Source organism: Nonomuraea basaltis (genome assembly GCF_005893125.1).
GTDB classification, from domain to species: Bacteria; Actinomycetota; Actinomycetes; order Streptosporangiales; family Streptosporangiaceae; genus Nonomuraea; species Nonomuraea basaltis.
The window spans coordinates 1-55,323 of record NZ_VCJS01000051.1 but is presented as its reverse complement, the minus strand read 5'-3'; the positions used below and the strand labels follow the sequence as shown (position 1 = coordinate 55,323).

The 55,323-nt window shown below is 69.6% G+C and carries 56 protein-coding genes and 2 pseudogenes (1 of these 58 only partly in view); 31 read left to right on the top strand and 27 right to left on the bottom strand.

Going from position 1 to position 55,323, the window contains the following annotated elements; genetic code table 11:
* The 3 genes in view from EJK15_RS24345 to EJK15_RS24335 are tightly spaced (each overlapping or abutting the next) and all read right to left on the bottom strand, a layout consistent with a single transcriptional unit that may run on beyond the window.
* Positions 1 to 838, bottom strand: the 5' portion of a protein-coding gene (locus EJK15_RS24345) for a M56 family metallopeptidase (RefSeq protein WP_138712770.1). 74 nt of this gene lie to the left of the window's left edge; 838 of the gene's 912 nt are visible here — the first part of the coding sequence; its start codon is at positions 836 to 838; the stop codon falls past the left edge of the window.
* Positions 835 to 1,206: a BlaI/MecI/CopY family transcriptional regulator gene (locus tag EJK15_RS24340; protein WP_138712769.1), complete on the bottom strand. Its 372-nt coding sequence runs from the start codon at positions 1,204 to 1,206 to the stop codon at positions 835 to 837. The genes EJK15_RS24345 and EJK15_RS24340 overlap by 4 nt, the downstream gene beginning before the upstream one ends.
* On the bottom strand, positions 1,203 to 2,369 hold the full coding sequence (locus EJK15_RS24335; protein ID WP_138712768.1) for an MFS transporter: 1,167 nt from the start codon (positions 2,367 to 2,369) through the stop codon (positions 1,203 to 1,205). The genes EJK15_RS24340 and EJK15_RS24335 overlap by 4 nt, the downstream gene beginning before the upstream one ends.
* A gap of 105 nt (positions 2,370 to 2,474) precedes the next feature.
* Here EJK15_RS24335 and EJK15_RS24330 point away from each other — a divergent pair, with 105 nt between their 5' ends.
* The gene (locus EJK15_RS24330; RefSeq protein WP_138712767.1) at positions 2,475 to 2,684 is read left to right on the top strand and encodes a hypothetical protein; all 210 of its coding nucleotides are present in this window, start codon (positions 2,475 to 2,477) and stop codon (positions 2,682 to 2,684) included.
* Between the two features lie 143 nt (positions 2,685 to 2,827).
* On the opposite strand, the gene EJK15_RS24325 is transcribed toward EJK15_RS24330, so the two are convergent.
* Positions 2,828 to 4,117, bottom strand: a complete 1,290-nt coding sequence (locus EJK15_RS24325; protein WP_138712766.1) for an alpha/beta fold hydrolase — start codon at positions 4,115 to 4,117, stop codon at positions 2,828 to 2,830.
* A gap of 203 nt (positions 4,118 to 4,320) precedes the next feature.
* Here EJK15_RS24325 and EJK15_RS24320 point away from each other — a divergent pair, with 203 nt between their 5' ends.
* Positions 4,321 to 4,977, top strand: a complete 657-nt coding sequence (locus EJK15_RS24320) for a maleylpyruvate isomerase N-terminal domain-containing protein (RefSeq protein ID WP_138712765.1) — start codon at positions 4,321 to 4,323, stop codon at positions 4,975 to 4,977.
* 46 nt (positions 4,978 to 5,023) lie between these two features.
* Here EJK15_RS24320 and EJK15_RS24315 read toward each other — a convergent pair whose 3' ends face one another.
* Together EJK15_RS24315 and EJK15_RS77680 are read right to left on the bottom strand one after the other, a co-directional pair.
* Positions 5,024 to 6,346, bottom strand: a complete 1,323-nt coding sequence (locus EJK15_RS24315; RefSeq protein WP_240777178.1) for an APC family permease — start codon at positions 6,344 to 6,346, stop codon at positions 5,024 to 5,026.
* A 346-nt stretch (positions 6,347 to 6,692) separates the two neighbouring features.
* Positions 6,693 to 6,929, bottom strand: coding sequence for a MerR family DNA-binding transcriptional regulator (locus EJK15_RS77680; protein WP_420847084.1), 237 nt, complete (start codon positions 6,927 to 6,929; stop codon positions 6,693 to 6,695).
* A gap of 90 nt (positions 6,930 to 7,019) precedes the next feature.
* Here EJK15_RS77680 and EJK15_RS24305 point away from each other — a divergent pair, with 90 nt between their 5' ends.
* Complete coding sequence (locus EJK15_RS24305) at positions 7,020 to 8,186, top strand: erythromycin esterase family protein (RefSeq protein WP_138712763.1); 1,167 nt, start codon at positions 7,020 to 7,022, stop codon at positions 8,184 to 8,186.
* A gap of 40 nt (positions 8,187 to 8,226) precedes the next feature.
* Here the strand turns inward: EJK15_RS24305 and EJK15_RS72945 are convergent, their stop codons facing one another.
* The 3 genes from EJK15_RS72945 to vanY-N form a co-directional block, all read right to left on the bottom strand.
* The gene (locus EJK15_RS72945) at positions 8,227 to 8,427 is read right to left on the bottom strand and encodes an LLM class oxidoreductase (RefSeq protein WP_206061080.1); all 201 of its coding nucleotides are present in this window, start codon (positions 8,425 to 8,427) and stop codon (positions 8,227 to 8,229) included.
* A gap of 148 nt (positions 8,428 to 8,575) precedes the next feature.
* Entirely contained in the window at positions 8,576 to 9,235 is a 660-nt protein-coding gene (locus EJK15_RS24295) for a DsbA family oxidoreductase (RefSeq protein ID WP_138712761.1), read from the bottom strand.
* A 619-nt stretch (positions 9,236 to 9,854) separates the two neighbouring features.
* A complete protein-coding gene (vanY-N, locus tag EJK15_RS24290) occupies positions 9,855 to 10,427 on the bottom strand; it encodes a D,D-peptidase/D,D-carboxypeptidase VanY-N (RefSeq protein WP_138712760.1) in 573 nt (190 codons plus the stop codon).
* Between the two features lie 196 nt (positions 10,428 to 10,623).
* Here vanY-N and EJK15_RS24285 point away from each other — a divergent pair, with 196 nt between their 5' ends.
* The 3 genes from EJK15_RS24285 to EJK15_RS24275 are packed head-to-tail and all read left to right on the top strand — an operon-like array spanning position 10,624 to position 13,269.
* The gene (locus EJK15_RS24285) at positions 10,624 to 11,298 is read left to right on the top strand and encodes a response regulator transcription factor (protein ID WP_171074508.1); all 675 of its coding nucleotides are present in this window, start codon (positions 10,624 to 10,626) and stop codon (positions 11,296 to 11,298) included.
* A gap of 7 nt (positions 11,299 to 11,305) precedes the next feature.
* Positions 11,306 to 12,781, top strand: a complete 1,476-nt coding sequence (locus tag EJK15_RS24280) for a sensor histidine kinase (RefSeq protein ID WP_138712759.1) — start codon at positions 11,306 to 11,308, stop codon at positions 12,779 to 12,781.
* Positions 12,778 to 13,269, top strand: a complete 492-nt coding sequence (locus tag EJK15_RS24275; RefSeq protein ID WP_138712758.1) for a hypothetical protein — start codon at positions 12,778 to 12,780, stop codon at positions 13,267 to 13,269. Before EJK15_RS24280 ends, EJK15_RS24275 begins: the two co-directional genes overlap by 4 nt.
* A 65-nt stretch (positions 13,270 to 13,334) precedes the next feature.
* Here the strand turns inward: EJK15_RS24275 and EJK15_RS24270 are convergent, their stop codons facing one another.
* Complete coding sequence (locus EJK15_RS24270) at positions 13,335 to 14,891, bottom strand: hypothetical protein (RefSeq protein WP_138712757.1); 1,557 nt, start codon at positions 14,889 to 14,891, stop codon at positions 13,335 to 13,337.
* 237 nt (positions 14,892 to 15,128) lie between these two features.
* On the opposite strand from EJK15_RS24270, the gene EJK15_RS24265 reads away from it, so the two are divergent.
* The 3 genes and pseudogenes from EJK15_RS24265 to EJK15_RS74770 form a co-directional block, all read left to right on the top strand.
* Positions 15,129 to 15,965 (top strand): leishmanolysin-related zinc metalloendopeptidase, encoded by an 837-nt coding sequence (locus tag EJK15_RS24265; RefSeq protein WP_138712756.1) that lies wholly within the window; start codon positions 15,129 to 15,131, stop codon positions 15,963 to 15,965.
* A gap of 171 nt (positions 15,966 to 16,136) precedes the next feature.
* A complete protein-coding gene (locus EJK15_RS24260; protein WP_138712755.1) occupies positions 16,137 to 17,408 on the top strand; it encodes a cytochrome P450 in 1,272 nt (423 codons plus the stop codon).
* Positions 17,409 to 17,435: 27 nt separating this feature from the next.
* Positions 17,436 to 17,492 (top strand): annotated as a pseudogene (locus EJK15_RS74770) (ferredoxin); the annotation flags it as partial.
* A gap of 1 nt (position 17,493) precedes the next feature.
* Here EJK15_RS74770 and EJK15_RS24250 read toward each other — a convergent pair.
* The 4 genes from EJK15_RS24250 to EJK15_RS24240 form a co-directional block, all read right to left on the bottom strand.
* Positions 17,494 to 18,318: a sigma-70 family RNA polymerase sigma factor gene (locus EJK15_RS24250; protein ID WP_138712753.1), complete on the bottom strand. Its 825-nt coding sequence runs from the start codon at positions 18,316 to 18,318 to the stop codon at positions 17,494 to 17,496.
* A gap of 692 nt (positions 18,319 to 19,010) precedes the next feature.
* A complete protein-coding gene (locus tag EJK15_RS24245) occupies positions 19,011 to 21,728 on the bottom strand; it encodes a helix-turn-helix transcriptional regulator (RefSeq protein WP_206061079.1) in 2,718 nt (905 codons plus the stop codon).
* A gap of 317 nt (positions 21,729 to 22,045) precedes the next feature.
* The gene (locus tag EJK15_RS70830; protein ID WP_171074507.1) at positions 22,046 to 22,192 is read right to left on the bottom strand and encodes a hypothetical protein; all 147 of its coding nucleotides are present in this window, start codon (positions 22,190 to 22,192) and stop codon (positions 22,046 to 22,048) included.
* A 350-nt stretch (positions 22,193 to 22,542) separates the two neighbouring features.
* Positions 22,543 to 22,800 carry a helix-turn-helix domain-containing protein gene (locus EJK15_RS24240; RefSeq protein ID WP_138712751.1) on the bottom strand — a complete coding sequence of 86 codons (258 nt, stop codon included), beginning with the start codon at positions 22,798 to 22,800 and terminating at the stop codon, positions 22,543 to 22,545.
* Positions 22,801 to 23,296: 496 nt separating this feature from the next.
* Between EJK15_RS24240 and EJK15_RS24235 the strand changes: the two genes are divergently transcribed.
* The 4 genes from EJK15_RS24235 to EJK15_RS24220 all read left to right on the top strand — a co-directional run bounded on the left by EJK15_RS24235 (position 23,297) and on the right by EJK15_RS24220 (position 25,680).
* Positions 23,297 to 24,259, top strand: a complete 963-nt coding sequence (locus EJK15_RS24235; protein ID WP_138712750.1) for an alpha/beta hydrolase — start codon at positions 23,297 to 23,299, stop codon at positions 24,257 to 24,259.
* A complete protein-coding gene (locus tag EJK15_RS24230; protein WP_138712749.1) occupies positions 24,256 to 24,975 on the top strand; it encodes an alpha/beta fold hydrolase in 720 nt (239 codons plus the stop codon). The genes EJK15_RS24235 and EJK15_RS24230 overlap by 4 nt, the downstream gene beginning before the upstream one ends.
* 7 nt (positions 24,976 to 24,982) lie before the next feature.
* Positions 24,983 to 25,207 carry an alpha/beta fold hydrolase gene (locus tag EJK15_RS24225; protein WP_206061078.1) on the top strand — a complete coding sequence of 75 codons (225 nt, stop codon included), beginning with the start codon at positions 24,983 to 24,985 and terminating at the stop codon, positions 25,205 to 25,207.
* A gap of 185 nt (positions 25,208 to 25,392) precedes the next feature.
* Complete coding sequence (locus tag EJK15_RS24220; RefSeq protein ID WP_138712748.1) at positions 25,393 to 25,680, top strand: WhiB family transcriptional regulator; 288 nt, start codon at positions 25,393 to 25,395, stop codon at positions 25,678 to 25,680.
* Between the two features lie 466 nt (positions 25,681 to 26,146).
* On the opposite strand, the gene EJK15_RS24215 is transcribed toward EJK15_RS24220, so the two are convergent.
* On the bottom strand, positions 26,147 to 26,587 hold the full coding sequence (locus tag EJK15_RS24215; RefSeq protein ID WP_138712747.1) for a cupin domain-containing protein: 441 nt from the start codon (positions 26,585 to 26,587) through the stop codon (positions 26,147 to 26,149).
* A 122-nt stretch (positions 26,588 to 26,709) separates the two neighbouring features.
* Here EJK15_RS24215 and EJK15_RS24210 point away from each other — a divergent pair, with 122 nt between their 5' ends.
* From EJK15_RS24210 to EJK15_RS24185, 5 genes are all read left to right on the top strand, one after another.
* Positions 26,710 to 26,925 (top strand): hypothetical protein, encoded by a 216-nt coding sequence (locus tag EJK15_RS24210; protein WP_138712746.1) that lies wholly within the window; start codon positions 26,710 to 26,712, stop codon positions 26,923 to 26,925.
* A 671-nt stretch (positions 26,926 to 27,596) separates the two neighbouring features.
* Positions 27,597 to 29,162: an FAD-dependent monooxygenase gene (locus EJK15_RS24205; protein ID WP_138712745.1), complete on the top strand. Its 1,566-nt coding sequence runs from the start codon at positions 27,597 to 27,599 to the stop codon at positions 29,160 to 29,162.
* A gap of 450 nt (positions 29,163 to 29,612) precedes the next feature.
* Complete coding sequence (locus EJK15_RS24195; protein ID WP_138712744.1) at positions 29,613 to 30,551, top strand: sulfite exporter TauE/SafE family protein; 939 nt, start codon at positions 29,613 to 29,615, stop codon at positions 30,549 to 30,551.
* A gap of 61 nt (positions 30,552 to 30,612) precedes the next feature.
* A complete protein-coding gene (locus tag EJK15_RS24190) occupies positions 30,613 to 31,002 on the top strand; it encodes an RrF2 family transcriptional regulator (RefSeq protein WP_138712743.1) in 390 nt (129 codons plus the stop codon).
* A 107-nt stretch (positions 31,003 to 31,109) separates the two neighbouring features.
* A complete protein-coding gene (locus tag EJK15_RS24185; protein WP_138712742.1) occupies positions 31,110 to 31,640 on the top strand; it encodes a hypothetical protein in 531 nt (176 codons plus the stop codon).
* On the opposite strand, the gene EJK15_RS76400 is transcribed toward EJK15_RS24185, so the two are convergent.
* The 6 genes and pseudogenes from EJK15_RS76400 to EJK15_RS24165 all read right to left on the bottom strand — a co-directional run bounded on the left by EJK15_RS76400 (position 31,545) and on the right by EJK15_RS24165 (position 34,805).
* Complete coding sequence (locus EJK15_RS76400; RefSeq protein ID WP_206061084.1) at positions 31,545 to 31,808, bottom strand: NAD(P)-binding protein; 264 nt, start codon at positions 31,806 to 31,808, stop codon at positions 31,545 to 31,547. The genes EJK15_RS24185 and EJK15_RS76400 overlap by 96 nt on opposite strands.
* Positions 31,809 to 32,193: 385 nt before the next feature.
* Complete coding sequence (locus tag EJK15_RS24175) at positions 32,194 to 33,084, bottom strand: cytochrome P450 (RefSeq protein WP_240777176.1); 891 nt, start codon at positions 33,082 to 33,084, stop codon at positions 32,194 to 32,196.
* Between the two features lie 19 nt (positions 33,085 to 33,103).
* Positions 33,104 to 33,376, bottom strand: a pseudogene (locus EJK15_RS77675) (GNAT family N-acetyltransferase); the annotation flags it as partial.
* Positions 33,377 to 33,526: 150 nt separating this feature from the next.
* Positions 33,527 to 33,673, bottom strand: a complete 147-nt coding sequence (locus tag EJK15_RS70825; protein WP_171074504.1) for a hypothetical protein — start codon at positions 33,671 to 33,673, stop codon at positions 33,527 to 33,529.
* Positions 33,674 to 34,056: 383 nt separating this feature from the next.
* Positions 34,057 to 34,215 carry a hypothetical protein gene (locus tag EJK15_RS70820; protein WP_171074503.1) on the bottom strand — a complete coding sequence of 53 codons (159 nt, stop codon included), beginning with the start codon at positions 34,213 to 34,215 and terminating at the stop codon, positions 34,057 to 34,059.
* A gap of 17 nt (positions 34,216 to 34,232) precedes the next feature.
* Positions 34,233 to 34,805, bottom strand: a complete 573-nt coding sequence (locus EJK15_RS24165) for a dihydrofolate reductase family protein (RefSeq protein WP_138712739.1) — start codon at positions 34,803 to 34,805, stop codon at positions 34,233 to 34,235.
* Between the two features lie 72 nt (positions 34,806 to 34,877).
* On the opposite strand from EJK15_RS24165, the gene EJK15_RS24160 reads away from it, so the two are divergent.
* The gene (locus EJK15_RS24160) at positions 34,878 to 35,450 is read left to right on the top strand and encodes a TetR/AcrR family transcriptional regulator (protein WP_138712738.1); all 573 of its coding nucleotides are present in this window, start codon (positions 34,878 to 34,880) and stop codon (positions 35,448 to 35,450) included.
* A gap of 176 nt (positions 35,451 to 35,626) precedes the next feature.
* On the opposite strand, the gene EJK15_RS24155 is transcribed toward EJK15_RS24160, so the two are convergent.
* Positions 35,627 to 36,955, bottom strand: coding sequence for an MFS transporter (locus EJK15_RS24155; protein WP_138712737.1), 1,329 nt, complete (start codon positions 36,953 to 36,955; stop codon positions 35,627 to 35,629).
* 597 nt (positions 36,956 to 37,552) lie between these two features.
* On the opposite strand from EJK15_RS24155, the gene EJK15_RS24150 reads away from it, so the two are divergent.
* On the top strand, positions 37,553 to 39,106 hold the full coding sequence (locus tag EJK15_RS24150; RefSeq protein WP_206061077.1) for a sensor histidine kinase: 1,554 nt from the start codon (positions 37,553 to 37,555) through the stop codon (positions 39,104 to 39,106).
* A 44-nt stretch (positions 39,107 to 39,150) separates the two neighbouring features.
* Positions 39,151 to 39,813 (top strand): LuxR C-terminal-related transcriptional regulator, encoded by a 663-nt coding sequence (locus tag EJK15_RS24145; protein WP_206061076.1) that lies wholly within the window; start codon positions 39,151 to 39,153, stop codon positions 39,811 to 39,813.
* 51 nt (positions 39,814 to 39,864) lie between these two features.
* On the opposite strand, the gene ligM is transcribed toward EJK15_RS24145, so the two are convergent.
* Genes ligM through EJK15_RS24130 form a run of 3 tightly spaced genes read right to left on the bottom strand, consistent with a single transcriptional unit; the run spans position 39,865 to position 42,760 of the window.
* Positions 39,865 to 41,268, bottom strand: a complete 1,404-nt coding sequence (gene ligM, locus EJK15_RS24140; protein WP_138712735.1) for a vanillate/3-O-methylgallate O-demethylase — start codon at positions 41,266 to 41,268, stop codon at positions 39,865 to 39,867.
* Positions 41,265 to 42,041 carry a 4-carboxy-4-hydroxy-2-oxoadipate aldolase/oxaloacetate decarboxylase gene (locus EJK15_RS24135; protein WP_138712734.1) on the bottom strand — a complete coding sequence of 259 codons (777 nt, stop codon included), beginning with the start codon at positions 42,039 to 42,041 and terminating at the stop codon, positions 41,265 to 41,267. The genes ligM and EJK15_RS24135 overlap by 4 nt, the downstream gene beginning before the upstream one ends.
* The gene (locus tag EJK15_RS24130; RefSeq protein WP_138712733.1) at positions 42,038 to 42,760 is read right to left on the bottom strand and encodes a PIG-L deacetylase family protein; all 723 of its coding nucleotides are present in this window, start codon (positions 42,758 to 42,760) and stop codon (positions 42,038 to 42,040) included. The genes EJK15_RS24135 and EJK15_RS24130 overlap by 4 nt, the downstream gene beginning before the upstream one ends.
* Positions 42,761 to 43,179: 419 nt before the next feature.
* Between EJK15_RS24130 and EJK15_RS24125 the strand changes: the two genes are divergently transcribed.
* The 7 genes from EJK15_RS24125 (at position 43,180) to EJK15_RS24095 (ending at position 48,238) form a co-directional block, all read left to right on the top strand.
* Positions 43,180 to 44,064 carry a methylenetetrahydrofolate reductase gene (locus EJK15_RS24125; protein WP_138712732.1) on the top strand — a complete coding sequence of 295 codons (885 nt, stop codon included), beginning with the start codon at positions 43,180 to 43,182 and terminating at the stop codon, positions 44,062 to 44,064.
* The gene (purU, locus tag EJK15_RS24120; protein ID WP_138712731.1) at positions 44,061 to 44,933 is read left to right on the top strand and encodes a formyltetrahydrofolate deformylase; all 873 of its coding nucleotides are present in this window, start codon (positions 44,061 to 44,063) and stop codon (positions 44,931 to 44,933) included. Before EJK15_RS24125 ends, purU begins: the two co-directional genes overlap by 4 nt.
* A gap of 115 nt (positions 44,934 to 45,048) precedes the next feature.
* Complete coding sequence (locus EJK15_RS24115) at positions 45,049 to 45,393, top strand: protocatechuate 3,4-dioxygenase (protein WP_138712730.1); 345 nt, start codon at positions 45,049 to 45,051, stop codon at positions 45,391 to 45,393.
* Positions 45,386 to 46,237, top strand: a complete 852-nt coding sequence (locus EJK15_RS24110; protein ID WP_138712729.1) for a class III extradiol dioxygenase subunit beta — start codon at positions 45,386 to 45,388, stop codon at positions 46,235 to 46,237. Before EJK15_RS24115 ends, EJK15_RS24110 begins: the two co-directional genes overlap by 8 nt.
* Complete coding sequence (locus EJK15_RS24105) at positions 46,234 to 46,941, top strand: alpha/beta fold hydrolase (protein ID WP_138712728.1); 708 nt, start codon at positions 46,234 to 46,236, stop codon at positions 46,939 to 46,941. The genes EJK15_RS24110 and EJK15_RS24105 overlap by 4 nt, the downstream gene beginning before the upstream one ends.
* 13 nt (positions 46,942 to 46,954) lie before the next feature.
* On the top strand, positions 46,955 to 47,230 hold the full coding sequence (locus tag EJK15_RS24100; RefSeq protein ID WP_138712727.1) for a muconolactone Delta-isomerase family protein: 276 nt from the start codon (positions 46,955 to 46,957) through the stop codon (positions 47,228 to 47,230).
* Between the two features lie 48 nt (positions 47,231 to 47,278).
* Complete coding sequence (locus EJK15_RS24095; protein ID WP_138712726.1) at positions 47,279 to 48,238, top strand: PaaX family transcriptional regulator; 960 nt, start codon at positions 47,279 to 47,281, stop codon at positions 48,236 to 48,238.
* Here the strand turns inward: EJK15_RS24095 and EJK15_RS24090 are convergent.
* Together EJK15_RS24090 and EJK15_RS24085 are read right to left on the bottom strand one after the other, a co-directional pair.
* The gene (locus EJK15_RS24090) at positions 48,229 to 48,714 is read right to left on the bottom strand and encodes a MaoC family dehydratase (RefSeq protein ID WP_138712785.1); all 486 of its coding nucleotides are present in this window, start codon (positions 48,712 to 48,714) and stop codon (positions 48,229 to 48,231) included. The genes EJK15_RS24095 and EJK15_RS24090 overlap by 10 nt on opposite strands.
* A complete protein-coding gene (locus tag EJK15_RS24085) occupies positions 48,714 to 49,691 on the bottom strand; it encodes an SDR family NAD(P)-dependent oxidoreductase (protein WP_240777175.1) in 978 nt (325 codons plus the stop codon). The genes EJK15_RS24090 and EJK15_RS24085 overlap by 1 nt, the downstream gene beginning before the upstream one ends.
* 401 nt (positions 49,692 to 50,092) lie before the next feature.
* Here EJK15_RS24085 and EJK15_RS24075 point away from each other — a divergent pair, with 401 nt between their 5' ends.
* The 3 genes from EJK15_RS24075 to EJK15_RS24065 all read left to right on the top strand — a co-directional run bounded on the left by EJK15_RS24075 (position 50,093) and on the right by EJK15_RS24065 (position 55,114).
* A complete protein-coding gene (locus EJK15_RS24075; RefSeq protein ID WP_138712725.1) occupies positions 50,093 to 51,730 on the top strand; it encodes an AMP-binding protein in 1,638 nt (545 codons plus the stop codon).
* Between the two features lie 139 nt (positions 51,731 to 51,869).
* Positions 51,870 to 53,345, top strand: coding sequence for an aldehyde dehydrogenase family protein (locus tag EJK15_RS24070; protein ID WP_138712724.1), 1,476 nt, complete (start codon positions 51,870 to 51,872; stop codon positions 53,343 to 53,345).
* A 293-nt stretch (positions 53,346 to 53,638) separates the two neighbouring features.
* Positions 53,639 to 55,114 (top strand): aldehyde dehydrogenase family protein, encoded by a 1,476-nt coding sequence (locus EJK15_RS24065; RefSeq protein WP_138712723.1) that lies wholly within the window; start codon positions 53,639 to 53,641, stop codon positions 55,112 to 55,114.
* The last annotated feature ends 209 nt before the right edge of the window (positions 55,115 to 55,323 follow it).

The following is a 55,323-nucleotide window of genomic DNA, read 5'->3' as shown; positions in this document are numbered from 1 at the left end:
TCGGCAGCGGGGTATGCGGCAGCGCGGAGAGCCGGTCGATGCGGGCGTCGAGGTCCTCACCGGCTCCTCCCAGTGTGCCGGGCGGGGAGGCGATGCGGTCGCATGTGCGGAAGCGGTGGAGTGCGGCGGCCAGGGTCATGTGGTCGATTTCGCGGGCTGCGCGGTCGTCGGCGCGCATCTCGACCAGCAGCGCGACCGCGTCCAGCATGGCGCGGACGTGGCGGCTGGCGGGGAAGGCGCGGTGCAGGGCGGCGAATGGAAGGATCACCAGGTCGTGGCGCTCGCGGGCGTGCGCGAGCTCATGGGTCAGCACCGCGCGCAGCTCCTGATCAGTGAGGAGGTCGAGGCTTCCGGTGCTGACGACGATCGCGGCCTTGCGCCCCGGTACGCAGTACGCGGCCACCGCCGGATGCTCCACCACCAGGGCTTCCGGGAGCTCGGGATGGGGACGTGCGATCAAGCCGAGCAGTGAGCGTTGCCGACGCCGCAGTGCGGCTACTGAGCCGGCGCTGCCGGCGAAGGCGACCGCGAGCCAGACGGTCGTGGCAATGCCGCAGGCCGTGAGGAGGAGATGGAACGGGGTGATCTCCGCCGGCAGATCGCCGCGGGCCAGGTCGCGCGCGAACCCGGCGAGCGCGGGGACGATGCCGAGCCGGTAGGGGGCAAGGCCGATCGCGAGCGCTGCACCGATCACCGACAGGACGAGGGTCAGGCCGATCGCCTGCCAGATCAGCAGCGACGTGCGCGGCGCCCGCCAGGTGAGGCGTGAGCGTGACATGGACGCCATGGCCAGCAGCGCCGCCAGGAGGGTGATGACGTGGTGGGCGGCATAGGTCACGAGGGCTCCTGGCCGTGGGGGAGGGCCTGGCGCAGCGCCTCGGCTTCTTCCAAGCTGACCGAGCGGGCGAAGTGGCTCAACGCCGCCAGCCGGTCGCCGTCGCCCGTTTCGCTGAGCGCCGAGAGCATGAGTTCGGCGACGTACGCCTCGCGCCCCGCCGCGGACCGGTAGCGCCAGGTGCGGCCGTCGTCGTCGCGTTCGCGGCGGATGAAGTCCTTGCGGACGAGCCGGTTCATCACGGTCATCACGGTGGTGTAGGCGAGTTTGCGGTCGCTGAGCCGGTTGACGACCTCGCGTACGGTCAGCCACGCGTCGGTGCTCCACAGCACTTCCATGATCGAGCGTTCCAGCTCGCCGAGGCTGTTCACGGCCCCTCCTCACGTCCTGCGGGCTCCAGAGCGGGCACGGCGAGCACGGCCGCGGCCGCCAGCGCCGCCGATGCCGCCCCGGCCAGGTAGGGTAGCGCCGCCCCGAGGTCGAACAGTAACCCAGCGGTGGCCGGGCCGACGATCCGCGCGGCGGCGCCCGCGGACTGCCCGGTGCCCAGCCGCGCCCCGCGCTGTTCCGGCGGTCCTGCGGCTGCCAGGAGGCTGGAGACGGTCGGGGTGAGCAGGCCGTGCCCGGCGGCCAGCAGGCAGACCGCGGCCAGGCACTGCCACCAGGTCGCGGCCACCGGGATCGCCACCATGCAAACGGTCATGGTCACCGCGCCGATCGCGGCGACTCGGGCATCGCCCCAGCGGCGAGCCAGCCAGGCCACCAGCCCGGCTTGCACCGCGGCCATCGCGAGCCCGGCCGCCGCCAGGGCCAAGCCGATCGAGGTGGCGTCCCAGCCGTACCGATCACGGCCGAGGAACGCCAGCGTGGTCTCCATCCCGACGAAGGCGGTCATCGCCAGGAAGCCGGTCCCGGCCAGCAGCGCCACCGGTGTGCGCCGGGGCCCGGACGGCCCCTGATCGCGGTCCGGCTCGCACGGTCTGTCGCGGCCGGGTGGCTCGGGTAGCCAGGCGAGGGCGGCGGCGAGGTTCACCGCGGCCAGCCCTGCCGCGGCGTACGCGCAGGCGGCGAACCCCAACGGCGCCAGCGCGCCGCCGAGCGCCGGCCCGATCACGAACGCCATCCCGATGGCGGCCCCCATCTGCGCCATCGCCCCGGTACGCCGCTCGGCGGGCACCGCATCGGCCAGATACGCCTGCGCGACCGAGATGCTCCCGCCGCACGCCCCGGCCAGTGCCCGGCAGGCCAGCAGCCCGGCCAGCGAAGTGGTCAGGCCGGTGAGCGTCATGGACAGCACCGACCCTGCGAGGGCCAGCAGTACCAGGGGCCGCCGGCCGTACCGGTCGGACAACCGGCCGAGCACGGGCGCGGCCACGAGTTGCGCCACCGAGTAGGCGCTCATCAACGCCCCGAACCACAGCCCGGTGGCCCCGAACTCGGCGGCGTAGAACGGCAGCGCGGGCAGGATCAGCGTGAAACCGAGCAGGTCCACGAACACCGTGGCTGAGATGACCAGCTGCGCCGAGCGCCGCATCACGTCCCCTTCTCATGGGGCGGGGCAGGATGAGCCACCGCTACTACAGCGTGTAATGCTACAGCGTGTAGTAGAAGGGTTCTCCAGAAGGGCGAAATAAGCACGATGAACGAGCTCATGACCTCGAGCGACATCGCCATCCACGTGACCGCGGCGGTGGCGGCCGGCGGCGCCTTCACCCTGGGCGTCATCGCCTCGGCTCTGTTCCTGCGCGCCGAGGCGCGGGGCACGGTGCACGGCCTGCGTCCCGGCCGGCTCGACCCGCTGGCGCGGCGGCTGCACACGTTCGCGTTCCCGGTCTGGACGTCGCCGTGATCGCGGGCGCGATCTGGGCCGATAGGCACAGCACCGTCATCTCCCTCACCTCGCGCCGATTGGTCGCGATGTCGCCCTTCGGCCGCTGAGTCTCAGCCGCGGGGGTTGTGGCGGCGGGACGGGGTGGCATGGGCCGAGGCCGGTCAGGCGGGGCCTCGGTAGCCGGAGGGCTCGCCCTGGCCCTCGTAGGCGGGCACGGGACGGCCGGACAGAAATGCCCGCAGGAGCCCGAGATACGCCTCGCTCCGGTACGTGCCGCGGTCGAGGTAGGCGAGCGTGGCGGAGGGCAGCGACCGCCGGAAGTCCATGGCCGATGCCCAGCTCTGCTCGTCGCACTGACTCTTGACGATCAGCACGGGCGCCGTCACCTTGGCCAGGCTCAGCCGGAGCGAGCCCGGCGCGGGCCGCCCGGTCAGGCCGACGTAACCCCCGGAACCGGTTGCGGCGGCGGGGCAGGGACGCGGGGCTGCCTGGCGGACGAGGTCGAGGTAGGCGTCCAGCTCCCGGTCACCCGCGAACGCGTGCGCCGCCCGCGGGTCCACCCGCAGCAGCGTGGAGACGGCGAGCAGGCGAGGGTCCGGCGTTCCGTCGCGTCCGAACATCGCCACCACGTCGACCTTCCCGTCCGCCTCTCGCTCTTGGGGCTCCCAGGCGGGTGCTCCCTGGGATGGTCCGGCCGGAGAAGCTTGAGACGACCACGGGCCGGCCGGGGAGAGTCCGGCAGGAGAGGAGAGCACCGCCCGCGCGACGCGGTCCGGGTGCGCGGCCAGGTAGGCAGCCGCGAGCTGGGCGCCGTAGTCCTGGGCGATCAGGTTCAGCCGCCTGGCGCCCACGGCATGGCGGATGGCCTCCAGGTCCGCCACGTCGCGCGTCAGCCCGTACCCCCGAGGGTCCCGCAGCCGCGCGGAGCGCCCGGCCCCGAGCTGGTCATAGACGTACACCTGGTAGCCGTTCGCCGCCAGCTTCCCGAAGAACGCGGAGGACGCCGCCAGGTCCGCCACGCCGGGCCCGCCGTGCAGGAACACCACGGGGTCGGGCCGGGTGACCCGCTTCGGCGCGAGCCGTACGTACGCCAGCTCCGAGCCCGTCGGCAGCCGCCATTCGCGCTGCCCGGCCACCGGCGCCGGGGGAGCGGGGGACGGCGCCGGGCGCAAGGTGGCCACGCTGGCGTGCCAGACCACCGTCGCCTCCACCCCGAGGATCACCATCGCCCGTAACCATCGCCCCCACGCCACCCTCGGCCTCGGCACGCACAGCAGCAGGCCCAGAAAGAACATCGACGCGAAGACCGCCAGGCCCGTCACTGCGAACGCCGTCGGCTCCACGCCCACCATCGCCATCCCGGCCAGCGTGGCCAGCCCCAGGACCGGCGACAGCGCCAGCACAACGGCGCCTGCCACCGCCCGCCCGGCCAACCTGGCGAAAATAGCCACAAGGGGACGCTAGCTCAGATGCTCCGGGCAAACGTCAACGCGGCCGGGTACACCATCAACCGCGCCTCCGAACGGCCCGCCCGGGAGTCGGCGACGTCCTCACCTACCCGCTCCGCCTCTGACACGAGCCGACCGTCTGGCTACGCGAGCCGACCGTCCCGATGCGCTTGTCCGCCATTGCGGCACCGCACTACCTTGCCGATGTGGATCTCTTCTCACGCACTTGGACGGCGTTGCGCACGGCGGTCGCCGAGCTCCCGGACGAGGACTTCGCACAGCCGTCCGGCTGTACCGGCTGGCTCGTGCGGGACCTGGTGTGCCATCTGATCATCGACGCTCAGGACGTCCTGATCACCCTCGTGACCCCCGCCGAAACGGAGCCCACCCGCGACGCGGTGACCTACTGGGACGTCGCCGAAACGCCGCCGACCGGCGACGACCCGCTCGACGCGCTGATCGTCCGGCTGGCCGCCGCGTACGAGGAGCCCCGGCTGCTCAAGTTCCACTTCGACGACGTCGGCTCCGCCGCCGGCCGCGCCGCCGAACTCGCCGACCCGGGCCTCCGGGTCGGCACCCGCGACGAGGTCCTCACCACGGGCGACTACCTCTCCGCGTACGTCCTGGAGTGGACGCTGCACCACCTCGACCTGGTCGCGCACCTCCCGGACGCGGCGCAACCGCCCGCGGAGGGGCTCGCACGGTCCCGCGAGATGCTGGAGAAGATCGCCGGGACCGCGTTCCCCGCGTCGTTCTCCGACAAGGACGCGCTGCTGGTCGGCACCGGACGGCGTGCCCCGACCGACGCGGAGAAGGCCGAACTGGGTGAGCTGGCCGCGAAACTCCCGCTCGTCCTCGGATGATCGTCTGGTCGAACGGGACCACGCTGCGGGGCAGTTCCTTGCCCGGTCACGCTTTCCTCTTGCCGGACAACCAGGACATCACCCAGAGGATCATGCCGATCGCCAGCAGAACCCCCGCGATTTGGTATTGGCCGGCTGGACGCCCGGAGGACCACGGCAGAACAAGGTAGAGGCACGTGATCGTCCCCACCACCGGGAGGACGCGGCCCGCGTTGAAGTGTTCCACCGTCGTCTCGTCCCTGCGCAGGACGAGAACGGATACATTGACGGCCGCGAAAACCGCGAGCAGGAGCAGCGACGTCGTTCCGCCCAGCAACGCCACGACCGGGCTGTCGGGAACCAGCGAGACGAACGTGATGAGGCCGACAGCGAGGGCGGTGGTGAACAGGATCGCCGCCTGTGGCGTGCGTCGAGAGGGGTGCACCTTCGACAGGAAGGGCGGCAGCACGCCCTGCTTGCTCATCCCATAGAGGAGCCGGCTGGCCATCAGCATGTTGATCAGCGCGGAGTTCGCGACGGCGAACATCGAGATGAACGGCAACAGGTCGGCGATCGGAACGCCGGGGGCCGCGGTCTGCACCACCGTCACGAGGGGCGTCTCGCTGTCGGCGAGTCGGCCGACGGGTACCACGGCAACGGCGCAGATGGACACGAGCACGTAGATCAGCCCTGTGATCCCGAGGCCGGTGAACATCATGCGAGGGAAGATTCGTGCCGGATTCTTGGTCTCTTCTGCCATGTTGACCGAATCCTCGAACCCGACCATGGCGAAGAAGGCCAGCGACGTCGCAGCGCTGATCGCCAGGAACACGCTCTTGTCAGCGGGGGTCTCGAAGGCGACGACGCGGGAGAAGTCCGCCTGTCCGCCGAGGATGAAGTACAGGCTGAGCACGATGACAAGGAGCAGCCCCGACAGCTCGACCACAGTGAGCACGACGTTGACCTTGACACTCTCGCCGACGCCTCGGAGGTTGACGGCCAGGACCAGGAGCATGAAGCCCACAGCGATCATGAGGATGACGCTGTTTCCGACGTCCAGGCCGAATCCGGTGGTCAGGTTCGCGGCGAAGGCCCGCGACGCCGCCGAAGCCGACGTGATGCCGGAGCACATCACGGCGAAGCACACCAGGAAGGTCAGGGCCTGCTTGCCGAAGGCCTTATGCACGTAGAGGGCGGCTCCTGCGGCCTCCGGATATTTCGTGACCAGTTCCAGGTACGAGCACGCCGTGATCAGCGCGACTATGAAGGCGATGGCGAAGGGGAGCCAGGCGGCGCCGCCCACCTCGCCGGCGACCTCGCCTGTCAGCGCGTAGATACCGGTTCCGAGAATGTCGCCGACGATGAACAGCAGCAACAGACCCGGGCCCATCACACGCTTCAGACTGGGCTGGCCGCCGCTTTCGGCCTCGGCAGGACTGGGGGGACTGATCTGAGGCATGGAGGGTCCTTGTCATGCACCAGCCGTGGGGCTGGAGGGGATGGGGTTACGTCCCACGTTCGGGAACCGGGGGGGTGCCGATCAATCGCGGCGCAGACGCATGGCATTGCGGGCCGGTCTAGGAGTGCCGCTCAACGGAGGCCCCCGTCGGCGCGGATCGGGCTTGTTTCGCTGCGCCATCCTCAGCCGACCGATCCCTGGGCGCCAGGCTGGCCACGTGATCTCGACCGTCATCCTGACACTTTAAGGTCCTGCGCAGTCATCCGTGAAGACAACGTCACGCTGAGTTGACGCGTGACTGCTTGGAGTGGATGGGCGGAGGGCCTGCCGAACCTCGATGGCCTGGCCAAGCGGATCTCAGCGTCCGCGGCTGCGGGCTTGCGCGGGGCAGCGGCGTATAGGTGCGATAGCCGTGGACGGTGCGTTCGGCGGCGGGCAGGATCCCGGCGTCCTCGTAGTTCCTGATCAATTGAGTGGACAGGCCGTGCTCGCGCGCCAGGTCCACTGGCCTCATGGATGCATCACCGATTGAGGGTCCATCGCGATGAGAGCGGGAATTTCCAGGAAAAGTTTACACCGAAAGTTCAACGATACCGTTGAATGTATGGATATCAAGGACACAGCCCGTCCACTCAACGGCGCGGGCGTCTCGGCGTTCCTCCGGTCGCTGCCCGCCAAGCCCCTGCTGCTCGGCCTGGGCGAGGCCAGGCACTTCGTGGGGGAGCTGGGCGAGTTGCGCAACGAGATCTTCCGGCATCTGGTCGAGCACGAGGGCTACCGGTCGTTCGCCATCGAGAGCGACTGTCTCATGGGTCTCGTGGTCGACGACTACATCACGACGGGCGCGCACACGCTCGATGACGTCATGGAACGCGGCTTCAGCCACGGCTTCGGCGCCTCCCCGGGCAACCGCGAGCTCGTGCGCTGGATGCGGGCGTACAACGAGGAGCATGATGAAAAGCTCCGGTTCTTCGGGTTCGACGGCCCCCTGGAGTATTGGGCGGCGAGCCCGCGCCAGGCGCTCACCGCCCTCTACGCCCTCCTCGACGGCCCGCTGCCCTGTACCAAGGAAACCCTCGACACGCTGCTGGGTCCGGACGAGCGGTGGGCGAACGAGGCCGCGGCCATGGATCCGTCCCAGTCGATCGGCCAGTCCGCCGACGCCCAGCGGCTGCGACTGATCGCCGACGACCTGGTGGCGCTGCTCGACACGCAGGCGCCGCGGCTGAGCGCGGAGGACAGGGAGCGGGCGGCACTGTACGGGCGCACCGCCACCGGCCTGCTCCGCTACCACTACTGGATGGCCGACGACTCCCCGGCGCGGTGGACACGGCTGTCGGCCCTGCGGGACGCGATGATGGCCGCCAACCTGCGTGCCGTCGCCGAGCAAGGCCCGGCCCTGGTTTTCGCCAGCAACCTTCACCTGCAGCGGAACAAGAGCCTCATGCCGTTCGGCGACCAGACGCTGGAGTGGTGGAGCGCGGGGGCGATCGCCGAAACGCACCTGGGCGACCGGTACGCCTTCCTGGCCTCAGCCCTCGGCACGGTCGGCGACGACACACCGTCCCCGGACACCGTCGAGGGCATCCTGTCCACGCTCCCGTGGGACCACTCTCTCATCGCCGCCCGCCGCCTGGCCGAGGCCGTCACGAAGCCCGCCCCGCGCATCTCCCACGATTTCGCCTATTTCCCGCTGGACCCGGCCCAGCTCGACATGATCGACGGCATCGTCTTCCTCAAACAGGCTGTCAGGCTGAAGAAGCTGGGTTGACAGGCGCGTGCGTGTCAGGCTGTGCTGACACGCACGCGCATCAATCACGCCATCCATGGATGCGCGCCTGGGGTCCCTCGCGGGTGAGCGCCTGGATGTCGTCGGCGCCGAGGTGGGCCCACGCCTGCCGGATGCGGGGAGCGAAGTCCTGCACGTCCTGGACGGTCGCGTCTCCGGCGATCCATCCCGTCCCGTGGGAGGCGATGCGGCGCAGGGTCGCCTTGGAGTTGCCGCCGAACAACAGAGGTGGGCCGCCGGGTGTGGCCGGCCGCGGGCCGACGAGGTCGCCGGGTCGCCGGATGCCGAGGCCGGCGCGAGCCGATCCAGGAGTTGGTCGAAGCGCTTTTCCTCTGGTGCTGTAGTCGACCTCGCTGAGGACCGGATTGGCGTCAGCCGACCCGGTCAGGCGTGGCCGGGACGTCCCGCGAGCCGGTCGGGCCGCGCTCCAGCAGCCGGTGCAGATCGGCGACGGGCTGGACCCCGGAGACCGGCGGCCGGCCGTCGATCACCAGGCTGGGGACGCCGGTGACGCCGAGCTCGGCCGCGCGACGCCGGTCCGCCCGCACCTGGTCGGCGTAGTCGTCACCGGCCAGGACGGCGCGTACCTCATCGGTGTTCAGGCCGGCCTCGCCGCCCAGGCGCTGCAGGAGCTGCGGGTCGGCCACGTTGATCCCTTCCGTGTGGTAGGCGTGCAGCAGCAGTTCCATCATCTGGTCGGCCCGGCCGTGGTCGGCGGCCAGTTTGCACAGCCGGTGCGCGTCGAAGGTGTTCACCGGCCGGGTCAGATGCAGGTTCAGCTCCAAGCCTTCCGCAGCGCCCAGCGATCGGATCCGGGCGATCCGGGCAGGCGCCTGCTCGCCCCACCATCCGGCCATGGCCTCGGCGGCGGTCGGGCCGGGGATCCGGCCTTCCTCCGGGGCGAGCTCGTAACTGCGCCAGGCGATCTCCACGCTGTCGTGGTCGGCGAGGTTCGCCAACGCTGCCGTCAGGCGTCTTTTACCGATGTAGCACCACGGGCACAGCACATCGGCGTATATCTCCAGCTTCATGTACGTCCTTCGAAATTGATCGTCGCTGTTGGGCCACAGGTGTTCGCCTCACGCTGCATCGCGCCGTGCAAGGGCTGGGCGAAGGCGCCCACGGAACGGGGTTTCGGCGATCAGGAGTCGAGGCGCTGTGGCCCGGGACCGACCTCGCGTAGTCAATGATCGAAGAGAAACCGGTATCCGTGCTCACGCACATGCTCCTCAAGGTCGGATGCAGGGCAGGTCCCGATCGCCCATCCTGCAATCTCAACTGCGGTTGAGGTCAAACACCGGGCAGGCGGGGCATTACCGATGCCTGCATAGCTTCCGGAATTACTCAATTCCGGAAATAGAATGCGGCAACGACTTCCGGAAACGCGCAAAGCGAGCGGTGCAGACGACGAACAGCTTCCGGCAAGACGCAGCTGGTTCCGCGCGGTCGCCAACCGGTCCCGCTGCCGGGCCCCGAACGAAGAGGTGCTCGCCTCCTACGCGGCCGCGCTGGAGGGCCCGCCGCTGGCCGATCCCAGCAAGGCCAAGTACCGCTCACGGGTGCGCGACTTCCTCGCCTTCATCGTCCAGGCCAGCGCCGACGGCGCTCTGGACGGTGACCCGCTCACCGACCCGCCGCCGCCGGCCTGGGCTACATCTGGTCCCCGTTCTCGCTTACGTAGCCCACGCCGGGGTGGGGTCGTCGTCGTGGTGGCGTGCCGCCGCTGTCTGGGCGGTACTCGAAGTGCCACCACTCGTTGTCGTAGATGCGGTAGAGGTCGTAGCGGGCGCCGTGTTCCTCGAGCCAGCGCGCGCCTTCGTGGGGGCGCACGTCCAGCGCGATGCCCTTGACGTGCGGGGATTCCGCCGGTGGTAACACGAGCATGCGTGCCGAGGCCGGGGAGCCGGAGCGGCGCACCTCCTCGTCGAACATCCGTTGCTGGACAAGGGGATCGCGGTATCCCGAGGTGAGGCCGATGAGCTGGCCGTGACGCCAGAGCGCCTCGGTGCGCGCCGCGGTGAACGCCGCCATGGCGCCGTCGGTGAGCCCGGTGAGGTCCTCGGCGGGGAATCGCATCCGCAACGCCCAGCGGCAGGCCAGTTCGCGGGCGCGGCCGGGATGGCGGGCGAACGCCCCGGGCAGCAGAAGAACGGCGAGCACCAGCGTGACCACGGCGAACAGCCGGTCACGGGGCCGAGGTGGGAGGGTGCGTGGTTCGTCCATGACGATTACGATTGGCACCGAATATGCGTGCGTTGTCCGCCGCATGTCACCGTTTCTCGACGGCGGCCACCGTCGGCGCGACCGTGACACAACCATGACACGGCGCGGACGAGGCGGGGACACGGTCGGCCGACAGTGGAGTGGATGGGGTTGACCGGCGGGCGAGTTACGGAGCGTGCTGTTGATACTCGGCGGCGTGTCGCGAGTGTTGTTGATCGAGGATGACCCGGCCGTGCGGGAGGGCCTTGAGCTGGCCCTGAGCCGGCATGGGCACCGGGTGCGCGCCGTGGAGTCCGGCGAGCAGGGGCTGGACCGGCTGCGTACGGACCTTCCCGACGTCGTCGTGCTCGATCTGATGTTGCCTGGCATCGACGGGTTCGAGGTCTGCCGCCGCATCCGGGCCGCCGGAGAGGTACCGATCATCATGGTGACCGCGCGCGGCGACGACATGGACGTGGTGGCCGGGTTGGAGGCGGGCGCCGACGACTACGTGGTCAAGCCGGTGCAGCCCAGGGTGCTCGAGGCACGCATTCGCGCGGTGCTCCGGCGAATCGGCCGGGACCAGGCGGAGCTGGAGCGGCACGGGGACCTGACCATCGATCGGGCCGGGCTGGTGGTCGCCAACCGCGGCGTGCCGGTCAGCCTCGCCCCGACCGAGCTGCGTCTGCTGCTCGAGCTCTCCGGCACGCCTGGCCGGGTGCACAGCCGCCAGCAGCTGCTGGAGTCGGTGTGGGAGCACGGGTATTTCGGCGACTCGCGTCTCGTGGACGCGTGCGTGCAGCGGTTGCGCGCGAAGATCGAGGACGACTCGGCGGCGCCCGTCTACGTGCAGACGGTGCGGGGGTTCGGGTACCGGTTCGGGCCGGTGTGAGCCGCCGGTGACACCTCGGCCGAGCCTGGGGCTGCGTGCCCGGCTGTTGCTCGCGTTCGCACTGCTGTGTGTGGTCACCGCGGCGGCGGTGGCCGGCGCGATCTACGTCCAGGCCCGCAACGACATTCTGCAGCGGACCCAGGATGCCTCGGTGCAGGCGATGAGAAGCCGCCTGGAGACGCTCTTCCCGTTGCGGAGTGCGACGCCGGGCCCGACCGAGCTCGACGACATCGCCGCCGCCGTGCCCGACCAAAACAGTGTGGAGTTTGCGGTCGCCGTCTACCGCGAGATGCACTCGCCGGTCGCCCCGCCGGGGCGCTGGAGGCCGGGCGGGAGGGTGCTGGCCTTGGATCTCGGGGTGATTTCACCACAGTTGCGGCGGGTGGTGGCCGGCGGCGAGATCGCGTGGCAACGTGTGGTGCGGCAGGGCACGCCCTGGCTGATCATCGGCGCGCCGTTGCTGATCGTCGAGGCGGATCGGACGGCGCGGGTGTCGGGTATCGAGGTCTACGCCGCGCGCAGCCTGCTCGCCGAACAGCGCAGCATCGACGAGCTCGCCGCATCCGCCTGGCTCACCGGCGGGGCGGCCCTGGCGTTCGCGGTCGTCCTGGCGTTGCTGGCCACCCGTGGCGTGCTGCGCCCGGTGCGCGAGCTCGGTCGGGCGGCACGCCTGCTGGGCGAGGGCGAAATGCGGACCAGGATCGCGGTGCGCGGCTCCGATGAGCTGGCCGACGTGGCACGCACGTTCAACAACACCGCCGCGGAGCTGGAACGGCACGTCAAGCAGCTGCGCGAGATGGAGGCCGACGCCCGCCGGTTCGTGGCCGACGTGTCCCACGAGCTGCGCACCCCGCTGGCCGCGCTCGCCGCGGTCGCCGACGTCCTCGACGAGGAGGCGGCCCGGCTGCCCGAGCCCGCCGGCAGGGCCGCCAGGATGGTCAGCCAGGAGACGCTCAACCTCACCGGGCTGGTGAACGACCTCATCGAGATCAGCAGGTTCGACTCCGGCGTCGCGGCCCTCGCGCTGAACGAGGTCGACGTGGCCGAGCTGGTGCGCGCGACCCTGCGTACCCGGGGCTGGTCGGAGCCGGTGCACACCGAGCTTCTACCCGCGGTGACGGCACGGCTGGACCCGCGCCGAGTGGACGTCATCCTCGCGAACCTGGTCGGCAACGCCCTGCGGCACGGCGAGCCACCGGTGTCGGTACGGCTGTCCGCCGACCCGCACTGGATCGCTCTCGAGGTCCGCGACCACGGACCGGGGCTGAACGAAGCGGTGCTGCCGCACGTGTTCGACCGGTTCTACAAGGCCAACGCGGCCAGGGCCAGGTCCGAGGGCAGCGGCCTCGGCCTCGCCATCGCGCGGGAGAACGCGCGCCTGCACCGAGGCGACCTCACCGTCACCAACGCCCCGGACGGCGGCGCCATCTTCACGCTGCGCCTGCCACGCCGGGCACACGATCCGGAAGAAGGCCCCGAGTGAGAACCGGGCCGCCCCGCCGCGTGCTCGCCGCGGGCCTCGTATCGCTCGTCGCCGTGGCCGCCTGCGGCGTGCAACCCAGCGACGTCATCCCCGCCGGCGACCCGCCGAGCGGAGCCGTCGCACCAACCACGACGATCACCCTCTACCTGGTGAAGAACGGCCGGCTCAACGCGGTAACGCGGCCCGGGCCCGGTGGTCGTCCACTGTTCAATGCGGACACGCTCGCGCTGCTGGCAGCCGGACCCACCGCGAGGGAACAGGCGCGCGGGCTCACCACCGACGTCCCGCCCGAAGCCGGCCCGTTCTCGGTGACCGTCAATCCGGCCGGCCACTTGTTGGTGACCCTGTCCACTCCGGCCGGCAAACTGTCCACACTGGCCGTCGAGCAGATCGTGTGCACGGCCGCCGCCACGGTGCCGGAAAGCACTGCCCAGGTCACCGTCATCGGTGCTGGGCAGAGCGTCGGCCCCCGAAGCTGCCCGGGGTGACGGTAGCGACCTATCCTCTGCTTTGGACAGATCGCCGTGGTCTGGACGATCGTGCTGGTCGAGCGCTAGTTCACGGTGAAGGCGTAGGTACGTGTCCAGCTCAGGTAGCCGCGCGCATCGATGCTCCACACCGACAGCGTGTGAGGACCGGCAGTGCCGGGCGTGATGGTCACGGCGGGCGTGTCGGTGGGGGTCCGGAGCGTCTCACCGGAGTCCAGGCGGTAGTCGTACGCGACGACGTCCTGCGCGCCGTTGGGCGAGAAGGTGAACGCGCCGGGCACGCCGGCACCGCCGCCGGGCGCGTTCTCCGGGTAGACGGTCGAGGTGACCAACGGCGCCTGGTTCCGGCTCGGGGTGAAGAGGTAGCGACGCTCCGGCCCGAGGTTACCGGCCCGGTCGACCGCTATGACATACAGGGTGTTGCGGAAGGAGACCGTCGGGGTGAGGGTCACGCTGGCCCTGCCCTCGGCGTCAGCTGTCACCTGCTGGGGTGGAGGGCCGGCCGGTGCGAGCCGGTACCTGTAGGACGCGACGTCGGTGGACTCGCCGGGGGAGAAGGTGAACACGCCGGGCGTGCCGACCAGCCCGCCCGTCGCGTTCTCCGGGTAGGTCTCGGAGGCGATCACCGGCAGCGTGGGCCGGGTGACGTCGACGGTGAACTCCTGCCAGGCCGTCCAGTCACTGGCGTCGCTGAGCATCTCCAGGGTCTCCGGCTCCTGGTAGTGATCCTCGGCGCGCACCCGCCACCGGTAGGTCTGGCCATCGACGAGCAGCCCTTCGGGGATCTCGGTGCAGTGCCTGCCCTCCCCGCCGGGATAGGAGGTTGCCGAGCCCAGGACGGTGCCGGAGGAGTCAGCCCACTCGAAGCGCGCCGACACTTGGTCGCCGTGCTGCCGGTCGGGGTTGACGACGTCGGCGCCCAGGGTGGGCGTCGTGGTGGGGACGAACCTCGTCGCCGGGCGTGGTTCTGGCCAGCAGGAGTCGTTGAGGTTGATGGCCGGATCGGTGGGCACCTCAGGCACGGTGTTGTACCAGAAGCGCAGCACCGGCGTGGTCAAGCGGCCGAAGTACGGGTGGTTGACCTGATCGGTCTCGAAGACTCGCAGGTTGCGCGGCCCGAGCTCGCTGGCCGCACGCAGCCCGAAGGTCAGGTGCCGCTCGCCGCGTGCGACGGCTTCCCGCACGAGGTCACTGATCCGCCAGTTGAAGAAGCAGGCGTCGAAGCCGTCGGCGACCTTCCCGGTGCCGAGGTTCCGCTTCCAGGCGGGCTGGTTGAGCCAGGTGGTCTTCGGGCCGATCTCCCCGGTCAGCCAGAGCTCGATGCCGGGGTCGCAGACGCCGCTGTTGAGATAGCCCTGGAAGGTGGCGTCGAGCAGCTTCTTGCCGTGCATCTGGCTGATGTCCATGCGGAAGAAGGAGCGGAACACGCCGGGAGGCCGGATGCCCGTCCCCACGAGCGCGTCGTCCGCGCTGTTCCAGTGGGAGGCCTTCGGGTGGGCCAGGGCGACGTAGGTCCAGGCGAGCTTGAGGGTGCTGGTGGACGCCGACGCGTGTGCCTGCGTCGGCGGCATCATGACGAGCGTGACGATGAAGGCGCATAACAGCGCCAGGACGCGTTTCACTGTGGTTCTCCCCGTTGACGGTGCGGGCCCCTAAGCGATCATGGTCGCCCGGGGAGGCAACGCGGTGGGAGCCATTTCGGGGACGAATGAGTAACTTTGAGTGCTATATGCGGACCATCGACTCGACGGGACCCCGCAGGATCAATGCGCTGAGGCACTAGGTAGGGGCTACTCAGGCGTTTCCCGGCCAACCGGCAGACCATCTCAAAAGAGACCTCTTTCAGGAGATGGTGTGAGATGTCAGATTTCGAGGTGTTCCGTGCGACCGCAAGCCTTGACAGGCTCAAGGCGCTGGGCAAGGACGAGAGCCCGTACACCATCGAGGTGCGCTTCCTCGATGGGCTGAGCGTGACCCAGCAGGCCGCGTTCAAGGCCGCGGCACGCCGGTGGACCAGAGTGATCGTCGGCGACCAGCCTGAGGCGGAGGTCACCCAGGGCCCCGGGCTCCCGGAAGGCGTCACCCCCGGCGAGCTGATCGACGACATCGTCATCGTCGCGGAGGGCAGCAAGATCGACGGGCCGGGCCACATCCTCGGCGGGGCCCTGCCGCTCCGGTTCCGGCCGAACGGGCTGCCGTTCGTCGGCTGGATGCGTTTCGACAGCGAGGACCTCGACGGGCTGGAGGCCGACGGCAGGCTCCACGACGTCATCGCGCACGAGATGGGCCACGTCCTCGGCATCGGCAAGACGGTCTGGCGCAGGCTCGGGCTGCTCAGCGGCGAAGGCACCGACGAGCCGCTGTTCATCGGACAGCGGGCCGCCCAGGAGTACGGTGCGCTCCTCGGCTCGCTCGAAGCCCACCCGGTCCCGGTCGAGAACGTCGGCAGCCAGGGCAGCGTTGGCAGCCACTGGCGGGAGTCGGTCTTCGGCGACGAGCTGATGACCAGCAGGGTCGGCAACGCGACGGCCTGCCCGCTGAGCAGGCTCACCGCCGCCGCGCTCGCCGACCTCGGCTACGAGGTTGACATGGCGGCAGTCGAGCCGTACGTGCTGCCCACACCCCTGCTGCTGGCCCAGAACCGCGAGCAGCCCAGCGAGCTGGTGCTCCACTGCGACATCGAGCCGTCGAGCTAGTGCCGCGTCAGGCCACGTGTGTGCCCTGTTGACGATCTTCGGTAACCGGGGACTGCCGCGGTGATCCGTCGGTTGCCCCTGGGGATGGCGCAGGACGAACATCCGGCGGCGACCTCTGGACGTATCACACGCATGGGGCTCGGGGGCCGACGTCAAAGATGGAGCTGCGTGATGACCGTGGACGACCGCTTCGGGCAAGGCATTGGAGAGGCACGCAAGAACCGGTTGCTGGGCACAGCCAGCGAGGTCGTGACCGATCCGGTTTCGGACTGGGCGAACGACTTCTCCCATGTCGATCCCGTCTGGGCCGCCGATCCCTATCCGATCCAGGACGAGCTGCGGCAGCGTTGCCCGATCGCGCACACCGAGCGGTTCGGCGGCGTGTGGCTGCCGACGCGGTATGAGGACGTGGCGGCCGTCGCATACGACACTGACCGTTTCTCGTCCCGGGCGATCATCGTCAGCAACAACAAACCGCCACTCGACCTGGCCCCGGTAGGCGACGCCCCGCCGATCACCTCCGACCCGCCGTTCCACCGCGACGCCCGGCAGCTGTTGCTGCCGATGTTCACCAAGTCGGCGGTGGCCGAACAGGAGGAGGCGACGCGGGCGTACTGCCACGAACTGATCGACGTCATGCGGGGGCGGGAGGTCGTGGACGCCGCCCGTGACTACGCCCAGCACATCCCGATGCGGGTGATCGCCGACATGCTCGGCTTCCCGCCCGAGGACGGCCCGCGGTTCCGCGAGTTCGTCGAGAACGTCCTGGAGAGCATCAACCAGTCGCCCGATGAACGTCTCGGACGACAAGACGAATTGGTCGGCTACCTCGTCGCGCAGATCCACGAGCACGTCGCCAGGCCGCGCGACGACCTGACGACTTACCTCATCAACGCCGAACTCCACGGGCAGAAGCTGGACCCCATGCACGTGGTGGGCACGATGATGCTGCTCCTCATCGCCGGCATCGACACGACATGGAGCGCCATCGGGGCGTCGCTGTGGCACCTGGCCAAAACTCCGGCCGACCGCGAGCGCCTGGTTGCTGAGCCGGGGCTGCTGCCGACCGCGGTCGAGGAGTTCCTGCGCGCCTACGCCCCGGTGACCATGGCGCGGCTGGTCAAGCAGGACATGCACTGGAACGGCGTGGACATGAAGGCCGACGACTGGGTCCTGCTGTCCTTCCCCGCCGCCAACCGCGACCCGGCCCAGTTCGAGCGGGCGGACGAGGTGCTCATCGACCGTGAGGTGAACCGCCACGCCGCCTTCGGCCTCGGCATCCACCGCTGCGCGGGCTCCCACCTGGCCCGTATGGAGCTCCGGGTCGCCCTGGAGATCTGGCTGGAACGCATCCCCGCCTTCGCCCTGGCGGACCCGGCAGCGGTGACCTGGGCCGCCGGCCAGGTACGCGGCCCCCGCGCCCTCCCCCTCCGCATCCTCTGACAGTCGAAGCCCTCGGAGCGACCATCCATGAAAGTACGCATCGACCCCGAACGCTGCCAAGGCCACGGCCGGTGCTACCACCTCTTCACCGAGGACGATGAAGGTTACGGCCAAGTGATCGGCGACGGCGTGGTACTCCCGGACATGGGACACCCGGCCCGCCTGGCGGTGTCCAATTAATGCCGGACAGTGGAAGCAGCGCCCCTCTGCTGCCGTTGCCGTCGGAGGGACTGACGACGTCCGCGGCGAAGAGGTCTTCCAAAGCCGTCACGTTCCCCTCCTGGGCGGCGTCGAGGAAGGCCGACAGGAGGCGCCGGTGCTCGTCGGTGTCGATCGACTCACGCCGGGTGGTGTTCAGGTGCTTGCGGGCCCGGCTCACGAGCTGGCGGACGTTGGCCGGGCTGAGCTGAATGATCTCGGCGATCTGCTCGTAGGGATAGACGAAGGCCTCACGGAGGATATAGGCGGCCCGCTGGGCCGGGGTGAGCTTCTCGAGCAGCAGCAGCAAAGCGAGTTCGAGCGCCTCGCCCCGCTCGGCTCCGGCGGCGGGGTCGGCGCTGGTATCGATGGGCTCGGGCAGCCAGGGGCCGATGTAGGTCTCACGGCGGGCCCGGGCGGACTGCGCGACGTTGATGGACAGCCGCGTCGTGATCAGGGTCAGGAACGCCGCCGGGTTGGCGATGGCCGAGCGTTCGGTGTTCTGCCAGCGCAGCCAGGTTTCCTGAACGATGTCCTCGGCTTCCGTCGAGCTGGCGAGCATCCGGTAGGCGATGCCGAAGAGGCGCGGACGCACTTCGACGAAAGTCGCGGCGGCCTGGTCGAGGGAACTCGTCTGGTCCTGCCCTTCAGATGCATGCTCACTCGCGCCTCCGTGGACGAGGACGACCACAGGCCGGTCGGTGGTGCTCATGCGTTGTCCTTTCCGAGGTTCAGGGCGTTCTTGAGAGCCGGCGATCGCCTGGGCGACGGCGGCCCGCACGACATGGGTGCCGCTGACGGGGTTGAGCATCATGAAGTCGTGGAGCGTGCCGTCGTAGCGGACGCTGGTGGTGGGGACGCATGCCTCGGTGAGGAGGCTCGGCTCGGCCGGACTCGTGGATCGGCTGCTCGCGGAAGCCGATCTTTCTCCGCTCGACCGCAGGTGGACGCCCGTCGCCGACACCACACACTGTGGCCGGGCAGGTGCCGCGGTCGCATCAGGGAGATGCCTGGCCCGGGTCCCTAGGGAGGAGCCGATCCGCCCGGGGGTCACGGGCCGGGCAGGCCGCTCGGGACGCGGACAACCCCCTTGCAACCGTCGAGCGACGAACCCCCCAGACCTCGGCGAGTCCCTGCGGGTCAACCTCGTGTGGTCGGGACCGGGCAAGATCGAATACGAGAAGATCCCGCCGACGTCGCCTCCCTCATGCGCGAGGTCTCCACGACGGGCAAGCTCGTCGAACAGCCGCCGTCTCCAACCCGCAGAGGCTCGGGCGGCGGCGCCGCTTCCTGGAGCTCCAAGCGGGCCGCCGGTACCGCGTCGCCGGAATCCGTACCGGCGGGGGCCTCAAGGAGGGGGCATGGAGAAGGGCATGCGCGGGCAACGGCGCCGCGGCGGGTGGGTCAGAGGATGTCTTCGAGCTGGTGGCGCGAGGTGACGCCGAGTTTCGTGAAGACCTTGCGCAGGTGGTATTCGACGGTGCGGGGGCTGACGTACAGGCGTGCGGCGATCTCCTTGTTGGTCAGGCGGGCGCGGGCCAGCCTGGTGATCTGCGCCTCCTGCGGGGTGAGTTGCTCCGTGGTCTCGACGTTCCGCTTCCGGGCGGTCTCCCCGGTGGCCTGGAGCTCGCGTGCGGCCCGGTCGGCGAAGGCCTTCATGCCGATCTCGGTGAACAGGTCGAAGGCGGTGCGGAGGTTCTTGCGGGCCTCGATGCGGCGGCGTTCGCGGCGGAGCCATTCGCCGTAGAGTAGGTGGGCGCGGGCGAGGTCGACGCGCATTCGGGTGCGGCCGAGCCGCTCGATCGCCTCGCGGTAGAGGCGGTCGGCCTCCTCGCCTTCGCAGAGCAGCGCCCGGCAGCGGGCCTCGAGGCCGAGACCCCAGTCCGCGCCGCCCGCCCGGGTGGACCGGGAGAGCCGTTCCAGCGTGCGGGAGGCCAGTTCGTGCCGGCCGGTACGCGCGGCGGCCTCGATGAGCTCGAGGGGCGCCCATTGGACTCCGCAGCCGCCCGGCGCCCGATGGTCCACACTGGCCTGCAGAACGGCTTCCAGAGCCTTCTCGTACTGGCCGAGCCCGTTGTAGAGGACGGACCGGACCCAATGGCTGATCTCCAGCGTCCTCCCCTCCCCGCGGACCGCTCCTTCTTTCGCGATGAGCTCCGCGAGCTGCTCGGTCTCCTCCTCATCTCCCTGCCACGCCGCGAGGCCGAGGTCGCCGCCCGTCTGCACCATCGCTCCGGAGGTGGTCCAGACGTCGGCGGCGACCGCGTTCGCCTTCGCCTCCTCGTTCTGGGTCTCGGCTTCCGCCAGGTCGCCCTCGAAAAGGTGCATCATCGTGGAGATGCTGAGCGCCAGGGGCAGCAGCGCGAGCGCGCCGGAGTCGCGGATCAGGCGGAGGTAGCGCCGGGTCAGTTCGCGACAGGCCTCGTCGTCCCACAGGCTCATGACGGAGAAGTTGACGAACCACAGCCACCGGAGCTGTTCGGCGGGGGCGGTCTCCTCACTCATGATGGCGTCCACGGCACGCCGCAGGGCTGGTTCGGCCGTCAGGGTGTCCCGCGTGTAGGACATGGAGAGGGCTTCGAGGACGAGATCCGTGGCGCGGGGCGCGCCGGGCGCGGGGGGCGCCTCACGGGTGGCCGCCGCGACCTCGGTGATGTCGTCCCAGTCGGGCAGGACGCCGATCGCCACGAGCAGCGCCTGCAGATAGGTGTCGCGGGACAGGTCGATGTCGAGTGGTTCCAGCTGCTTGGCGGCCTTGAGCAGGATCGCCGGAGCAGATGTGCCGCGGTTCGAGGTCAGGGCGATCTCGGCGCGAAGAGATTCGGCCTTGGCACGGCGCAGGTGGTCCGGCGGCCCGGCTTCGGTCGCCGCCAGCAGCGCCAGTGCGGACTCGGGCGCGCCGACCAGGTGCTTGGCCCGGGCGGCGTCGAGCGCGCGTTCGGCCCGGCGCCGGGGATCGGGGGTGAGCCCGACCGCCCGCTCCAGGAAGGCCGCGGCGGCGGCCAGTCCACCGCGGGCCTGGGCGCGCCCGGCCGAGCGTTCGAGCTCGGCGGCGATGCCCTCGTCGGGGTGGGAGGCGCTGTGGGCGCGGTGCCAGACCCGTCGGTCCGGGTCGGTGGCGGCGTCGGTCGCTTCCGCCAGCGCTCGGTGGGCCTGTCGGCGCTCCCTCGGAACGGCCGCGTTGTACACCGCGGAGCGGACGAGCGGATGCCGGAAACGCACTCGGTCGCTGAAGTCAATCAGTTCGTCGGCCTCGTCGACCGCCGTGGTGTCGACGCCGAGCACGCCGGCGGCGCGCCACAGCAGAGCCGGATCGCCGAGGGGTTCGGCGGCGGCCAGCAGCAGCATCATCCGGCTGTCGGCCGGTAGGCCGTTCAACCGACGCTGGAAGCCGTCCTCGAGGCGGCCCGACAGCGACTGCCCGGTCGCCGCCGCCACGAATCCGCCCGCGGACGCGGCGCGGGGCAGTTCGAGCAGGGCGAGCGGGTTCCCGCGCGACTCGAACAGGATCCGGTCGCGCACCTCCTCGTCCAGCGGCCCGGGGGCCACCCGGTTGACGAGTGTCCGCGCGTCGGCGTCCCGCAGTCCGCCGAGCTCCATCACGGGCAGGCCCGGCAACACATCGGTCTCGCCGGAATCACGGACGGCGAAGACACAGGCCACGCTTTCGGCCATGAGGCGGCGGGCCACGAAGGTGAGGACCTGCGCCGAGGCGCGGTCGAGCCACTGGGCGTCGTCGATCACGCACACGAGCGGACGCTCGTCGGCGGCCTGGGCCAGGAGATTGAGCACGGCGAGGCTGATGAGGAACTGGTCGGGAGTGGGACCGGCGCGCATCCCGAACGCTGTCCCGAGCGCGTCATGCTGGGGTTCGGGCAGGGAATCGAGGAGGTCCAGCATCGGCACGCAGAGCTGATGGACGGCCGCGAAGGGCAGTTCCATCTCCGACTGGACCCCTGTCGCGGTTACGACCCGGCACCCAGAGGACTTCGCGACAAGGTGGTCCAGCAGCGCCGACTTGCCGACTCCGGCCTCGCCCCGCAGCACCAGCACCCGGCTCTCGCCGCCGCGGAAGTCCGCAAGCAGCCGGTCGAGCGTCTCGCACTCGGCCTCTCTGCCCACCAGCCACCCGGGCCGCAGGGCTCCGCTCGCCCCGGCCGCGGACCACCCTCCCCCAAGATCAGACTTTTCGGACATTTCCGCCATATCTTCCGTGCCGCGCAGACCGGTGGTACCGGGACCGGACTGTCATCTAATGCAATATCTCATTAAAACGGCCTGATCAACGAACTGGCCGGAAAGCGCCGAGTTGCTGCCGCACCAAGTCCGCCGTTCACTGCGGCAGGCACTAAAGGCGTTGGGGGCGATGATCAGTACACGCGTTCTGCGCGGCCCGCTAGGGGATGGCGGGTTCGACCCTGGTGGCCGCTGGTCGACCGTCATGGTGTTCCGGGGTCGAGCATCTCGTGGATGCGGCGGAACAAGCGGTGCTCCCAGTGAACGGCTGGTAGCCACAGCAGGTATGGGAAGCGGCCGGCGCGTTCGTCGGTGATGCTGTCGAGGAGGGTGCGGAGTTCGTCAGGCACTGATCATCGACCACGCTGCGCCATGCGAGGGCGGCGCTTATTCGGATCTAGGGGGCGGCCAGGGTCCGACCGCTGGGCCCGGGCCCCTGGGCTTTCCGGTGCCCGGCGCCACTTGGTCGAGCTCTCGTCCGGGCGCAGCGTCGCGCCGGCTCGATACCAGGCCGCCGGCCCACCAGCGCGTCCGGCTTCGCCGACTCGCGATGCCGTCACCGCAGCGGCGCGGTCTCGGTGTCACCTTCGCTGCGACTTGCCGATGCATGGTGTCTTTGGCGCACCAGCGGCCGTTCGGCGTCCTTGAACAGCTTGACGTCATGCGGCAGGAGGTCGGAGTCGTCGTCGACGATTCCGCATCACTTCCCTGTACGACGGACGGTCCGGGCGGGCGGCGATTCGATCAGGTCGTCCATCGCGCAGTCGAGGATGTCCAGCAACGCCATCAGCGTGCGGAGGCTCAGCCGCTCCGGCTTGCCGACCACGAGCCGGTACACCTGGCTCGGCGACAGGTCGACACCGCGAGCGGCCAGCAGAGGACGCAGCTCCGTGGTGGAGGACATGCCGCGCTCCGCCATGACCTCGCGAAGACGCCAGCCATAGTCCAGATCGGCCATTGCCCGTCAGTCCCTTCCTCTTCTGCCCACACGGAGAGGTGCTCCAAGACCGGGTGCGAGCGCATGCGGGACAGGGTCCACCCGCACGCGCCGCGTTCGCATCCGTGACGTCCCTAGCGTGACCGCCGCGCCATGAGGGAGACGACCGGTTGGCCCGCGTAAATCCGGACATCGACCAGCGTCTGCAGGACGAGGCGACCCGCCACCGCGGCGGCACGCCCGTCGTGCCCGGAGAAGCCGGGATCGGCAAGACCGCGTTGTGGGCGGGGCCCGGCGGCCACTATCCACCGCAGAGTCTGCTGGACGGCTTACTCCCAGCACTCCTGAGGAATTTTCTCGGGGGCTGTCACAAGCCCGAAGGCTGTCGGGTCTTAGCTGGCGACCGGTTGGCGGCTACGGCCACCACCGGTAAGGCTCGCCACCTTCCGCCATCGATCCGGACGAGGCAGCAAATTCATCCCCCGGCCGTCACCCTCACGAACAAAGGAAGAACATCATGAGCAGGCATTTTCTGGAGCCGGCGGCGCAGGAGCTCGCCGATGCGACCTCCAAGCCCCCGTTCCTGTACGAGCTGGGCCCGGACGGCGCCCGCAAGGTGCTGGACGACCTGCAGGCCGCCCCGGTCGCCAAGCCGGACGTGGACGAGAAGTGGATCATCGTCCCGGCCGGGGTCGGTGACGTGCGGGTGCGGATCGTCAAGCCGGCCGCGTCGTCCGGCCCGCTCCCGGCCGTCCTGTACGTCCATGGCGGCGGCTGGGTGCTGGGCAACGCGGGCACCCATGATCGGCTGGTGCGTGAGCTGGCCGTCGGGACGGGAGCGGCGGTGGTCTTCGTGGAGTACGACCGCTCGCCCGAGGCCCGTTACCCGGTGGCGATCGAGCAGGCCTACGCCACCGCCCAGTGGATCACCCGGCACGGCGCCGACGAGGGACTGGACGCCTCCCGGCTGGCGGTGGCCGGCGACTCGGTCGGCGGCAACATGAGCGCCGCGCTGACCCTCCTGGCCAAGCGGCGCGGCGACGTGACCTTCGTGCACCAGTCGCTGTACTACCCGGTCACCGACGCCGGCCAGGACACCGCCAGCTACCGCGAGTTCGCCGACGGCCCGTACCTGACCGCCAAGGCGATGGCCTGGTTCTGGGACGCCTACACCACCGACCCGGCCCAGCGCGCCGAGATCACCGCCTCACCGCTGCGCGCCACCCTGGAGGACCTGGCCGGGCTGCCGCCCGCGTTCGTCATCGTCGACGAGAACGACGTGCTGCGCGACGAGGGCGAGGCCTACGCCCGCAAACTGACCGCGGCCGGCGTCCCCACCACCAGCGTCCGCTACAACGGCACCCTGCACGACTTCATGATGCTCAACCCCGTCAGCGGCACCCACGCCGCGCGCGCCGCCACCGCCCAGGCCATCGAGGTCCTCAAAACCGCCCTGAACACCGGAAAGGCCATCGCATGAGCGAGCAGCCCGTCATCGTCCTGGTCCACGGCGCCTTCGCCGAATCGGCCGGCTGGAACCGCGTCATCCAGCGCCTGCACAGCCGTGGGCTGTCGGCCATCGCCGTGGCCAACCCGCTGCGCAGCGTCGAAGGCGACGCCACCTACGTGCGCGACGTGATCGCCGGCCTCGGCCGCCCGGTCGTCCTGGCCGGCCACTCCTACGGCGGCATCGTGATCACCCAGGCCGCGGCCGGCAACCCGAACGTCCAAGCTCTGGTCTACGTCGCCGCCTTCGCCCCCGAACCCGGCGAGAACGCGCTGCTGCTGTCCGGCAAGTTCGAGGGCAGCACCCTGGCCGGCGCGCTGGAGGCCTACCCGGTCGCCTCCGGCGGCAACGAGTTCCGCATCGCCGCCGACAAGTTCCACCACCAGTTCTGCGCCGACCTCGACGCCGGCGAGGCCGCCCTGATGGCCGCCACCCAGCGGCCCGTGACCGAGCGGGCGCTGACCGACGCCCTGACGGCGAACGAGCCCGCCTGGCGCACCACCCCGTCCTGGTTCGTCCACGGCGAGCGCGACCTCAACATCCCGGCCGCCGCTCTGCGCTTCATGGCCGAACGCGCCGGCTCCCGCGGCACCCGGGAGATCCCCGGCGCCTCGCACGCCATCGCGGCCTCGCAGCCCGACGCCGTGACCGCCGCCATCCTCGACGCCGCCCACCACGCGCAGGAGTGACATTCCCATGCCCGCGATCCTCATTCACGGCGTCCCCGACACCCACCGCGTCTGGGCGGGCGTCCGCCGGCACCTGATGCGCACGGACGTGGAAGCCTGGGACCTGCCAGGCTTCGGCGCTCCACGACCGGACGGCTTCGGCAGCACCAAGGAGGAGTACGCCGACTGGCTGATCGGCCGCCTGGAGAGGATCGGCGAGCCGGTCGACCTGGCCGGTGCTGCAGCGGCCTGAGCAGGTCGCCGCCGCCCTCGAAGAGCACTGGCAGCGCCACTGAGCCGCTTGATCCGGCGGCCCCGAGGGCCGGCGGCCGCGCCGATGAGACCCGTCAGGCACCCGGCTCGCCTGCCGGCCCCTCGCGCCTCGCACCTCGTTCGACACCCGGCCCTTACCGATCCATCGTTCACGAGGTGGAGATCATGACCGTTCATCGGATTCACCAGCAGCGGGAGCCCCGATCCCCTCTGCGCTGGACCGCCCGCGCCGCCTGCCAGGACGCGGACCCCGGCCTGTTCTTCCCGATCACGTGGGACGACCACCCCGGTCAACGCGAGGAGCAGGTACGGCACATCTGCCAGACCTGCCCCGTACAAGCGGCCTGCCTCGACTGGGCCCTGCGCACCGGCGAACCGGACGGCATGTGGGGCGGCACCACTCCGGAAGAGCGCCGCCGGTTACGCGCCCGCCAACGGCCGGCCACGGCCTGACGGCGTCCGACGCAGGGCTCATGGATCCCAAAGAAACTCCCGGCAGCTGTCACGCTCATGAGCGTCGCGGGCGAGCGCCGGGTCGAACCCTTCGAGGCCCTGGGCGGCGGCGAGGGGGAACTGTGGCCCGCTGCTGTCGCGCCGTGGCGCGTATCCGGCGCGGGCGGTGCCATGCCGGCAACGTCGCCGGGTCCCGGACGAGATCGCCTCACTGCTGAAGGACGTCTCCACCGTCGCAAGCTGGGTCGAATGACCTTCCGGCAACGCAGAAGGCGGGAACCGAAAACCGGTTCCCGCCTTCTTCACTTGCAACGTGCGGTGGTGAACTCGCCCTGCCGCATCGCCATGACTGTCTGCCGCAACGAACGATCGTGTCCACCGTGGACAGTGGTCGCACTGCGACCGCTGTCCGCCTCACGGGCAAGTGTGAGCAGATTGCGAACGAGCGCAGTCAGCGAAACCTTGGTCACGACTGCGGCGCGCGACGGTCTCGCCGGGACTCCAACTCCTCCGGGCTGACCGGGATCAGCATCGGCTGCCCAGGCGCGCAGAACATCGTCACCACGAACGCCGACTCCTCGTCCGCGAGGTGGTTGCCGTCCTGGTAGTGGATCACGTCCCCACCGGGCTCTGAGAACGCCTCACCAGCCCGGACAACCCGCACGGGGTCGCCTTCGAGCTCGAAGTTGACGGCCCCCTTGATCACGAACCCGTACGCGGGCCCGGAATGCCGGTGAGGCGGCGCACCAGGGCTGTTCGGCGGCAACGTGATCAGGAGCGTCATCGCCTCGGCCCCCTCCGGCGCAGGCGGCGCCCCCGGCACGGTGGCGACCACGTCGATCTTCGGCGGCGGCCCGCTCTTGTCGGGGTTCTCGAGGTGGTGAGCGTGAGCGTGATCGGTACTCATCAGGCTTCCTTCACGAAACAGTGGCCGGCTCGATCCGGCCGTGCACCAGCTAAGACCAGACAGCGCCCCGATCTGTGACAACGCCCTGAACAGCGCGCCTGCCGGAAACCTCGTCCGCGACCATGAACGCCAGGAAGACCGCGTACGAGGTGCATCTCGCTCTGGCCGGCACCGATCCCGACCGCGCCGCGTCCGTGGTCCGCATGCTCCGGGGACAGGAGCCGGTGTTGGGATCAGGGGGCGATGTCGAGGGCGTCGATCGCCACCGCCGGGCTGATGGTCAGGAAGGACCGCTCGTCGCCGTCGTTCAGGTCGGTCGTGATGAACCGCTCCGGTGAAGAGCCCGGGCGGACGACCCGGCCGCCGCTGATGGCGAGGTAGGCGTTGAAGTTCCGCCTGGTGAAGCGGCGCTCGCCGCCGGTCGGGACGTCGATCGCGATCAGGGGCCTACTCGGTCACCGACCTCGCCCCGGTCGCCATCACCATCGGCGGCCCCGCCTCGACCCTGACCACCACGACCCCGGGCCAGAACGCCCGGTTCCACCGACGTCCAGGTCTCTCTGAAGAAGCCCGACGGCACGGCGCTCGGCAACGCCACGTACTGCGGCCGTAACTGCATCATCTCGGCGACGACCCTGCCCGCCACGGGCACCTACACGATCGTCTTCAATCCCCAATCCGACAAGACCGGCTCCCTGACCACGAAAATGGCGGTGTCATGACAGGGGTCGCGGTTTAGGCGCCCGGACCCCGGTTGTTATGCGGCGAGGTCGAGCAGGCATCCGTCGGGCCCCGCCGTCGTCGGCAGGGCGACCACGGCCGCCCGCAGCAACAGGCGAGCAACCGAGGAGGCTGTGCACCGGGGGCTTGCGGCTAGACCCGGGTCGTGCCGCAGAATCGTCGGCCGAGGCCAGAATCCGCGGAATGGGAGTAGCGAAGTGCGTGTGGTGTTGTCGACGACCGGGTCGCGCGAGGACGCGACGAATGACTGTGCGGGGAGTGGCCAGTGATGGACGCCGACGTGATCATCGTGGGCGCCGGTCCGACCGGCCTGATGCTGGCCGGTGAGCTGCGCCTGGCCGGAGTGCGACCGCTGGTGCTGGAGCGGCAGCCACAGCCCCGAGACATCCCGAAGGCCAACGGTCTCGGCGGGCAGATCCTGGAACTGCTGCGCTACCGAGGTCTGCTGGACCGGTTCGAAGCAGCCTGTACCGGCCCCAGCCACCCGGCTCCCCGATTCCCGTTCGGCGGTGTGCATGTGGACTTCTCGCCTCTGCCAGATCCCCCGCTGCGGGGGCTGTCGCTCCCGCAACCGCGACTCGAGCGCCTGCTCGACGAACGGGCCGGCGAGCTCGGCGCCGACATACGCCGCGGACAGGAGATCGTCGGGGTGAGCCAGGACGACGCCACGGTGACCGCGGATGTGCGCGGGCCGGACGGGCCGTACCGGGTGACCGCCCGATACCTGGTGGGCTGCGACGGCGGGCGCAGCAGGGTCCGTGACAGGGCCGGCATCCCGTTCCCCGGCACGACGTATCCGGAGGTCAACCGGCTGGGCCAGGTCACCTTGCCCGATTCGGTGACCCGGCTGGGCAACGGCGACCTCGACGTCCCCGGCCTGGGCAGGATGCGCGCGGGTTCCTTCACCTGGACAGACCGCGGTGTCTTCGGGTTCGGGTGGCTCACTTCGGAGGTTCTGATGGTCTCCACCACCGAAGACGAGGCACGCGAAGTCGACGATGACGTACCGATGACGCTGGCCGAGCTGCAGGACAGCATCCGCCGCGTGCTCGGTGCGAATTTCCCCCTGGGCGAACCGCGCCGGCTGTCGCGTTACCAGTTTCAGGCTCGGCAGGCCGACCGGTACCGCGACGGGCGGATCCTGCTGGCCGGTGATGCGGCTCATCTGTTCCCCGCCACGGGCGTGGGCCTCAACGCCGGCATGCTCGACACGGTCAACCTTGCCTGGAAGCTGGCCGCCGACATCCACGGCTGGGCGCCGGTCGGCCTGCTGGACACGTATCACGACGAACGCCACTTCGCCGGCGCACGTACACTGCTCCACACCCAAGCTCAGGTGGCACTGCGGCGCGGACACGACCCAGCCGCCGAAGCACTGAGGGAAGTCTTCCTGGACCTGTTCGCCGACGAGCAGCCATTGCGCCGCATAGGGGCCCTCATCGCCGGCACGGACATCCGCCATCCGATACCCGGCCCCCACGAACACGCCTTGACCGGCACCTTCGCACCCGACCTCACCCTGCACACCGACCAGGGCGCAACCAGTGTCGCGGAACTCATGCACACCGCACGGCCCATCCTCCTCGACCTCGCCGACCGCCCGGACCTCCGCGAGACCGCCCGAGACTGGCAGCATCGCATCGACATCCACACCGCCAAGACCGATCACCGACCAGCCGACGCCCTCCTGATCCGCCCGGACGCCCACATCGCCTGGGCCGCAACCACCGACGAACCCGCAGGCACCGCCGCGCTCACGCTGCGAGAAGCACTCTCCCGCTGGTTCGGCACACCCCTGAAAACGACGGTGCCCGTCATCGATCGGCTCTCCTGATCGGCCGGCCGAACATCGCCAGGAGCGCTCATCGCGAAGGTGGACGTGCGCGCCGAATACGACCCCGCAACCCACAGCCGGTCAGCGGAACGGTGGTCAGGACCCGCGCGGGAACACCGCTGGCCTGACGGGCAGGCGTAGGGCTTCCACCGTGGCTCCGGCCACGTCATTGGGGTCGGGGCCGTACGGAGGGCGGTTGACGGGTCAGGCGGCGATCGGCGAGTACGCGGCGGCGTCGCCCGCCGGCGCCACGCTGGGCCGCCCGTCTGCCCCCACCGGCACGTCGCCGGCGATGGCGACCCGGTGCAGGTGGCGCGGCCGGGCACAACAAAATCAGTAGGGAATCCGGGTAATCCGTCCGCATGGCGAGAAGGTCGAGCCGACCCCTTGACGGAGCGGTGAAGCCAATAAATGATTATTCCTACTTATAAAGTCGAGAAAGGGGAGATCGTGCGAGCGCTCATCCTGCTCGGGCTCGTCGGTTTCGCGGCCCAGCTCGTCGACGGCAGCCTGGGCATGGCCTACGGCGTCACCTCCAGCACGCTGCTGCTGGCCATCGGCACCAACGCGGCGGCGGCCTCGGCCACCGTGCACCTGGCCGAGATCGGCACCACGCTCGCCTCGGGCATCTCCCACTGGCGCTTCGGCAACGTGGACTGGAAGGTCGTGGCCAGGATCGGCATCCCCGGCGCGGCCGGCGCCTTCGCAGGTGCGACGTTCCTGTCCGGCCTGTCCACCGAGGTCGCCGCCCCGGTCATGTCGGTCATCCTGCTGACGCTCGGGGCGTACATCCTCGTCCGCTTCACCGCCTTCGGGCTGCCGCGCGGCAACCTGGGCAAGCCGCTGCGCAGGCGCTTCCTCGGTCCGCTCGGCGTGCTGGCCGGCTTCGTCGACGCCACCGGCGGTGGCGGCTGGGGCCCGGTCGGCACCCCCGCCATCCTGGCCAGCGGCAGGCTGGCCCCGCGCAAGGTGATCGGCTCCATCGACGCCAGCGAGTTCCTCGTCGCGATCGCCGCCAGCATCGGCTTCCTCGTCGGCATCGGCTCGGAGAACATCGACTTCGCCTGGGTCGCCGTCCTGCTGCTCGGCGGCGTCATCGCCGCCCCGATCGCGGCCTGGCTGGTGCGCCACATCCCGCCGCGCATCCTCGGCTCCGCCGTGGGCGGCATGATCATCCTGACCAACATCCGCACCCTGCTGCGCAGCGACTGGATCGACGCCTCCAGCGGCGTCCAGGCGGTCGCCTACACCGCCATCGCCGTGATCTGGGCCGCCGCCATCGCCTACTCCGTACGCGAGTACCGCCGCGACAAGGCAAGCGAGTCCGTCGAGGCGATCGAGCCCGAGCTGCGCGCCCGGACCGCCGAGGAGGAGCAGGCCTCCGCATGAGGGGCCACACGCACCAGGCCCGGCCGCGCACCAGGGCCGGGCCTGTGGTGCTTTCACACCTATGAGAATCTCCGCCAGAACCCAGTACGCGCTCACCGCCATGCTCGTCCTGGCCGAGGCCGACGGCCCGGTACACGCCGAAGCGGTCGCCGTCTCTCAGGAGATCCCCCGCCGCTTCTGCGACAACATCCTGCTCCAGCTCCGCCGGGCCGGCCTCATCCACAGCCAGCGCGGCCCGGAGGGCGGCTACTGGCTGGCCCGCCCCGCCGGGGAGATCGCCCTCGCCGACGTCATCCGCATCACCGAAGGGATCGAACCGATCGGCCGGCCCCTGCCGAAGGCTGCCGCGCCGCTGGCCCAGATCTGGGCCGAGTTACGGGCCCACGAGGATCGCCTGCTGAGTGCGATCACCCTCGCCGACATCCTTGACGTCCCGTCGGCCAGGCTCTGACGGAGCCAGGGCGGCAGGGCCTTCGTCGCGTCGCCCGGCCGCTCCCTAGCCTTGTCGCGTCGTGCCCCTGGAAAAGCAGGCAGGCCAGCGCGAGCAGCCCAGTGACGATGACGGCGGAGCGGGCCAGCGAGGTGGTCGAGCGGATCGCCGTCCGCGGCCTGCTCGCCCAGCAGCACACCCGCACCGAGGCGGCCACCGGCGTGCGCAGCATCACGGTGGTGGCGGAGGGCAACGTGACCCGGGCGCGCCGCAGGACAAGGCCCACCCGGGCGGCACGGCGAGCCCGCCGCACCGGCACCGATGTGCATCCGCGCCCGCCGGCCCGGGCCAGCAACAAGGCCCGGCCGACCCCCAAACGGCGGCAGGCCAGCCGCACCAAGACGTTCAGCCGTGTGCCCGACCGGCGCACGGTGCCCGCCCCGCCCCCGGCACGCCCGGGACGGGACAGCGTCCGGCGGGCCAGGCACCCCAGGCACCCCGCCCACCGGCGGGGCGTACAGGGCCTGTACGCGATCCTCACCACCGGACCGGCTTCCGCCGTGTCACGGCCACCCCCGTACTCCCCCTGGGAGGGTACGGAGGCGGCCCGCCACGCGCCACGCCCGCCCGGAATGCCGGAAATCCTCAGGCAAACATAGAGAATCGCAGACGCTCAGCCATGCCGAGGGCACAGGCATGGCCTCCAGCGGCCGGGCGCTTCCCGCCTCCAGCAGGAGCACGCGGGCGTCGGCGTTCTCGGAAAGCCGCGCGGCCATCACGCACCCGGCGGTTCCGCCGCCTACGACGATGTAGTCGTAGCCGTCCAATCTGCCCTCCAAGTGACTTCAGTCTGTACTGCCGCGCGTGCGGGACAGGTCAATGACCACCGTTGGCGTGACGTTCGGCGTCCGGCCGACGCCGATTCACATGCCGGTGTGGAGACGTACAGGTCAGAGCGACGATGACGGCCGTCCCCGCCAGGTCGATCAGCGCACGCAGCATCCGAGCAGCCTTCATCTCACGTCTCGATTCGTTCGAGCCCTGCCGGGTGCCATATGAGATCAGGTCCGGCCGAGCCAAGACCCGCGTAAGGCCCACGGATACCATCGCCGGGCCGGCTGTCCAGGGGTAAGACCACTTTCTGCTCGGTCATTGCTCACCCGGCCCGGGCTGACTCCGGAGGCGCGCCGCCGCTCGGCTTTCTGGGAGTTCTTAGCGCAGGTGCACCGGGAGGGCGTCCAGGCCGTTGATCAGCAGCGACGGGGCCCCTGGTGAGGGTGCCGGCGGGAACGGCCAGGCGCAGGGCGGGGTAGCGGTTGAAGAGCATGCCGAGGGCGATGCGCGCTTCGGCACGCGCAAGTGGCGCGCCGACGCAGTAGTGCAGGCCGTGCCCGAACGCGGTGTGCGCGGGCGCCTCGCGGGTGATGTCGAGCACGTCGCCGCCGGGAACTGCGCGGGGTCGCGATTGGCCGCGGTCAGGGCCATGATCACCAGCTCGCCGGCGGGGATCGTGACGTCGCCGACCTCGACGGGCTCGGCGGTCCAGTACGGCATCGTGTTCTGCAGCGGGCCGTCGTAGCGCAGCATCTCCTCGATCGCCGGTTCGAGCAGCTCAGGCCGCTCGCGCACCAGGGCGAGCCGGCCGGGATGCGTGAGCAGCGCGCGCACGCCGTTGGCGATCAGGTGGGCGGTCGTCTCGTGCCCCGCGATGACCAGGAGGTAGACCATCGAGGTCAGCTCGTCCTCGGAGAGCATGTGCTCGCCGTCGCGGGCGGCGATCAGGTCCGAGAGGAGGTCGTCGCGCGGCTCACGTCGCTTCTCCTCGATCAGGCCGCGGGTGTACGCGAGCATCGACAGCGCGGCCCGCTGGTAGTCCTCGAAGCCGTGGATGTCCGGCGACACGATCAACGGGGTCCAGCTCCGGAAATCGGGTCTGGCCTCCGTGGGGATGCCGATCAGCTCGCAGATGACGTTGATCGGCAGCGGGACCGCGAGGGCGGGGACGAGGTCCGCCACGTCCTGCCCGTCGAGCACGTCGAGCAGGTCGCCGGTCATCTGCTGGATCCCGGGGGCGAGCTTCTCGACCCTGCGCCGGGTGAACACCGAGGTGATAGCCCTTGCCCCAGTGCTTGCGGGCCAGACACCAGCCGATGCCCAGCCCAGGGAATCCGTACGGCTGCCAAGGTCCGGCCCGGCCCACGAACTCGCCGGTGACCTTCTCCACCAGCGCCCAGTGGGAGTAGCCGCGGATCTCCCGGTGGCCGATGAAGGTGGCCAGGCTCCGCCAGGCGTCCGCGGGCGAGGTGCTCACCGCCTCGGCCAGCCCTCCGGCTACCTCTGGATCGGACAGCATGGCGGCGTAGTCGTGGAAGTCTTCTCCCGTGAGAGGTCGCATGATGAGGCGTTCGGTCTCCAGTCGGCTCATGAATGTCAGTGTGCCTGGAGAATGCCGTGGCGTGATCTCAACAGTGATCATTCATCCCCGGATCAGCTTCGGCCACGGCCTCCACATGCCAAGGGGCCGCGAGTCCTTCCGGCAGCCCGATCAGGAGACCGTCGCCAGCCGGCCGTCCACGTACGGCAGGATCTTGGTGCGCGGCAGGCGGACGAGGAACCCGTCCGCCCCGGGGACGGCGACGAGGGCGGCCAGGGGCGGTATTCTCCGCCGGACGAGCCTCATGACGATGTCCACGCCCCGAGCGTAGGGCCACGCCGCAGCCGAGATCCGATGATCACAGATAGAGCGGCGAACCTCCGTCAGATCTCCCCAGACGGGATACTTCTTCGCGTCTTCTTCGCAACGTGTGCCGCTTCCGATGACGACGGTTACGACTTCAACGCGCCGCTGCAGGACATGGACGTCCGCCCCGCCTCAGGGGAGGGTCGGTGCCCCCGCCGGCGGTCTGCTGCGCACGTGTCATGCCCTCAAGTGTCGCGGCGCCGCGAGGTGTGCGGCAGGCATGTGGGGAGCCCTGCCACACCCCTGAACGCGGCTCCCCGGCACAATACGCGCCGACTCGCGGGACCGTACTAGCCGGCACCGGGACGCCCATCGAGGACACCGTCCCGGCCCGCTCAGTACCCGCTGCGGCGGGGTGCGGCGGTCGGGCGGCGGGGGAGGTCGGTCCGGCCCGTGGGCTTGAGGTCGCGCGCCGGGTGCTCGTGCCGGTGCGGCGACCGGGCCTGGTGGTCGGCCTTGGCCTGGGTGATCGAGGCGGGGAGTTTGATAGGCATGCTTCCTCCTTGCGGTTCTATGCTCTGGTGAGCCAGGTGACCTGGGCGCCGTTGTCGAAGGACTCGCGCCGGGTGGGGGTGAACAGGGTGGGGCGGAACTCTCCGGAGAACATCGGGATGCCCGTGCCCGCCACCACGGGGTAGCTCTTGAGGATGATCTCGTCGATCTCCGGGAGCAGGGAGGCGGCGAGCTTGCCGCCGCCGCAGAGGTAGATGTCCATGCCGGTGTCCTCCGCCTTCAGCCGCTGGACGAGCTCGATCGCGTCGCCGGTCTCCACCTCCACCGTCGGATCGTCGATCTTCAGCGTGCTGGAGACGACGTACTGGCGCAGGTGGGAGTAGGGGCTGGTGGTGGGGACGTCCAGAGCCGGCTCGTAGGTGCCGCGGCCCATCACCAGCGTGTCGAAGACCTTGTTGGGCACGCCGTCGAGGCCGACGAGCTTGCGGACGTGGGTGGGGAGCGTCTCAGGGTAGCGGCTGTTGATCCAGGCGGCCATCTCGTCCGACAGCGGGTAGAAGTCGAACTCGGCGTTGGGGCCTGCGATGTAGCCGTCGAGCGAGACGCCGACGTAGTACACGAGCTTTCGCATACCGATCAACTCCCAATGTAGTACTATGTTTGGAGTGGTTTGAATGTAGTACTACAACTGGAGTGGTGTCAAGTGCGAAGCAATCCCGAGCGGCGGCAGGCGCTGATCGATGCGGCCATCGAGGTGCTGGCCAGGGAGGGAGCGCGGGGCCTGACCTTCCGGGCCGTCGATGCGGAGGCGACCGTGCCCACGGGCACGGCCTCCAACTACTTCGCCAACCGCGACGACCTGTTCACCCAGGTCGGCGGGCGTATCTATGAGCGGTTGCTGCCCGACGAGGCCACGATCACCCGGAGCCGGGAGGGCGTGCAGGACGAAGCCCGCTATGCCGAGCTCATGCACGAGCTGGTGGATCGGGTCTCCGCCTTCAACTCCGGCTACCTGGCTCTGCTCGAGCTCCGGCTGGAGTCCGCCCGGCGCCCCGAGCTGCGCGCCGTGCTGACCAAGCGCATCCGGGAGGACATCGACGCCAACATCGGCTACCACGCCGCCTCGGGCCTGCCCGGCGACTCGACCTCGGTGGTACTCCTCTACCTCACGCTGAACTGGCTCATCGTGGAGCGGCTGACGCTGCCCGACATCTTCACCGAGCAGGAGATCCACGAGCTGGTGGATGCCGCCGTGCAAAGATCGCTGAATACCTGACTTCCAGAACGCCCACGCGATGGAGGTCCCCGGCGACACCGTCGTCAAGCGCTACCGCGACGGCAAGGAGGGTGACGTGTCCGGGCGCTGCCCGTTTCAGCATCGCGCCCGGCCGCTACCGGCGTTCGGTCTCAGCCCGCTGGTGACGAGCCGATCGAGGTCCCATGCCGCTATCGCTAGCTGGAAGATGTCGGTGTCTTTCGCTCGGCGTTCTCCGCGACCTCCTCCTCCGGCATGTCGATCTTCCGGACACCGAGCACGGACACCAAGCTGACCAGCGACAACGCGGCCACATACAGGGCGATCGCGGTCGAGGACCGGTACGCCGCGAACAGGGTGGTCGCCACGATGGGTGTGAGTGCACCGCCGATCACGCCACCGATCGTGTAGGCGATGGAGATCCCGCTGTACCGGAAGCGCACGTCGAAGATCTCGGTGAACAGACCGCCCTGGGCGCCGGCCATGATGCCCTGCACGATCGCGGCAACGGTGAACGCCAGCAGCGCCATGCCCGCGTCACCCGTGTTGACCAGGCCGAACATCGGCAACGGCCAGAGTACGGCGGTCAGCGCGCCCAGGATGTACAGCCGCTTGGAGCCGAACCGGTCGGATAGGGCCGCCGACGCGAAGATCGTGCCGATCCACAACACGGTGGAGGCCAGGATCAGCGTGAGCAGCGTGCTGCGCTGGAAGCCCACCACGGTCGTGCCGTACGTGAGCATGTAGACGATCACGGTGTAGCCGACCGCAGGCGGCGCGATCGCGGCCAGGCCGGCCAGCACCAGGTTGCGCGGCTGCCGCCGGACCAGCTCGGCGAAGGGCACCTTGCTGATGGCGTTCTGCTGCTTGACCCGCTCGAACTCGGGCGCGTCCTGCAGCCGGCCGCGGACCACGAGCCCGAGGATCACCAGCACCAGGCTGAGGAGGAAGGGGATGCGCCAGCCGTACGACAGGAAGGCGTCGTCGGACAGGCCGGAGACGGCGAGGAACGCCAGGTTCGAGGTGAGCACCCCCATCGGCACGCCGAACTGGGCGAAGCTGCCATAGACAGCGCGGCGGCGCGGCGAGGCGCGTTCGGTGGCGATCAGGATGGCGCCGCCCCACTCGCCCCCCAGGCCGAAGCCCTGCACGAGCCGCAGGACGACCAGCAGTAGTGGTGCCCCGATGCCGATGGCGGTGTAGGTGGGCAGAAGGCCGATCAGGAAGGTCGCCCCGCCGGTCAGCATCAGGGTGAGGATCAGCATCGACTTGCGGCCGATCCGGTCGCCGAAGTGACCGATGATCGCGGCGCCGATCGGGCGGGCGACGAATCCGACCGCGAAGGTGGCGAAGGCCGCGAGGGTGCCGGCCGTACTGGAGGAGTTCGGGAAGAACAGGCTGCCGAACACCAGCGCCGCAGCGGTGCCGAAGATGTAGTAGTCGTACCACTCGATGGACGTGCCGACGAAGCTGGCCGCGAAGAGCCCCTTCGTCGACGGTCGACCGGTGACGGTGGTTGAAGCCACGGTGGTGCTCCTAAGACAGGCGGAGGGCCGGGGGGTGTGTCTCTGAGATCTCCCTGTGTTACGGAAGTCTCACCGTTGTACAGAATGTAGATCGGCCGCCACGGATGGTCGTGGGTCTTCTGTGGCGGTCCGTCTACGTCATCTGTCGCACTTCGCGTGAGAAATCACCCCAGCGGGCGGGTCTCCGGCACCTCCAGCAGTCGCGGCCCGCACCCCGGTGCGGCATTGGCCAGCTCTGCGGCCAATTCCTTCCCGTCGGACAGGCGTCGCGAGGTATGCCGTAGCCCTCGGCGATCCGCGCGACGTCCGGGCCGGGCAGGTCGAGGCCAGGGGCGCCGGCCACCCCGAGTTGGGAGACGAAGCCGCGCAACGATCCTTCGGCGGCTACCGGCGTGCTCTGCGTGGCCGCCTCCGAAGTCCATGATCGCGGCCGGGTGGCGGTGGGCTCCCCGGCGAACCTGTCGTGCCGGGGCCGGGCCCCGCCCCGGCCGAGACGCCGACGTTCTCGGGGGACGGCCGGCGCAGACCCCTCATGAGCAGCACGTTTCCGCTGGGAGGGGTTGGCGTGGAGTAAGACCCGGGCCGATGATGGGGAGCGTGCCTCAAGCCGTGGACCCGCCAATCCTCACCGACCCGAAGGGCCCGACCGCCGAGCTGACCCTGCAGACAGCCGAGCTGACCCTGCAGACACTCGTGGAAGTGTCCGCGGACGGCTTGGCCCTGCTCGACATGGACGGCCGCTTCGTCATGGTCAACGAGGCCGCCACGCAGGTGCTCGGCCTTCCCGCCGTGGACCTGATAGGACGGACCGCTCCGTTCGTCACCGCTGTGGACCGAAACCGCTCACCCGCACGCCGCACCGTCGCGTGGCCGGCTCCTGATGGACGCCGTTGCGACCTTGAGTACCGTATTTCCCCGGTGCCTGGCGCCGGATATGCGGTGTGGTTCAGCGATGTGACCGAAGTGCGACGTCAGCAGGAGCGGCTGGCCGCCATCACCCGAGCGGCGTCGAGCGTCGCCGACTCCGGCTCCCTGCGCGCGACCCTCGATGCGGTGGCACACGAGATCGTGGTGACCGCCAACATCGCGGCCGTTCAGATCCTTGCCGTGGACGACCCCGCGGACGACCTGCGGGTGCTGGGGATGGCGGGCTTCGGAGACGCCCCCGATTTCATCGAACGACTGAGTGCCTGCCGCCGGAGAGGGGCTCTCGTCCTGTTCCTCGAGGCCATCAAGACCGGGAGACCGATCGTGGTCGGGCACCGCAAGGCCGCCATCATGGCGGACCCGCGCTGGGCTCCGCTTCATGAGATCATGGATCGCCCCGGCTGGGATGGCTTCGTGTCCCTGCCGATGATCGTGCGAGAGCGCACCGTCGGTGTGATCAACACCTATTACGTTCCCGGCGAAGATCCCTGCTCGAACTCGCTGGCCTTTCTCGAGGCGATGGCCGATCATGCAGCGGTCGCCATCGACACCGCCTCCCTGCTCTCCCAGACCCGGTCCCAAGCACAGGAGCAGGAGCGTCGGCGGCTTGCCCGTGAGTTGCACGACTCGGCGGTTCAGCAACTGTTCTCCATGCGCATGCAGGCCAGAGCACTTCGTGCCGAGCTCGACCGCTCCGGCACCGACCCTGCCGCCGTTTACGGCGCCGCGGAAGAGATCGCCCAGCTCTCCGAGAGCGCGCTGGCCGATCTGCGCAGGCTGGTGTTCGAGCTGCGCCCGCTGGATCTCGGCGAGCAGTCCCTGATCGACGCTGTCCGCGCGCACGCGGCGAGTCTGGAGACCAGGACCGGCATCGCGGTACGCGTGCAGGCCCTATCCGACCTCGAGCCGAACGGCGGCATCGACCTTCAGGAGGACGTCTATCGCATTGTCCAGGAGGCGCTGCACAACGTGGTGAAGCACGCCCGGGCGACCTCGGTGGACATCCGCTTCACAACGGATGATGGGGACGGCCTGCTCATCGAGATATCGGACGACGGGTCCGGACCGGTCGTGGCGCCAGGCGGGGCGGCAGCGACTCGTCAGGACAGACTCGGGCTTGTGTCGATGCGCGAACGCGCTGAACGCTGGGGCGGACGGCTGATCGCCGGCCCTCGGCAGGCCGGGGGCTGGACCGTCAAGGCGACGCTGCCGTCGGCGACTTAGCGCCCCACTGCTGGGAAGGGATGTCGATGAACGAGGACACGACCATGTCAGAGGTCATCCGGGTCATGGTGGTCGACGACCACGCGATCGTACGGCGCGGTCTCCTGGCCTATGTCAACACTGTCCCCCTCTTCCACATGATCGGGGAGGCCGCCGACGGAGAGCACGCCATCGCCCTGCTCAAGGAGTGGCATGCCCTGGGGCAGCCGCTACCCCATGTGGTGCTGATGGATCTGCAGATGCCGGGCATGGGAGGCATAGAGGCCACCGGAGTGATCACCAGGACCTTCCCGGACGTCAAGGTCGTGGTGCTGACCAGTTTCGGAGAGGTGGAGAGGGTGCAGGCCGCGCTCGCAGCGGATGCGGCGGGCTATCTCCTCAAGGATGCCGACCCCGACGAGGTTGCCATGGCCATCCGCGCGGCGGTGACCGGAGGGATGCACCTGAACCCGACCATCGCCCGCCAGCTCACCCGGCGAATGACGGCCCCGCGCGTCGGCCTGACATCGTTGACGGACCGGGAGCGGGAGATCCTCGCGCTGCTCGCGCAGGGCAAGTCCAACCAGGACATCGCGAACCAACTGGTCATCAGCGAACGAACAGTCCGAACGCATGTCAGCAATGTGCTCGCCAAGCTCCAGTTGTCCTCCCGCACCCAGGCGGCACTGCTGGCCATCAGGGAGGGGCTCGTGACTCCACCGAGTTGATCCGTGCCCAACGCTCCCAGGCGACCGCGATGGATTCCGGCTGGTGTGCTCTCAGACCGCGACGGCGGTCCGCCAGCCGGGTTGGTAGCTCTCACGGGCCATCACCGAATAGGGTGCCGGGCTCACGATGGCGCGCACGGCGAACTGCTCGTGCGGCTGGACGGTCGTCTTGCGAGTGCCACCGCCCGGCTCGCCCCAGATGACGCGGACTTCGGCGCCGAGCGGGACGTCCGGGTTGAGCGTGGCGAGGGACAGGGCCTTGCGCTCGTTGGCACTGTAGCCGGTGAACATCGACAGCCCGACCACGTTGCCGTCGCCGTCGATCACGGAGTCGAAGCTGGACGATCCGTAGTTGGCGTTCGGCAGGTCGAAGAACTGGTACCCGGGGCCGTCTGGATCGACGGGGGAGGCCAGGAGTCTGGCGACGTCGTCGGCGTTCCAGGCCAGGGTCACCTTGTGCCGCTGGGTCTCCGGAGTGATGGCCGCCAGCGCCTCGCGCCCGATGAAGTCGTGGTCGAACTTGACGAACGACCCGTAGCCCAGCTCCCACGGATTGAGGTAGTAATCCTCGATCTTGTCGGAGACGAAGCTGCCGGCAAGGGCGTTGGTCGCCTCGTAGCTTTCGGCCCCGAGCCACTCGCGGTATGGCCGGAGCTCCTCGCTGGTGTAGATCGCGGGGAGAGGCGACGGGATCCAGCCGGATTCGAGGGTGTTGCACGAGTAGGCGCGCGCCCCGGCGGGCACGAGCCCGAACTCGCGGCCCGCGTCCAAGATGGTGTCCCGCACCTTGTCGTAGGTCTCGTACGGCCCCCACAGCTCCAGGCCCGGCGCGCCGGCCATGCCGTGGCGCAGGGTGCGGACTCGCTCGCCGGCGACGTTCATGTAGGCCATGCGGAAGAAGCGCAACTGCTCCACCCGGCCGCCGTTGACTTTCTCGATGACCTGCCACGCGGCGGGACCCTGGATCTGGAAACGCCACAGGTCGCGGGTCACCTGCTTGCCATAGGGCCGCGAGGGCGAACGCGGGTCCAGCCGGAGGTCGACGTCGTATCCCTTGCCTGCCTGGAACGTGAGCCAGTTGGCGACCGGGGCGCGGCCGACGAAGACGAATCTTTCCTCCGCTTCCCGGAACATGATTCCGTCGCCGATGACGCCACCCTCGGGCGAGACCGGCACGAACTGCTTGGCCGAGTCCACCGGGAACTTCGCGACGCTGTTGATGCCGGTGTCGGAGATCAGCCGCAGGGCGCCCGGACCCGAGATGAACAGGTTGACCATGTGATGCGACTGGTCGAACAGCACCGCCGTCTCCCGCCAGGCGGTCACCTCCCGGCGGAAGTTGGTGAACTCCGACGGGACGACCGGATAGATATAGGCCCCCAGCTGGGAGTTTCGCAGCAGTTCTACCGTGTTGCCTGCCTGGTCGAGGACTTCCTGCAGATTTTTCGCGCTCATGTGTCATCCGTTCTTTGCTCGACGCCGTGGACGTTCGGCCGCACGTTGCTCTCGTTTTGCGGTGTGCGAATCAGCGGCTGGCCGTAGTACTCGTCGGCGGTCACGTATTCCACGCCGAGTTCGGCGAGTTTGGTGCGCAGGCCATAGCGGTCGAGCCCGAGTTCGCCGTCGCGGAACGCCTCCCGCGACGCCGATTCCTTGTCGACGCGGGTCTGCGCGGCCTCGAGCGCGTGGGCGACGTCCTGACGGGGCACGACCATGACGCCGTCGTCGTCGGCGAGGATCGCGTCACCGGGCCGGATCACCTGCCCGCCGAGGGCGATCGGCACGTTGACCGAGCCCGGTGTCGCCTTGACGGTGCCTTGTGCGCTGACGGCGGCCGACCACACCGGAAAGCCCATGGCGTGTAGGTCGGCGACGTCGCGTACACCGGTCGAGGTGACCAGCCCGCGCACCCCGCGCACCTGCAGGGCCGTGGCGAACAGCTCGCCGAACATCCCGTCGCCGCACGGGGAGGTGGTGGTGACGACGAGGACGTCGCCGGGCAGGCACTGCTCGACCGCGGCGTGGATCATCAGGTTGTCGCCTGGCCAGCACAGCACGGTGACGGCGGTGCCGCCGGTGCGCGATCCCAGGTGGACCGGGCGCAGCCGCGGACCGAGGAAACCGGTGCGCCCCACGGCTTCGTGGACGGTCGCGACCCCGTATTCGGCCAGCTTGGTGACCTGTTCCAGGTCGGCGCGCGGCGGGTCGGTGACGATGACGGTCCTCATGACAGGGTGTCCGTGACCTGTGGGTACAGCCGCATGTACGCCTCGCCCATGGTGGTGTGCGGCAGGCCGAGGTTGGGACCGGCGTTGCGCTTGAGCTGCACGCCCCGCCTCTTGGCGAGGTCGGTGTAGTAGTCCCACATGTGCTGCTGTGCCGGCAGGCACTCCATGGCCTTGCGCTTGGTGTCGAACACCGGGGTGATGTCCAGCAGCACGTCCGGCTTGAAGCCGCACTGCTCGGGCTGGTGCGGTTCGAAGAAGAACACCGGCGGTGCCCCCAGCGGCTCGCCTGGCGCGTCGTACCCGATCGCCTGCGCCAGCACCCGCGCCTGCAGGGCCATCCGCGCGGCCGCCGGGTGGTCCTGGTTGTATGGATCCTCCAGCGGGTGCGTCAGCACCACGGAGGGATTGACCTCGCGGTAGACGTGCACGATCCGGTCCACCAGCTCCGGGCTCTCCAGCAGGGGGTAGTCTCCCGCGTCGAGGAACTCGATCTCCGCTCCGAGCACGGCGGCCGCGGAGGCGGCCTCCGCGCGCCGGATCTCCTTGATCTCCTCCAGCGTCCTGCCCTCGCGCCACGCCTTCGCCGACTCGCCCCGTTCGCCGTACGTCAGGCACAGCACCTTGGCCCGGGCGCCGCGTGAGGTCGCCAAGGCGATCGCTCCCGCGGCCCGCCACACGAAGTCGCCCGCGTGGGCACTGATCACCAGCAACGAACCCATCCCGGTCTCTCCCTCAAGTCATCGGCTGTCACCAAGGACGGTAGAAGCAATCGCACCTCCGTGGTCACGTCCTGAAGACCGGTCCGGCCTACGTCATTCGACCTAAAGCTCCTGAGAGGTTTGACCTGTCGGGAGCCGTCATCGAGCTGTGCCGACGGCCGCTTCGTCGTTGTGCGACGAGCGGTAGGAGACCAGACGGCCGGGGTCGCCGCCGGCATCTCGGTCATTTGTCGCACGCAACTCGGCCTCTATGCCCGACGAAACGCGTTGCGCGTTTCGCTCTACTGGTTCAAGCGGAGTCGCCTGTTCTCACCGGTCAGAGCATCGAGGCTTGGCCACGCGCCGTGAGCCGACGAAGTCCGCGATCGCCGCCGCACGTCTTGACCCGCCCGTGCCCGCAGGAGGAATGAGGAAATGCCATGACCGTACAGGAGGAGGCCGCCGGCTCCAGGCGTCGGCGCTCGCGTCTCGTCGACCTGGTGCGCAACATGAGCTACGAGGTCATGCCGTTCAAGAACACCGAGCGGGACGTGCTCGAGAACGTGCCGGCCACCGTCCCGCTGACCGTCACGGTCACCGAGGCCAAGGGCATCGACGCGACGCTGGACCTGACCGAGCGACTGGTGCGGCACGGCTACACCGTTGCGCCGCACCTTCCGGCACGCCAGTTCGCCGACGACAAGCACGTCGCCGACGTCGTGGCCCGCCTCCGTGAGGCGCGGGTGCGGTCGGTGTTCGTGGTCGGCGGTGACGCGCCGAAGCCGGCCGGTGAGTTCCAGGACGCGTACGCGCTGCTGCGCGCCATGGAGCAGGTACACCACCCTTTTGAGGAGGTCGGCATCGCCGGATACCCGGAGGGGCACGCGGCCATCCCACGGGAGGCCCTGGACCGGGCGCTGAAGCAGAAGGCGCCGACGGCGACCCGCATCCTCACCCAGATCTGCTTCGCCGCCGACACGACGGCGAGCTGGGCCGCCGGGATCGCAGGGTCCGGCATCGACCTCCCGGTTTATGTCGGGATGCCGGGTCCGGTGAACCGGCAGAAGCTGATGCGGGTCTCGGCGGGCATCGGGCTGGGTCAGTCCGCGCGCTTCCTGCAGAAGCAGCAGAGCATGGTGTGGCGGTTCCTGCTGCCGGGCGGTTACAACCCGACAAGCTTGCTGCGGCGGCTGGGCGCCGCGGTGCCGAAGGTCGACAGCAACATCCGCGGGCTGCACATCTTCACCTTCAACGAACTCGGCAGGACCGAACTTTGGCGGCGGCGGCTGCTGGACTCGGTCTCCGCATTGGACGATCGGTCATGACCGAGCAGCACCACACCACCGACTACGGGCGCCTGATCGTGCAAGGAGCGGACCGTCCTGGCATCGTCGCCAGCGTGTCGGGGGTGCTCACCGAGCACGGGGCCAACATCGTCTCGCTCGACCAGACGTCGAGCGATCCCTCCGGCGGGCGCTTCTTCCAGCGCACGGTCTTCCATCTGCCGGATCTTGGCGTGCGGCTCGACGGGTTGACCCAGGACCTGCGGACGAAGCTGGGCGACCAGCTGGGGCTGGAGTTCCGGCTGGTGGAGGCGAAGCGCCGCAAGCGTGTGGCGATCATGGTGTCCAAGGCGGACCATTGCCTGCTCGATCTGCTGTGGCGGCAGCGCCGGGGTGAGCTGCACATGGACGTGCCGATGGCGATCTCGAACCACACCGATCTCGGTGACGAGGTTCGGCAATTCGGCATCCCGTTCTTCTATGTGCCGGTGGAGAAGGGCGACAAGGCGGCCGCCGAGAAGGAGCAGCTGAACCTGCTCAAGGGCAACGTGGACCTGGTCGTCCTGGCACGTTACATGCAGATTCTCTCCCGCGACTTCCTGGACGAGCTCGGGGCACCTGTGATCAACATTCACCACTCGTTCCTGCCGGCGTTCATGGGGGCCGGCCCCTATCAGCGTGCCAAGGAGCGAGGTGTGAAGCTGGTCGGGGCGACGGCCCACTATGTCACCGAGGACCTCGACGAGGGCCCGATCATCGAGCAGGACGTGATCCGCGTCTCGCACCGGGAATCGGTGCGCGAGCTGCAGCGCAAGGGCGCCGACGTCGAGCGGCTCGTGTTGTCCCGCGCGGTGGCGGGGCATTGCGAAGACCGCATCATCCGCGACGGCAACAGCACCGTCGTGTTCTAGGAGATCAGGTGACCGAGCGAAGCGAGGGAACGATTCTGCTCGCGCAGACCATTCAGGCGGCACGGGACCGCGAAGAAGCGCGGGATCGAATCGCCGTTCCAGTAAGGGAAGCGCAATGACCGATGCTCAAGACAACTACCTGCTCGACCTCGCGGCGAGCAGGCGGGGTTATGCGATCAACAGGTTGTGCGGATCACTGAAGGACGAGGAGAACCGGCGTCGGTTCAGCGAGGACGAGGCCGCCTACTGCGACGCTTACGGCCTTTCGCCGGAGCAGAAGAAGGCGATCCTGGAACGCGACTGGATCGCGATGCTGGACCTGGGCGGGTGCATTTTCTACACGTTCAAGCTCGCGATGCTGGACAAAAAGTCGATGCAGTATCTCGGCGGGGTGTTCACGGGGATGTCGGCCGAGGAGTTCGCGGCGGCCATGCGGTCGGGAGGGCGGAATTTTGGCTGAGGTCATCTGGGGTCTGGCGACCTCGCACGTACCGTCCATCGGCGCCGCGATGGACAACCACATGACCGCGGACCCCTATTGGAAACCGCTGTTCGACGGCTATGAGCCGGCGCGCACATGGATGGCCGCGCACCGGCCGGACGTGGCGGTGATCGTGTACAACGATCATGCGAACGCGATCGATCTGGATCTGGTGCCCACCTTCGGGATCGGCGCCGCCGAGTCCTACGCCGTGGCAGACGAGGGGTGGGGCCGCCGGCCGGTGCCGCCGGTGGCCGGCGCGCCGGAGCTGAGCGAGCACCTCGTGCGTGAGCTCATGGACGACTCGTTCGACATCGCGACCTTCCACCGGCTCGACGTCGACCACGGGCTGACCGTGCCGCTGTCGGTTTACTGCCCGGATCCGGGTGAGGCGTGGCCGTGTGCGGTGGTGCCGGTGCTGGTCAATGTGATCCAGTATCCGCAGCCCACGGCGGCACGCTGTTACGCGCTGGGGCGGGCGATCGGGCGGGCGATCCGCTCGTTCCCGCAGGACCTGAAGGTCGCGATGTTCGGCACCGGCGGCATGTCGCATCAGCTGGCCGGCGCCCGGGCCGGGCTCATCAACACGGAGTTCGACCGCATGTTCCTCCAGGCGATCGAGTCCGAACCCGAGAAGCTGGCCGCGCTCACTCGCGAGGACTACATCCGCGACGCCGGCACCGAGGGCATCGAGCTGATCATGTGGCTGGTCATGCGCGGCGCGATGAGTGGCAAGATCGCCCGCATCCACGACACCTATCACGTGCCCGCCTCCAACACGGCCGCGGCGCTCGCGCTGTTCGAAGATCTGGGGGAGGAATGAGCACGTTCGTGCTGGTGCACGGCGCATGGCACGGCGGCTGGGCGTGGCGGCGGGTGATTCCGGCGCTGCGCGAAGCCGGCCACGAGGTCCACACGCCGACCCTGACCGGAGTCAGCGACAGAGCTCATCTGATCAACCCCTCCGTGGGGCTGTCGACCCACATCCAGGACGTGGTGGCGCTGATCGAGGCGCACGACCTCGACGACGTGGTGCTGGTGGGGCACAGCTACGCCGGGCAGGTGGTCACGGGTGTCGCCGACCGCATCCCGGGCCGGCTGGCCAAGCGCGTCTACCTGGATGCCTTTGCGGGCCGCGACGGGGACGCCGCGATCGATCTGCTGCCGGAGACGGTGGCCGGGCACTACCGGGAATCGGTCGCCGGACCCGGGTTCGGCTGGCTCATCCCCGTGCGCTCGCTGACCGTGCTCGGTGTGACCGAGCAGGCGGACCTGGACTGGCTGGGTTCGCGCTTGACCCCGCACCCGTGGCTCACCTACACCGAACCCCTGCGGCTCAAGGGCGACTCCGACAAGGTGCCGGCGGCGTACGTCGAATGCACCGACTGGATCCGGGTGTTCCGGCCGCACGCCGAGAAGGCCGCGACCCTCGGCTGGCCGGTGCACCACCTCGCCACCGGTCACGAGGCGATGGTCACCGCGCCCAAGGAACTCGCGGAGCTGCTGCTCACCATCAGCGCGTCCTAAGGAGAAGAGATCGATGGAGTTCCTGGTACGCACGGAGAACCTGCTGCCACCCGATATGCCGGACCATGCCCGCGATCACCTCCGCAAGAGCGAACGCGAGCGCGCCATGCAGTTGCGCGAGGCGGGAATCCTCAAGCGGCTGTGGCGGGTCCCCGGCCGCAACGCCACCATCGGCCTGTTTGAGGCCGAGGACCCGGCTGCGCTGCACGATGCGCTTACCTCCCTGCCGATGTGGAAATGGATGGACATAACCGTTGAGCCGCTCGCCACGCATCCGCAGGAACGGTGACACCGAGCCGAGCAAGGGTGAGATCGGGGTTGGTCTAGACTGGCCACCGTGGCTGGCCGGACGCGTGCAACAGAGTTCGTGGCCGCTCCGTCCGCAGCCCGGGATAGCGGCCGAGGCGCGAATGGCACGGACCACGACGACGAGGCCGAGGTCGCCGCGCAACAGGGATCGAGCCTTGCGGTGCGGCCCCAGTCGCTGTTGCTGACGTTCTGTGCACACTTTCTGCTGGATCAGCCCGGGGTGCTCTTCACCGGTAGCTTCGTCGAGGCTCTCACCAGAGCCGGGGTCGGCGAGCACGCGGCTCGCACCACCTTGACCCGCATGTGCCAGCGTGGCCTGCTCGCGCGCTCTCGGATCGGCGCCAAGGTTTACCTGTCGCTGACCACACGGGGCGAGCAGGTGCTGCGGGATGCCGAGACGCGGGTCTGGTCGCAGGGCGCCGTCAACCGTTCCTGGTCCGGCGAATGGACGGTGCTGAGCTTCTCGCTTCCTGAGTCCCGCCGAGCCGAGCGGCACCAGCTGCGCAAGCGGCTCGCCTGGGAGGGCTTCGGCATGCTCCACAGCGGGTTGTGGATCACCCCTTCGGTCGTGGACGTCCCGCAGCTGCTGTCCGGGTCGAACCTGAACAGCGAGGTCAAGGTCTTCAAGGGGGCGGCACTGCCGCCGACGGACGTGCATCAGCTGGTCGAAGACGCGTGGGACCTGGACGCGCTCTCGGACGGCTACTCGCGGTTCCTCGAGCGGTGGGGTGGCCAGGAGCCGGGCTCGGGCATCGATGACGCCTTGGCCCGGTTTCTCCTGCTGCTGACCGAGTGGCTGCTGCTGGTCCGCATCGATCCGCACCTACCCGCCGCGCTTCTGCCACCGGACTGGCCGGCGGTGCCGGCGGAGCGGCTGGTCGTCCGGCTGCGGAAGGCGTACGAGCCTGCGGCCTGGAGCGCCTTCGAGGGCTTCGCCGACCGCCGGTCGGCCGGTGACCAGGTCGTCGCTGGGCGGGCTCAGAAGTAGTAGCGGACGAGGATCGTCGCGACGCACGCGGGCTTGCCGCCGGTGTCCGTCTCGAAGGTCAGGGTCAGGGTGACCTGAACGCCGCCGGAAATCTCCCGGACGTCGTCCACGACCGCGGTGGCGCGCACCCGGCTGCCCACCGGCACCGGCGAGGGGAACCGGACCCGGTCGCAACCGTAGTTCACCACCACGGAGAAGCCCTGCACATCGAGGATCTCGGTCATCACGACCGGGACCAGGGAGAGGGTCAGGTAGCCGTGCGCGATCGGGCCGCCGAAGGGACAGCTCGCCGCACGCTCCTGGTCGACATGGATCCACTGGTGGTCACCAGTCGCAGAGGCGAACTGGTTCACTCGCTCCTGGGTGATCTCCAGCCAGCTGCTCGGTCCGAGCGGCCGGCCGGCCAGTGTGGCCACACCCTCCACGCCCGCGACAACGGCGCGGGCCGGTGCGGCAGTGCTCGGGAACGCTTCCATCACGGGGCTTTCCTTCCGTCAGGTGTGTCGCCGGATGGGGGGATGTTCAGCGGCGCGGGCCTGAACTCCTGCCGGTGTTCGCGCAGGATCGAGGGGAGCAGGTCGCCGATCTGTCCGACGTCCCACCCGCCGTGCCGCAGGACGGACACGACCTCGACAGGATGGGACCATATGGCCAGGCGATCCCCGCCCGCGGCGATGCACTGACCGGTGACGTCCGACGCCGCGTCGGAAGCCAGCCAGACCACCAGCGGTGCGACGTCGTCCGGGGTGCCGAGCCCGGCGCTGCGCAAGGCCGCCGGAACCGGCTCGCCACGTATGGCCGCCTCCACATGCTCGGTCAGTCCCGGGATGGTCGCCACCATCCGCGTCAAGGCGGTCGGGATGATCGCGTTCACGGTCACGTTCTGGCGTTCGAGCTCGACGGCCCAGGTGCGGGCAAGCCCGACGATGGCGGCCTTCGACGCGGAGTAGGACGTCTGCCCGAAGCTCGCGCGCTGGCCGGCGGGCGAGCCGACCAGGATGAGCCGGCCCCCGCCGCCCTGCTCCCGGAAGCACGCCGCGGCCGCCCGGCCGCACGTGAACGTGCCACGCAGGTGTGAGCCCACGACCAGGTCGAAATCCTCGTCACTGGTGTTGCGCAGGGTCCGGTCGCGCAGTGCCCCGGCATTGGTGACCATGATGTCCAGGCGCCCGAACCGCTCCACTGCCGTACGGACCAGCAGGTCGGCGGTCTCGGTGGAGCCGACGGCGGCGACGACCGCGACCGCCCGGCCGCCGGCCTGCATGATCGACTCGGCCGACTCCTTGGCGACGTCGTCATCGACGTCGTTCACCACCAGCGCGGCACCGGCCTTGGCGAGGGCCTGTGCGTAGGCGCGACCTAGGCCGCGCCCGCTCCCGGTCACGACAGCGACTTTCCCGGCAAGCATGGGCTTCTCCAGCGACGAGGGGGCGAAGAACCGCGGTTGAGGCACCGATGCTCCCAGCATCCCGCGATGGCCTCGTACGTTAGTCATATGTGTAACGCTCGTCAAGAAAATGACTTGACGGTGCCACTGGCACGCAATACGGTCGTCATCATCGAGGCGCCTCTCCGATGGAGCTGCCGATGACCGGTCACCACGCCCGTCCACGAGATCCGGCTGACGGCACGTGCACCGTCAAGAGCCCGCACTGCCCTGGCGGCCCGAGAACGCACCACGCGCACGCATGTCAGCAACCTGCTGGCGAAACTCCACCTCACATCGCGGACGCAGGCCGCCCTGGTGGCCGTCCGGAGGGGCTGGTCGTCGTCCCGGGCACCGGCGACGCGGCAGCGCCGTCACCGCCTGGGGTGGTTTGAGACGGTGCCCATGAACAGGGGAAAGAGGTAACCGTGGTCGACGTGTCGTTCGGGACCGTCTGGGAGGGCATAGCCGGCGCGTTGCCGGACGCCATCGCTGTCCGTAGCCCGGACATCGACCTCACATACGCGCAATTCGACGAGCGGGCCGCCCGCCTGGCGACGGCACTACGTGACAGCGGAGCCGGGCCGGGGGCGAGGGTCGTCTGCTACCTCTACAACGGGGCGCAGTACCTGGAGACCGTCTTCGCCGCTTTCAAGATCGGCGCTGTTCCGGTGAACGCGAACTACCGGTACCGCGGTGCGGAGCTCACCGAACTGCTGACGGATGCCGACGCCGAGGTGCTGGTCTTCTCCGACATCCTCGCCGACTCGGTGCGGGACGCCTGCGCGCACGTCCCGACTCTGCGGCTCGCGGTGCAGACCGGCTCGACCGACCTTCCGGATCTGCCGGGGGCTGCCACGGTGGCCGCCTACGACACCCTGCTCTCCACGTGCGCGCTGCTGCCGCATGCCGCCCGGCCCGGCACGGACCAGTTGTTCATGTACACCGGTGGGACGACCGGCCGGCCCAAGGGCGTGATCTGGCAGCTCGGTGAGCTGATGCACGGACTGTCGTACGCGACGTACGCGGCGGCGGGCAGGAAGGTTCCGCGAACGCCGGCGGAGGCCGTGGACACGGCCGTCGCGATGCGCGGCGCGGGGGAGGTCAGAGTCTCGCTGCCGGTGGTCCCGCTGATGCACGGCACCGGCCTGTTCAACACGTTCGGCACGCTGCTCACCGCCGGTGAGGTGGTCTTCCCCGGCGGGACGAGACTGGACGCGGCGCGGGTCTGGCACGCCGTGGAGCGCCACCGCGTCACCAACCTGCTCATCGCGGGGAACGCGGTCGCGCGGCCACTGGTCGACGAACTGGTCGCGGCCGAGAACGCGGGGCGCCCGTACGACCTGTCGTCGCTGCGGACGATGATCAGCTCCGGGACGACGTTCACCGACGACCTCAAGCGTGAGCTCCATCGGCGCAGCGCGGTGACCATCTACGACGGGCTGGCGGCCAGTGAGGGCGGCCCCTTCGCGTTCGCCGTCACCGCCTCGGAGCACGACCTGCCCGGCCGTTTCCGCCCGGCGCCGGAAACCCTGGTCGTCGATCAGAACGGCGACCCCATCCCGCCCGGCAGTGGCGAGGCCGGCATGCTCGCCTTCGGTGGAGGACTGCCGCTCGGCTACCACAAGGACCCCGCGCGGACGGCGTCGACCTACCGGACCATCCAAGGCCGGCGGCATGTGATCGTCGGCGACTACGTCACCTACGAGTCGGACGGCACACTGCGGTTCCTCGGCCGCGGCAGCGGCGTGATCAACACCGGCGGCGAGAAGGTGTACCCGGCGGAGGTGGAGGAGCTCCTGATGGCGCACCCCGCCGTCGCCGACGCGATCGTGATCGGGGAACCGGACGACACCTGGGGCGAACGGGTCGCCGCAGCGGTCTCGCTGCGCACGGGCGCCGCGGCGACCCCGCAGGAGTTGCAGGACTGGCTGCGCCCCCGGCTCGCCGGGTACAAGCTGCCACGACGACTGGCCATCGTCGCGGAGCTGCCGCGCACCCCGAGCGGAAAGCTCGAGATCGGCCGCGTCCGCCGGCTGCTCAAAGAAACAGAGGCGCCGCGGTGAGCGCCCGGCCGACCGCACCCGGTCGCACCGTGACGCCGGACGGTCGTCTTCACCGTGGACACCACCACAGCCACCGGTCACCCGGCACAAGCCGTGGAGAACCGGTCACTCACCCACATCGACGTAACAGGGGAACCACATGACTGAGCTGTCCGAAGCCAAGCAGGCGGACGGTGACACACCGATCACGCCGGGCCAGTTGTGGATCGACGGCGGCGCCGTCGCAGCGTCCAGCGGTCGCCGACGGGATGTTCTCGATCCCGCGACCGGTGAGCTGGTCACGACCATCGCCGACGCCGGCGACGATGACGTCGCGCGAGCCGCTGCGGCCGCGCGGACCGCCTTCGACGACGGCCGCTGGTCCGGCCTGACCCCGCGCAAGCGCGCGGAGGTGCTCCTGCGGGCGGCCGCGCTCCTCCGCGAGCACGCGGAGGAGGTCGCCCGGCTGGAATCGCTGGACGTCGGCAAGCCCCTCATGTTCACCCGCACCATCGACGTGCCCACCGCGATCGACACGTACGAGTACTACGCGGCCCTGGCCGCATCGATCGAGGGCGCGGCCCGCAGCACGGCCTTCCCCAGCCTCGCGTACACGCGCAGGGAACCGGTCGGCGTGGTTGGCGCGATCACTCCGTTCAACTTCCCGTTGATCTTGAGTACGTCCAAACTGGCCCCTGCACTGGTGGCCGGCAACACCGTCGTGCACAAGCCCGCCGAGGAGACCGCTCTGTCCGCGCTGCGGATGGCAGAGCTCCTTCAGCAGGCCGGCCTGCCGGATGGCGTGCTCAACGTCGTCACCGGCGGCGGCGCGGCGGGAGCGGCCCTGGTCCGTGACCCCGACGTCGACAAGATCGCCTTCACCGGGTCCACCGCGGCCGGCCGGCTCGTCGCCGCCGGCGCTGGCGAGCACCTCAAACACGTCACTGTGGAGCTGGGCGGCAAGGGTGCGAACATCATCTTCGCCGACGCCGACCTGGAGGCCGCGATCAACACCGCGGTGGCCGCCTTCGTCTTCAACACCGGCCAGTTCTGCATGTCCGGCAGCCGGCTGCTGGTGGAGCGCCCGGTCTACGACACCGTCGTCGAGGCGCTGCACGGCGCGGCCCAGCACGTCCCCGTCGGCGACCCCTTCGCCGAGGGCACAGTGGTCGGTCCGATGGCCGGCCCGCGGCACCTGGCGAAGGTGCGCTCCTACCTGGACCGGGCGGCCACCGCCCCGGTGCAGGTGGTCTCCGGCCCCGCCCACGGCGGCGGCGGCTTCTTCGTCCCGCCGACGGTCATCACCGGGGTGACGCAGGACTCGCCCTTCGTCCAGGAAGAGATCTTCGGCCCGGTGCTCACGGTGCAGCCGTTCGACACGGAGGACGAGGCGGTCGCGCTGGCCAACGGCACTCCGTATGGCCTGGCCGCGGGTCTGCAGACCCGCGACATCACCCGTGCCCACAGGGTGGCCGCCGTCCTGCGGGCGGGAATCGTCTGGGTCAACGGCTGGTCTCTGCTCGATCCGTCCATGCCGTTCGGCGGCACGGGGCACTCCGGTTACGGACGGGAGAACGGCCCGGAGGCCCTTGACGAGTACCTGCAGACCAAGTCCGTCGTCGTCAACCTCGGCTGAACCGCCGTTCACGCAGCGGACGGCCCCGTTGCGGCGAGTCCCGGCCGACGATCATGATCGCCGGCCGGATCCCTTTTTCGCCGGTGGACACATCCATGTGTGTAGCTGGCAACAAAGTGCCCCTCACCGCAACCGCGTACGGACGCTTCGCGTCTACGTCGAATGTCGCGGCCGGCCTTGCCGATCACGCAGGAAGTGACGGGTCCTATGCGGGATGTTTTCGTTCGAGCCACGCAATAAGGTTCCGGGCAACCACATACGCGTTGCTCCGCACCCGTCCTGGGGGACTACCAATGGCGTCTTTGGATCAGCTACCCGAGACCAAGACCGAACTCTTCATCGATGGCGAGCCGCGCGGCGCGGACCACTCATTGCGGATCATCGACCCAGCGGATGGAGTGTCGGTGGTCGGCTACGCTGCCGCCGCCAGCGCAGGGCTCGCCTCCGCCGCGGTCGCCGCGGCCGACCGGGCCTTCCCGGCGTGGGCCGCCCGCACTCCGCAAGAGCGTGCCGCGCTGCTCGACGCCGCGCTTCCCCCGCTGGAGGCGGACCGGCCGGCCACAGCCGAGATACTCACCCGCGAGAACGGCAAGATCCTGATGGAGTCGGTCATCGACTCCATCGTCTTCGAGCATCGGTTCCATCTGGCCATCGCCTTGGCCGACCAGGTCGAACACCGTACCGAGTTGGCGGGGCCGCCGTACCGCACGCAGATCACGTACATGCCGCTGGGCGTGGTGACGATCATCGTGCCGTTCAACTGGCCGTTGGCGATCCTCGCCGCTTCCCTGCCGCAGGCGCTGCTGGCCGGCAACACCGTCGTGGTCAAGCCACCGCCTACCGCGCCGCTGGCCGCGGTCCGCACCGTCCAGCAGGTGGCCCAGGCCCTTCCACCGGGTGTGCTCAACGTGGTGACCGGCACGGACGCCGAGATCGGCGCGGCGCTCATCCAGGACGACCGGGTCAAGAAGGTCTGCTTCACCGGCAGCCCCGCCGGTGGGAAGCGGATCATGGCGATGGCCGCCGGCTCGTTGACCCGGGTCGCGCTGGAACTGGGCGGGAACGACCCGGCCATCGTGCTGGCCGACGCCGAGCTCGACGCCGAAGCGATGCAGCGCCTGTTCACGGGCGTGTTCGATTCCACCGGCCAGATCTGCATGGCCGCCAAGCGGCTCTACGTCCACCGCTCCCGCTACGACGAGGTCGTCGACGGGTTGTCGGGCATCCTCGCCGGCACCCGGCTCGGCCACGGCCTGGACAAGCAGGTGACGATGGGTCCGCTGCACAGCCGCCGGCAGTGGGAGTACGTCCGGGAGCTCGTCGAACAGGCCCGCGCGTCCGGTGCCGAGATCCGCGAGTTCGGTGAGGCGGTCGAGGGCGCGGACCTGTCCCGCGGCAACTTCCTGCGGCCGTCCCTGGTCCTCGACCCCGCCGACGACACCCGCGTCGTGGTCGAGGAGCAGTTCGGCCCGACGCTGCCGATCCTGCCGTTCGACGACGAGAACGACGCCATCGCCCGCGCCAACGACACGTGGTCCGGACTGTGCTCCTCGGTATGGACGGCGGATCTCGACCACGCGGCCACACTCGCATCCCGGCTGCGCACCGGCTACACCTTCGTCAACGCGCACGGCGCCGCGCACCTTGACGAACGGGCGCCCTTCGGGGGCTTCAACGGCAGCGGTATGGGCCGGGAGATGGGGATCGAGGGCATCCGCGAATTCATGGACACCCATGCCGTCGGCTTCCCCGCAGCACCGCAGCCGTAAGGGACGCGCCGCGCGCCCAGGTCGTGATCAAGCGGGTGCCGGCCGAGGGCGACCTCGTCCTGGTGCCATCCTGACGCCGGGTACCGTTCCTAAGGACTGAGCATGAGTTGCAGATGCTCAGCCGAACGCTCCGAACGGTGTTGAGCGTTCTGGTCGCCCGCGTTCTGGCCGTATCCGGGCGGCGCGGATCGTGTCCGTGGTCCGGGGAT

What these genes read in the sequence shown, in the direction of transcription:
- EJK15_RS24335 (WP_138712768.1), bottom strand. Translation starts at nt 2,369, where the DNA reads ATGCGGCGCTCGGCGCAGCTGGTCATCTCAGCCACGGTGTTCGTGGAC.
- EJK15_RS24330 (WP_138712767.1), top strand. Translation starts at nt 2,475, where the DNA reads ATGAACGAGCTCATGACCTCGAGCGACATCGCCATCCACGTGACCGCG.
- EJK15_RS24315 (WP_240777178.1), bottom strand. Translation starts at nt 6,346, where the DNA reads ATGGGCCCGGGTCTGTTGCTGCTGTTCATCGTCGGCGACATTCTCGGA.
- EJK15_RS77680 (WP_420847084.1), bottom strand. Translation starts at nt 6,929, where the DNA reads ATGAGGCCAGTGGACCTGGCGCGCGAGCACGGCCTGTCCACTCAATTG.
- EJK15_RS24305 (WP_138712763.1), top strand. Translation starts at nt 7,020, where the DNA reads ATGGATATCAAGGACACAGCCCGTCCACTCAACGGCGCGGGCGTCTCG.
- EJK15_RS24295 (WP_138712761.1), bottom strand. Translation starts at nt 9,235, where the DNA reads ATGAAGCTGGAGATATACGCCGATGTGCTGTGCCCGTGGTGCTACATC.
- vanY-N (WP_138712760.1), bottom strand. Translation starts at nt 10,427, where the DNA reads ATGGACGAACCACGCACCCTCCCACCTCGGCCCCGTGACCGGCTGTTC.
- EJK15_RS24265 (WP_138712756.1), top strand. Translation starts at nt 15,129, where the DNA reads ATGTCAGATTTCGAGGTGTTCCGTGCGACCGCAAGCCTTGACAGGCTC.
- EJK15_RS24260 (WP_138712755.1), top strand. Translation starts at nt 16,137, where the DNA reads ATGACCGTGGACGACCGCTTCGGGCAAGGCATTGGAGAGGCACGCAAG.
- EJK15_RS24250 (WP_138712753.1), bottom strand. Translation starts at nt 18,318, where the DNA reads ATGAGCACCACCGACCGGCCTGTGGTCGTCCTCGTCCACGGAGGCGCG.
- EJK15_RS24240 (WP_138712751.1), bottom strand. Translation starts at nt 22,800, where the DNA reads ATGGCCGATCTGGACTATGGCTGGCGTCTTCGCGAGGTCATGGCGGAG.
- EJK15_RS24235 (WP_138712750.1), top strand. Translation starts at nt 23,297, where the DNA reads ATGAGCAGGCATTTTCTGGAGCCGGCGGCGCAGGAGCTCGCCGATGCG.
- EJK15_RS24230 (WP_138712749.1), top strand. Translation starts at nt 24,256, where the DNA reads ATGAGCGAGCAGCCCGTCATCGTCCTGGTCCACGGCGCCTTCGCCGAA.
- EJK15_RS24225 (WP_206061078.1), top strand. Translation starts at nt 24,983, where the DNA reads ATGCCCGCGATCCTCATTCACGGCGTCCCCGACACCCACCGCGTCTGG.
- EJK15_RS24220 (WP_138712748.1), top strand. Translation starts at nt 25,393, where the DNA reads ATGACCGTTCATCGGATTCACCAGCAGCGGGAGCCCCGATCCCCTCTG.
- EJK15_RS24215 (WP_138712747.1), bottom strand. Translation starts at nt 26,587, where the DNA reads ATGAGTACCGATCACGCTCACGCTCACCACCTCGAGAACCCCGACAAG.
- EJK15_RS24210 (WP_138712746.1), top strand. Translation starts at nt 26,710, where the DNA reads ATGAACGCCAGGAAGACCGCGTACGAGGTGCATCTCGCTCTGGCCGGC.
- EJK15_RS24205 (WP_138712745.1), top strand. Translation starts at nt 27,597, where the DNA reads ATGGACGCCGACGTGATCATCGTGGGCGCCGGTCCGACCGGCCTGATG.
- EJK15_RS24190 (WP_138712743.1), top strand. Translation starts at nt 30,613, where the DNA reads ATGAGAATCTCCGCCAGAACCCAGTACGCGCTCACCGCCATGCTCGTC.
- EJK15_RS24185 (WP_138712742.1), top strand. Translation starts at nt 31,110, where the DNA reads ATGACGGCGGAGCGGGCCAGCGAGGTGGTCGAGCGGATCGCCGTCCGC.
- EJK15_RS70820 (WP_171074503.1), bottom strand. Translation starts at nt 34,215, where the DNA reads ATGCCTATCAAACTCCCCGCCTCGATCACCCAGGCCAAGGCCGACCAC.
- EJK15_RS24165 (WP_138712739.1), bottom strand. Translation starts at nt 34,805, where the DNA reads ATGCGAAAGCTCGTGTACTACGTCGGCGTCTCGCTCGACGGCTACATC.
- EJK15_RS24145 (WP_206061076.1), top strand. Translation starts at nt 39,151, where the DNA reads ATGTCAGAGGTCATCCGGGTCATGGTGGTCGACGACCACGCGATCGTA.
- ligM (WP_138712735.1), bottom strand. Translation starts at nt 41,268, where the DNA reads ATGAGCGCGAAAAATCTGCAGGAAGTCCTCGACCAGGCAGGCAACACG.
- EJK15_RS24135 (WP_138712734.1), bottom strand. Translation starts at nt 42,041, where the DNA reads ATGAGGACCGTCATCGTCACCGACCCGCCGCGCGCCGACCTGGAACAG.
- EJK15_RS24130 (WP_138712733.1), bottom strand. Translation starts at nt 42,760, where the DNA reads ATGGGTTCGTTGCTGGTGATCAGTGCCCACGCGGGCGACTTCGTGTGG.
- EJK15_RS24125 (WP_138712732.1), top strand. Translation starts at nt 43,180, where the DNA reads ATGACCGTACAGGAGGAGGCCGCCGGCTCCAGGCGTCGGCGCTCGCGT.
- purU (WP_138712731.1), top strand. Translation starts at nt 44,061, where the DNA reads ATGACCGAGCAGCACCACACCACCGACTACGGGCGCCTGATCGTGCAA.
- EJK15_RS24115 (WP_138712730.1), top strand. Translation starts at nt 45,049, where the DNA reads ATGACCGATGCTCAAGACAACTACCTGCTCGACCTCGCGGCGAGCAGG.
- EJK15_RS24105 (WP_138712728.1), top strand. Translation starts at nt 46,234, where the DNA reads ATGAGCACGTTCGTGCTGGTGCACGGCGCATGGCACGGCGGCTGGGCG.
- EJK15_RS24100 (WP_138712727.1), top strand. Translation starts at nt 46,955, where the DNA reads ATGGAGTTCCTGGTACGCACGGAGAACCTGCTGCCACCCGATATGCCG.
- EJK15_RS24090 (WP_138712785.1), bottom strand. Translation starts at nt 48,714, where the DNA reads ATGGAAGCGTTCCCGAGCACTGCCGCACCGGCCCGCGCCGTTGTCGCG.
- EJK15_RS24070 (WP_138712724.1), top strand. Translation starts at nt 51,870, where the DNA reads ATGACTGAGCTGTCCGAAGCCAAGCAGGCGGACGGTGACACACCGATC.
- EJK15_RS24065 (WP_138712723.1), top strand. Translation starts at nt 53,639, where the DNA reads ATGGCGTCTTTGGATCAGCTACCCGAGACCAAGACCGAACTCTTCATC.